Genomic DNA, 56,367 nt, shown 5'->3' with positions numbered 1-56,367 from the left:
TGTGTTGGCGGTGGTCACGGCCTTCACGGTGGCGCACTCCATCACGCTGGGGCTGACCATCACGGACGTGCTCACGCCGCCTGCTGATTGGGTGGAGCCTGCCATTGCCTTGTCGGTGGTGCTGGCGGCACTGAACAACCTGTTGGGTTTCAGTGCCCTCAAGCGCTGGCGTCTGGCGTTTGTGTTTGGCCTGGTGCACGGCTTTGGCTTTGCCAGTGTGTTGCTGGACTTGGGCTTGCCCGCCAGCGCCTTGCTGGCCGCGTTGGGGGGCTTTAACTTGGGGGTCGAGTTGGGGCAACTGGCCATTGTGGGGGCGTTTTTGCCCTTGGCCTGGGGTTTGCGGCGCACCTGGTTTTACCGCTGGGTGCTGGTGTTTGGGGGCTCCTCGGCCATCGTGGTGTTGGGTTTGTTTTGGACGTTTGAGCGCTTGGGCTGGCTCAATTGAGCCAGCCGGGTGATGTTGGCTCAAAGCCTTTTTGTAGGAGCGGTGCCCTCGCCGCGATAAAGCCTCGCAGACCTCCTCCCATCGCCCGGGCGGCTGGGGCACCCCCACGCAGCGCCTGATTGATCGCTAATCCTCATGCCAGTTGATCCATTGCAGGCCAGGCACCCGTGAAAATTCACGCATATGGCGCGTGATCAAGGTGGCTTGGTGGCGCAATGCAGTGGCCGCAATCAGGGTGTCGTGCGGACCGATGGGGGTGCCTGCGGCTTCCAGTGCGACGCGAAGTTTGGCCGCATGTGCAGCGCATTCGTGATCGAAAGGCAGCATTTGCAAGGGGCGAAGAAATTGCGTCAAAGCGGCCAACCTGGGTGTGGCCGCCTCTTGAGGCAAGCGCAACAAACCACAGCGTAACTCGTATTCCACAACGGCCGGAACGCCCAGAGTGCCCGGCCTGAGCGCTTGCATGCGCGGCACGACCTGCGGGTCACCCCTGAAGTAATAGCTGATGGTGTTGCTGTCCAGGATCAACATGGCCGCTGATTAAAAAGACTGGCGTGGGACATCGGTGGGCTGTTCTTTGGCGGTATCACCCCGCAAAGGAAAGTCCGAAAAACGGCCCGCCAGCGCCAAACAGTCTTGTGGCCAATCGTGTGCAGCATAAGTGCGAATGATGTCCGCCACCCAGCGACTTTTGGAGACACCGTTGGCCTTGGCTGCTTCATCCACCAAAGCCTGTGTGGCATCGTCCAGATACAGCGTGATTTGTGACATGGTCAAGCTCCAGAATCCAAACATATGTGCAAGTATAAGTGTTTGATTAGAGCTTTTGTCATCACCCCCAGGCTTGTTTTTTGCCGCGATGGCTGTCCCCAAACACCGGGCTCAAAGCTGTGGATAAGTGATGGAACAAGCCTGCGAGGGCGCATGCCTGTTGGCTTGGCGGGGTGTGCCTTAAAAATAGGCAGTTGAGGGCTTGCGTCTCGCACTGCGTGCGGCCATGGGCCATTGTTTTGCGGCTATTCTTGTAGCCTTCCGTTCGCCAAGGCGGGGCCGATGGATGGCCCGCCTGGACTCGGTGTTTGTCTCTCAATTGACGCGCATGACCACTTCTTCGATCGTCCCCGGCTTTTTGGCCCTGCACAGCCACCGCTCTGAGGTGTTGGCCGAAACCTTGTCGGCTTGGTTGATGCGCCAGCCTTTGGCTGCGCTGGAGCAGGAGGTGGTGCTGGTGCAAAGCAACGGCATGGCCGAGTGGATCAAGATGGCGTTGGCCGGGCAGGGCGGACCTGGCGGGGGGGTCTGCGCGGCCACCCGGGTGGAGCTGCCCTCGCGGTTTTTGTGGCGCACCTACCGCCAGGTGCTGGGTGCGAGCAACGTGCCGCCCGACTCACCGCTGGACAAATTGCCCATGACGTGGCGTTTGATGGCTTTGTTGCCAGCCTGTGTGGGCGATCCGGTGTTTCAGCCCGTGGCCGGTTATTTGCGTGGCAAGCGACCCGAGCCTGAGCCTGAACGCCTCTTGCAATTGGCCAGTCGTTTGGCCGACTTGTTTGACCAGTACCAAATTTACCGCCCCGATTGGTTGCAAGACTGGGCCGAGGGGCGCGATGTGTTGCGTCGCCAGTCGGGCCAGCCCGTGCGCCCCGATGACAAGGCGGGCCTCTTGCCCGAGGACCAGCGGTGGCAGGCCGAGCTGTGGCGGCGTGTGCTGGCCACTTTGACCGATGCAGAAAAACAAGCCACTCGGCCTGCGTTGCATCTGCGTGCGCTGGCACTTTTGCAGTCGGGCCAAGCACTGGCCAGTCCGGTGGCGCGGCGCGTGTCGGTCTTTGGCATGAGCCACATGCCCAGCCAGTTGCTGGACATGCTGGGCGCTTTGTCGGCGCACAGCCAAGTCCTGCTGGCCGTGCCCAACCCTTGCCAGCACCACTGGGGCGACATCATGGACGGGCGCGATGCGCTGCGGGCCGAGCGCAGACGTCATGCCTACAAGAAAGAAAACCTGTCGACCGTGGATTTTGAGCAGATGCATTTGCACGCGCCGACCTTGCTGGCCGCTTGGGGGCGACAGGGGCGCGACTTCATTCGGCAGCTGGACGCCTTTGACGACCTGCAAGCGGCGCAAGAGCGCCATCCGGGTGTTCGGCTGGACCTGTTTGACGATGCGCCGGGGGCCGACGGCCGCCGTTTGCTCACGCAACTGCAAAACCGCATCCGCGATTTGAAGTCGAGCCAGGAGCCGGTCGAGGCCGCGCTGGACGCGCACGATGACTCGCTGGTTTTCAAAGTGGCGCACAGCCCGGTGCGTGAACTCGAGGTGCTGCATGACCAACTTTTGCTGTGGTTTCACGCTCAACCCGAGGTTTCGCCGCGCGACGTGGTGGTGATGGTGCCCGACATCGAAGTCATGGCCCCGGCCATTCGCGCCGTGTTTGGCCAGTACAAGCGGGGTGATGCGCGTTTTATTCCCTATGACATTGCCGACTTGGGGGCGCAGGCCACCAGCCCCTTGATCCATGCGGTGGAGTGGTTGTTGGCCTTGCCCCAGCAACGCAGCCGCATGAGCGAGTGGGTGGCGCTGCTCGAAGTGCCCGCTTTGGCCGCCCGCTTTGGCCTCAAGCCCGAGCAGTTGCCCACGCTCACGCGCTGGATGGTGGGCTCGGGCATTCGATGGGGCTTGTCGGCACCGCACCGGGCGGGTTTGGGCCTGGACACTTGCGCTGATGACAACTCGGCCTTGTTTGGTGTGCAACGCATGCTGATGGGTTACGCCTGCGGGGCCGACCCGGTGCCCGATGCGCCGGGCCTTTCACCGCAAAGTGCCCCGCACCTTGCAGGCATTGACCCTTATGCCGAGGTCGGGGGGCTGGACGCCGAATTGGCCGGGGCTTTGGCGCACCTGTTGCAAGCCTTGATGGACTGGTGGCAGCAATGCGCCAGTGAGGCCACGCCCCTGCAATGGGCCCAGCGCGGTCGCGCCCTGTTGGCCGCCTTGTTCAAGGCGCAAGACGACACCGACCGCAACGCACTGTCGGCTCTGGATCAGGCCCTGAACGACTGGACCCGCTCCGCCGATCAGGCTGACTTTGCGCAGGCTGTGCCACTGACGGTGGCCCGCGCAGCCTGGATGGAGGCGCTCAAGGTGCCCAAGCTGGAGCAGCGTTTTCGGGCGGGAGGTGTGACCTTTTGCACGCTCATGCCCATGCGGGCCATTCCTTTTGCGCGGGTGTGTTTGCTGGGCATGAACGACGCCGACTACCCGCGCCGCAGCCCGCGTGCCGACTTTGACTTGCTGGGCCTGCCCGGCCTGAGCCGCCCGGGTGACCGTTCGCGCCGGGACGACGACCGCCAGCTGATGCTCGAAGCCCTGTTGTCTGCACGGCGCACCCTGTACGTGAGCTGGAGCGGCCGCAGTGTGCGCAACAACAGCGAACAACCGCCGTCGGTGCTGGTGTCGCAGCTGCGTGATGAGATCGATGCGCTGTGGGGCGAGGGCACGGTCAAACGCCTGACCACGGTGCACCCGCTGCAGCCCTTTAGCCGCCAGTATTTTGAACAAGACAGCACGTTGCAGACCTTTGCCCTGGAGTGGCGAGCGGCGCAAACCGACGCCCGCCCTGGTGATGACGCTGCCGCCTTGCACGGTAACTCGAACGGTAACTTGCACGACCCCTTGAACGCTCAGCCGAGCAAGCCCCAGAATGACCCCATCCAGCTCGAGCCCTTGCAGTCGGCCACGGGCACACCGGTCATCACCCTGGGCCAATTGGGGCGGTTTTTGCAAAAACCGGTCGGGGCATTTTTTCGTGAACGCTTGCAGGTGAACCTGGACGTTGAGCGCAGTGAACTGCCCGGCGAAGAGCTGTTTGGACTGGGGGGGCTGGACCTGTACCAGCTGCTGGACCATGAACTGCAGCATGTGCCCACCGATGTGACCCCGCACAACATGCCCAGTTACACCCAGCGCGTGGTGCAGCGTTTGCGCCAGGCTGGGGCGATGCCCTTGGCAGGCGTGGGCGAACTCGAAGCCAGCAAACTCAGCCTCAAGCTCGAGGCGATGCTGGGCGCCGCCTTGCAAGAGCGCCAGGATTACCCCCAGCCAGCGCCTCGGGTGTTGATCGATCTGGCGCACCCTCAAGTGCATCTGCAAGACGCCCTGAGCGGCGTTTTGAGCCGTCACGGCCATGCTTGGATGCTGCTCAGCCTGCGGGCCAATGCTTTGGCTGACTTGAAGGGCAAACCGCCCAAGGCCTTGCCTGCAAAATTGATCGACGTCTGGCTGATCTCGCTGGCCAGTGCCGCCATGGGGCAGCCCTTGGTGTGTGTGGTGGTGGGGGCCAATGCGGTGCTGCGTGTGCCGCCTCCAGAGCCCCAAGCGGCCCGCGCCCAGTTGCAGGTCTTGCTGGACACTTGGACCGAGGGCATGCGCTGGCCCCTGCCTGTGCCCCCGGTGCTGGCTTTGCAGTGGCTCAAAGACCCGGACAACCTGAACGCTTTGCACGACCTGTACGAAGGCAGCAGCCATGTGCGTGCCGAGCGCAACAAAGACCCGGCGCTGGCCCGCACCTACCCCACGCTCAGCGATGTGCTGGACAGCGGCCATTTTGAGCGAATCGCCCAAGCCGTTTATGCCCCTTTGCGCGACTGGGCCGCGCACATCGTGGTCGAGGCATTGCCCGAAGACTCTGCACAAGATGAACAAGAGGAACTGTCATGAGTGCCCATGCCCTGGACGCCCCCGGCTTCCCGCTGCGCGGCAGCCACCTGATCGAGGCCAGCGCCGGGACCGGCAAAACCTGGACGATTGCTGCGCTTTATGTGCGCCTGGTGCTGGGCCATGGCACGGCGGACACCGCGCCGGTGCGCCCCATGCTGCCGCAAGACGTGCTGGTCATGACCTTCACACGCGCCGCAACGCGGGAGTTGTCAGACCGCATTCGCGCCCGCCTGACCGAAGCTGCGCAGGTTTTTCGGGGCCTGGCCCGCAGTGAAGATGCATTTTTGATGCGCCTGATGGCCGACTACCCCGAAGGGCGTGTGCGCGAGCAAGCGGCCTACCGTTTGGCGCTGGCGGCCCAAGCCATGGACGATGCGTCCGTCTACACCATCGACGCTTGGTGCCAGCGCATGTTGCGCGAGCACGCCTTTGACAGCGGCAACCTGTTTGAAGAAAACCTGGTCGGCGACGAGGCCGCCTTGCGCCTGGAGGCGGTGCAGGACTATTGGCGGCAACAGCTCTACCCCATGCTCCCCGAGCAAGTGGCGCAGGTGCAAACCATTTGGCGCGACGTGCCCGCGCTGGAAGCCGATATGCGTGCCCTGATGGCCGTGCCCCTGCCCGAAACCTCGCCAGGCACACTGGCGCAGGTCTACGCGGCTGCCTTGGCCGATCGCGAGGCGCAGCTGCAAGCCCTCAAAACCGCTTGGGATGTCCAAGCCGACAACTTGCTGGGCTGGATCGAGGCGCAACTGGCCCCCAAAAAACACGGTTGGAATGGCCACAAGCTGACGGTCAAAAAATCCGCCGAGTGGCTGGGGGTGCTCAAAGCCTGGTCGCAAGGCCCGGACGATGGCCAGGCCCTGGAAGCGGCCATGAAAGCGGGTTGGGACCGCTTCACCCCCGAAGGCCTGATGGCGTGCCGCAAGCCTGGTGAAGACCCGGTGACCTTGCCGCCCGAAAGCCAGGCCTATGCCCAGCTGCAAACCGCTTTGAAAGCCTTGCCCGACCCGCAGCAACAGGCCCGGCTGCATGCCCGCAGCCATGTGCTGCAACGCATGAATGAACTCAAGCGGCGCAGCGGCTTGTTTGGTTTTGCCGACATGCTGGAGCGCCTGGATGTGGCGCTGGCCGACCCGGAGTCGGGCGAGCGTCTGGCGCAGCGCCTGCGTGAGCAGTTTCCGGTGGCCTTGATCGACGAGTTTCAAGACACCTCACCGCTGCAGTTCCGCATTTTTGACCGCATTTACCGCACAGCCGACAACCGCCAGGACACGGCCTTGTTGTTGATCGGTGACCCCAAACAATCGATTTATGGTTTCAGGGGGGCCGACATTCACAGCTACCTGGCCGCGCGTCGAGCCACCGAGGGCCGCCACCATGTGCTGGGCACCAATTTCCGGTCCACCCAGGCCATGGTCGATGCGGTCAACCGTTGGTTTGAAATTCCAGCAGACGCCTTTGGCTACCGCACCGCTTTGGAGGACCCGCTGCCTTTTCAGAGCGTGAAAGCGCACGGCCGTGCCGAAGTGCTGCATGTCAGCGGCGGCGCCGTCCCGGCCATGACCCTGGTGCACGACGCCACGCTGCGCAGCCAGCGCGATGCGCGTGTGCACCTGTCTGCCCTGTGCGCCGAACAGATCGTGGCCTGGCTGGGTGACCCGAATGCCCGTTTTGTGCACCCTCAACAAGGCGATGCCCCGCTCAAGCCCAAAGACATTGCCGTGCTGGTGCGCACCGGGGTCGAGGCCGCCGCCGTGCGCGATGCCCTGCGCTTGCGGGGCGTGGCTTCGGTGTATTTGTCAGACCGCGATTCGGTGTTTGCCAGTGACGAGGCGCAGGACCTGTGTTTGTGGCTGCGCGGTGTGGCCGAGCCCCAGGACATGCGACGCGTGCGAGCAGCACTGGGCACACGCACCGTGGGCTTGTCGCTGGCCGAGTTGCACGCGCTGGCCACCCAAGATGACTTGCTGGACCAGCGTGCCGAACAAATGCGCGAGCTGCACCAGATCTGGCAAACCCAGGGCGTGCTGGCCATGTTGCGCCAGTCGCTGCACAGGCTGCAACTGGCAGGCCGCTGGCGTGGTCAGTCCGATGGCGAGCGGCGTTTGACCAATGTGCTGCATTTGGCCGAGTTGCTGCAAACGGCCAGCAGCCAGCTCGATGGCGAGCAGTCCCTGATCCGCTGGTTGCTTCAGCAAATCGACGAAGCCTTGGACGGCAGCGCGGGCGAGAGCGAAGAAAAAACCGTGCGCCTGGAAAGCGACGAAGACCAGGTCAAGGTCATCACCATCCACGCCAGCAAGGGCCTGGAGTACCCGGTGGTGTGCCTGCCTTTTGCACACAGCCACCGCGAAGTAACGGCTGGCAAAGCGTCTGTCATGCAGGTCGGCCAGGCGGGCGGCGACCGCCACTGGACGCTGGACTTTGACCGGACCGATGCACAAGCGGCCGACCAAGACCGCCTGCGCGAAGACCTGCGGCTTTGGTACGTGGCGCTGACCCGGGCACGGCATGCGCTGTGGGTGGGCTGGAGCCCGGTCAAGCGCGGCAACGGCAAAAAGTGTGTCAACCACGACAGCGCCTCAGGCCATTTGCTGGCAGGGGGCGACGAGCCCGACGAAAACGGCTGGTGGCCCAAGCTGCAGGCCTTGCAAACCCATGCCCAAGGCCAGCCCTTGTCGGTGCACTTCACGCGGGCGACTGGCGAGGCGAGTCTGACCCGCTGGCAGCGCACCGAGCAGCCCGTGGCACTGCGCGAGGCCTTGGTTTGCAATGCCCGCATTGACAAAACTTGGGGCATCGCGAGTTTTTCTCGGCTGACACGGGGCTTGTCTTCTCAGGCGCTGTCTTCGGCTGCCTGGGTGTCGGCCCCGCCCGTGGCGTCTGGGGCGGTCAGTCTGGACATGGCCACACCACGCCGCGCCGATGACGAATCTGACAAGGAGGAGGTCGCCACGGCTTGGCCCGAATCTCTGCCGATTGAGCTGCAAACAGCCTTGAGCCTTGACGACTTGGCGCAATCAGCGTTGTCAGCACAGACAGCGCCTTGGCACAGCTTTGCCCGTGGACCGAGTGCAGGCAACTTTTTGCACGACCAAATGGAGTGGCTGGCCGCCGAGGGTTTTGTGCTGGAGCCGGGCACCCCCACCGCCGAACGCCTGGCCAAGCGCTGCGAGCGCTCGGGCTACACAGCGCAGGCCGATGGCGTGGTGCAGTGGTTGTCGCGTTTGGTGGCCCAGCCCCTGGGGAGCCCCGGGCGTGGACCCCATGTGTCCTTGAATGCGCTGCAAACCGTGCTGCCCGAGATGGAGTTTTGGCTGCCGGCCGAGCGCTTGCATGCCCGAGAAATCGACACCCTGTGTCAGCAGCATTTGCTGCCCGGTGTGGCGCGGCCCCAGCTGCCCGACGCCCAGTTGCACGGCATGCTCATGGGCTTTGCCGATCTGGTGTTCGAGCACGCGGGGCGCTACTGGGTGCTGGACTACAAGTCCAACCACTTGGGTGCTCAAGATGCAAACTACAGCGCCGAGGCCCTGGACCAAGCCATGGCCGAGCACCGCTACGAGGTGCAGGCCGCCCTTTACATGTTGGCCCTGCACCGCTTGCTGCGCTCACGTCTGGGCTCAGCGTATGACCCGGCCCAGCATCTGGGGGGCGCGGTGTACCTGTTCATGCGGGGCTTGGACGGGCCTGTGGGCGGTTGCTGCTGTTTGCCTGCACCGACGGCCTTGATGGATGGCCTGGATGCGATGTTGGGGGGTGTTGTGCATGCACCAGAGCCGTCAGGAGTGTCTTTGTGAACCAGCGTAAAACCCCGCCAACCCCCGTTTTGGCACAGGCCGCCCAAATGGATTGGGTCAACGATGTGCCTGTGCACGGTTTGAACGCCGAACACTGCTTGCTGTGGCTGCACGCTTGGGCCGAGCTGGGCTGGTTGCGCCGCTTGGACAGCGCTTTGGCCACCCAACTGCATCGCCTGGACGCGACCACATCACCTGCCGTGTTGGTGGCCGCTGCCGTGCTGGCGCAAATGGAGGGGCGCGGTCATACCTGTTTGGCCGTGCACGCCCTGGCTGCGCCGCCTGTGGATTGGCTCGGTGCGGCGGCTCCCGAGGTGCAGGCCTTTGCACTGGGCTTGCCCGCCTTGTGGGCCCACATGCCCCCCAGCGCACAAGCTTGGAGCGTCGCCTTGCGAGCAGCACCGCCTGCTTGCCTGCGCCTGGCCAGTGCGCCTGACCTTGGGCAACCCTTGGTGTTGGGGGGCACCGAGGACGCCCCATTGCTTTACTTGCGCCGCTACCGTGTTTACGAAGAGCGGGTGGGCCAAAACCTGCTGCAACGTGCCCAAAATGCGGTGCCTGTGGACGAAGCTTTGGCGCGGGTGTGGCTGGACCGCTTTTTTGGCCAAGCGCTGGAGGGTGGGGGGGCGAAGGCCCTGCCCAACTCAAACAAGGCCGCCGAGGCGCAGACCGACTGGCAAAAGCTGGCCTGCGCCGTGGCTTTGCGTTCGCATTTATCGGTCATCACCGGGGGACCGGGCACGGGCAAAACCTACACCGCTGCACGTTTGCTGGCTTTGCTGCTTGCTTTGCACGAGGGTCCCCATCCTTTGCGTGTGGCATTGGCGGCGCCCACGGGCAAGGCCGCAGCCCGACTCAAGCAGTCGATTGACGGCTCGCTCAAAGCACTCAAAGGGCAATCACTGAACGTGTCCGGAACCGCCGATGCAACAGGCGCAGCCCAGAGCGATGCAGCGCTGGACTTGGACACCCTCATCCAGCGCATTGGCCCCGCGCGTACTTTGCATGCGCTTTTGGGGGCTCGGCCCGACACCCGCATGTTCCGCCACCACGCGGCCAATCCGCTCGATGTCGATGTGTTGATCGTGGACGAAGCCTCGATGGTGCATCTGGAAATGATGGACGCCCTGCTGCAAGCGCTGCCCCCCACGGCCCGATTGGTGTTGCTGGGCGACAAAGACCAATTGGCCTCGGTGGAGGCTGGCGCGGTGCTGGGGGATGTGTGCCGCGACGCCGCCCAAGGCGCTTACCTGCCCGAAACTTGGCGCTTTGCGCAGGCAGCGGCGGGGCAAAGCCTGGTCCCCCGGTTTCAGGCCAAAGCCGGGCAGTCGGTCTCGGCCCTGGCCCAGCAAACCGTGATGCTGCGGCAAAGCCGTCGCTTCGAGGGCCCGATTGGGCAGCTGGCCCTGGCCGTGAATACCGGTGACGCCGAAGCCGCTTGGGCGTGCCTGCGGGGTGGCAACACCTTGGCCTGGCCCTTGCAGGCTTTGCAACCAGACACTCCCCAGACCGTGTGTGCGCTGGCGTTGGGCAGCACGGGCCAATCTTCTTACACCGATTATTTAAAGCTCCTCACGCCAAGCCCTGCAGGTCTGGACGCGACAGCGCACGGCCATTGGGTTCGCAGCGTGTTGCTCGCTTTTGATCGGTTTCGGATTTTGTGCGCCGTGCACCAGGGCGATTGGGGCACGCTGGCGCTCAACTTGGCCGTGCAAAAGGCGCTGGCCGATGCCGGGTGGCTCAAACCCCAAGGCGAATGGTTTGCCGGCCGCCCAGTCATGGTCACGCGCAACGATGCCCAGCTGGGCGTGTTCAACGGCGATGTGGGGGTGGTTTTGCCCAACGCACAAGGCGTGCTCAAGGTCTGGTTTCTGGACGGTGAGCAACTGCGCTCGGTCAGCGTGTCGCGCCTGGCCCATGCCGAAACGGCCTTTGTCATGACGGTGCACAAAAGCCAGGGTTCGGAATTCGCACACACCGCGATGGTTTTGCCTGCGGGCGCAGCCGATTTGCTGACGCGCGAGTTGGTCTACACCGGCATCACCCGTGCCCGCGAGCAGTTCACCCTGGTTGAAGGCCAGGCCGGTCTGCTCAACGCTGCCATGGCCCGGCCCAGCGTGCGGGCCAGCGGCTTGCGGCTGTGGTGGGTTTAGTTGGCGTAGCCTTCGCACGCCCCAGCGTTGGGGCGGCCTTTGCATTCACGCAGCAGCCGTTTGTCGCGCTCGGCCCGGTTTTCTGATCCCGATTTGTCGTTGGGCATTTTGGGGGCTTTGCCCGCCTTGGCCTTTTTGCCTTTGGCAGGTTTTTCAGCGCCGGTGGTGGCGGTGAAGGTATCCACCGCGCTGCACACGGGGGCAGCGCCGGTTAAAGCCAGGGCCAGCACCATGCGGGCCAGCGTGTGGGCAAAATGGGGTTGTGTCATGCCTGTCTCCCTGATGTTTTTGATGCCCTTCATCATAGGCAGGACAGGCCGCTGTGCAAAGGGTGACAAGGCCCCGGCGTGGCAGCCCTTACGATAAGCGCATGAACTCCAAGACCCCCCCTTTCATGCGCCAGGCCGTCATGGACCTGGAAGAGTCCCGCATCCGCGAAGTCGCCAACGCGGGCATGGGCCGCCCCGACGTGCTGGCCTTCTGGTTTGGCGAGTCCGACGAGGTCACGCCCGACATCGTGCGCCAAGCCGCCATCGATTCGATGCAGCGCGGCGAGACCTTTTATTCACACAACCTGGGCTTGCCTGAGCTGCGCCAGGCCGTGTCCGACTACATGTCGGCCTTGCATGGCCCGGTGGGTGTGGACCGCATCGCCATCACCTCAGGCGGCGTGAACGCGCTCATGCTGGCCGCCCAAGCCTTGATTGACGCTGGTGACGAGGTCGTTGCCGTCACCCCCGTGTGGCCCAACCTGACGGCGCAGGCGCTGGTCATGGGGGCCAATCTGAAGTGCGTGTCATTGCGTCCAGTCAATGGCCAGTGGCAGCTCGACATGGCCGCCCTCAAAGCCGCCATCACACCCGCCACCCGAATGCTCATCGTCAACTCGCCCAACAACCCCACGGGCTGGACACTCAGCAGCACCGAGCAGGCCGAAATCCTGGCGCACTGCCGCACCACCGGCACTTGGGTGCTGGCCGACGAGGTGTACGAGCGCCTGTATTACGAAACCGACACCGCCAACGGCTGCGCGCCCTCATTTCTGGACGTGGCCGAGCCCGACGACAGCTTGGTGGTGGTGCACAGCTTTTCCAAGAGCTTTTTGATGACCGGCTGGCGCTTGGGCTGGCTGGTCATGCCCGCAGCCATGACGCAACACATGGGCAAGCTGATCGAATTCAACACCTCATGCGCCTCGGTCTTCACCCAAAAAGCCGGCATTGTGGCCTTGCAAAACACCGCCGACATCACGCCCCGTGTGGTCGCGCATCTCAAGGCTTGCCGCGACACCTTGGTGCCCTTGTTGCAGGCTTTGCCGGGCGTGCAACTGGCCCCGGCCAGGGGAGGCATGTACGCGTTTTTCAAACTCGAAGGCCACCCCGACTCGGTCGCCACCGCCAAGCGTTTGGTGTCCGAAGCCGGTCTGGGGCTGGCCCCCGGCGAAGCCTTTGCGCCCGAGGCCGCAGGCTGGCTGCGCTGGTGCTTTGCGTCGAAGGATTTGGGGCGGCTGGGGGAGGGCGTGGAGCGGCTCAAGGGGTGGTTGGCCAAGAATTGATGGGGATCTGAGCCCCCATTGATTTGGCAATAAGCCATGGGATCAGAATTTAGCCCCGTCTTAGGCGCGATGGGAGGTGGTCTGCGAGACACCATCGCGGCGAGGGCACCGCTCCCACAAAAGGGCTCATGCAGACATCATCGAGCCCCATTCATATGGGTTATAGGGCAGCTTTTCGGGCTATAATCCGCCTGTTTTGCGATTTGCAAAGCGCACGCCATCCGCTTTTCCGGCAGGTGGCGCAAGTCATTCACCCGCCGACGTTCATTCTTGAGTCGAGGCGAAAAACAAGGAAAACCCATGATTGCATCTTCAATCAAGGCTGAGGTCGTCAAGGCCAACGCACGTGCTGCCAACGACACTGGCTCCCCAGAAGTCCAAGTCGCTTTGCTGACTGCTCGCATCAACGAGCTGACTCCCCACTTCAAAACACACGCCAAAGACCATCACGGTCGCCGCGGTCTGCTGCGCATGGTGAGCCGTCGCCGCAAACTGTTGGACTACCTCAAGTCGCGTGATGCTGACCGTTACGTTGCGCTGATCGCCAAGCTTGGCCTGCGTAAGTAATCGTCTCTCCAGATGAAAAGCGCCTGAGTTAGGTCACTAGCTCAGGCGCTTTATTCTTTTTTCAGTCGGAATTTGTCAGGGCGATCTCGCGCTGTGTCATTCCACAAAGCTTTACAGCAAAGTTTTGCAAGGTTTTGTGGAATGGCATCGAGTTCAGAGCGTCAACTTCCGGGCCCACAGTGCAGCCTCATGCGCTTTTGTTTTCAGGAGTTCTGAACATGTCTATTTTTAACAAAGTTACCAAAACCTTCCAGTGGGGCCAGCACACGGTCAAGATGGAAACCGGCGAAGTCGCTCGCCAAGCCGGCGGCGCTGTGCTGCTCGACATGGAAGGCACTGTGGTGCTGGCCACCGTCGTGGGTTCCAAGATCGCCAAAGCCGGTCAAGACTTTTTCCCCCTCACGGTGGATTACATCGAGAAGACTTACGCTGCAGGCAAGATTCCTGGCAGCTTCTTCAAGCGTGAAGCCAAGCCCAGCGAGCACGAGACCCTGACCAGCCGCCTGATCGACCGTCCGATCCGTCCTCTGTTCCCTGAAGGTTTCTACAACGACGTGCATGTGGTCATCCATACCGTGTCTTTGAACCCTGAAGTCGACGCCGACATCGCCGCGATGATCGCCGTGTCTGCCGCCCTGTCCATCTCGGGCATCCCGTTCAACGGCCCCATCGGTGCTGCCCGCGTGGGTTACATCAACGGTGAATACGTCCTGAACCCTGGCCAGACCCAGCGCAAAGGCAGCGTCATGGACCTGGTGGTCGCCGGTACCGAAGCCGCTGTGCTGATGGTCGAATCCGAAGCCCAGCAACTGTCCGAAGAAATCATGTTGGGTGGCGTGGTGTACGGTCACGAGCAGTCGGCCATTGCCATCAACGCCATCCACGAGTTGGTGCGCGACGCTGGCAAGCCTGTGTGGGACTGGCAAGCGCCTGCCCGCGACACCGCTTTTGAAGCCAAGCTGGCCTCTTTGGCCGAAGAAAAACTGCGTGCGGCTTACCAGATCCGTAACAAGCAAGCCCGCACCCACGCTTGCCGTGAAGCTTACGCTTCGGTCAAAGTGGCTTTGGCCGATGAGGGCGTGGCGTTTGACAGCGTCAAGCTCGACGGCCTGATGTTCGAAATCGAAGCGCGCATCGTGCGCAGCCAGATTTTGGCCGGTGAGCCCCGCATCGACGGCCGCGACACACGCACTGTGCGCCCCATCGAAATCCGCAACAGCGTGCTGCCCCGCACACACGGCTCGGCCTTGTTCACACGTGGCGAAACCCAGGCTTTGGTGATCACCACTTTGGGCACCGAGCGCGATGCGCAGCGCATCGACGCGCTGGCGGGTGAGTTCGAAGACCGCTTCATGTTCCACTACAACATGCCTCCCTTTGCCACTGGCGAAGTGGGCCGCATGGGTTCGACCAAGCGCCGCGAAATCGGCCACGGCCGTTTGGCCAAGCGTGCTTTGGCCGCTGTGTTGCCAAGCAAAGAAGAATTCCCCTACACCGTGCGTGTGGTGTCCGAAATCACCGAATCGAACGGTTCTTCGTCCATGGCTTCGGTCTGCGGCGGCTGCCTGTCGATGATGGACGCGGGTGTGCCGATGAAAGCCCACGTGGCCGGTATCGCCATGGGCCTGATCAAGGAAGACAACCGCTTTGCGGTGTTGACCGACATCTTGGGTGACGAAGATCACCTGGGCGACATGGACTTCAAAGTGGCCGGTACCACCAACGGTATCACCGCGCTGCAGATGGACATCAAGATCCAGGGCATCACCAAAGAAATCATGCAAGTCGCTTTGGCCCAGGCCAAAGAAGCCCGCATGCACATTCTGGGCAAGATGCAAGAGGCGATGAGTACGGCCAATACCGAAGTGTCGGATTTCGCACCCAAGCTCTTCACCATGAAGATCAACCCCGAGAAAATCCGTGATGTGATCGGCAAGGGCGGCGCGACCATCCGCGCCCTGACCGAAGAGACCGGTTGCCAGATCAACATCGGTGAAGACGGCACGATCACCATCGCGGCCACCGACGGCGAGAAAGCTGACATCGCCAAGAAGCGCATCGAGCAGATCACCGCCGAAGTCGAAATCGGCAAGGTCTACGAAGGCCCTGTGACCAAGATCCTGGACTTCGGTGCCCTGATCAACTTGTTGCCTGGCAAAGACGGTCTGCTGCACATCAGCCAGATCGCCCACGAGCGCGTCGAAAAAGTGACCGACTACCTGAGCGAAGGCCAGATCGTCAAAGTCAAGGTCATGGAAACCGACGAAAAGGGCCGCATCAAGCTGTCGATGAAGGCTTTGTTGGACCGTCCTTCACAAGGCTGATGCGGGGTTTTGTGTGGAGGGTTGGGGGTTGAGCGAGAAGCTTTTTAGCCGCACTGCTCAACCTGCCCATCACACAAAACGCTGAATGCTCAACGCCAAACCCAGAACGCTGAACGCACAAACCATGAACGTCATTGAAATTCAAAGCTACGGCGCTCCCTCCGTGCTGGTGCCCGGCTCCCGTCCCGACCCTGTGGCCGGGGCAGGGGAGTTGCTCATTCGTGTCTCGGCCAGCGGCATCAACCGCCCCGATGTGTTGCAACGTACCGGTCACTATCCCGTGCCACCGGGTGCCTCGGACATTCCAGGGCTCGAAGTGGCCGGTGTGGTGGTGTCGGGTGACGCCGCAGCCATGGTTGAGGCGGGCCTGGCGGTGGGGGATCGTGTGTGCGCTTTGGTGGCCGGCGGTGGTTATGCGCAACTGTGCGTTGCGCCTGTCGCGCAGTGTTTGCCTGTCCCCACAGGACTGACCGATACCGAAGCCGCTTCTCTGCCTGAGACGTTTTTCACGGTGTGGAGCAATGTGTTTGACCGTGGCCGCTTGCAAGCGGGTGAGACTTTGTTGATCCAAGGCGGCACCAGCGGCATTGGCGTGACCGCCATTCAAATGGCCAAAGCGGCAGGAGCCACGGTGATCGTCACGGCGGGATCTGATGCCAAATGCCAGGCTTGCTTGGCTTTGGGTGCGGACCAGGCCATCAATTACAAAACCACCGACTTTGTGGCTGAGGTCAAACGCATCACTGGCGGTGTGGGTGTGAATGTGGTGTTGGACATGGTTGCGGGTGACTATGTGGCGCGTGAAGTCGAGGCCTTGGCCGAAGACGGTCGCTTGGTCATCATCGCGGTGCAAGGCGGCATCAAGAGCGAGTTCAATGCGGGCTTGGTGTTGCGTCGGCGCTTGACCATCACGGGCTCTACGCTGCGTCCGCGCCCTGTGGCTTTCAAGGCGGCGATTGCGCAGTCTTTGCGTCAAACCGTTTGGCCCTGGATCGAGTCGGGCAGCATCAAGCCGGTGATTCACACGGTCTTTGGGGCGATGGATGCGGTGGGTGACTTGACCACGGGTGCAGCTCAGGCGCATGCCTTGATGGAGAGCAATCAACATGTCGGTAAATTGGTGGTGACTTGGTGATGAGCCCATCCAGTAAATTGATGGTGGGCAACTGGAAGATGAATGGCAGCTTGGCTGCCAATGCATCTTTGGTGGCGCAGCTCTTGGAGGGCATCGGAGCGGTGTCATGCCGTTCGGCACTTTGCGTGCCCGCACCGTATTTGGCGCAGATGCAACATCTGTTGACGGACTCGTCTGTGGACTTGGGTGCACAAGATGTGTCCGCCCATGCCTCGGGTGCTTACACGGGTGAGGCGTCTGCTGACATGCTGCGTGATTTTTCAGTGCGTTATGTGATCGTCGGTCATTCTGAACGCCGTCAGTACCACGCAGAATCTGATGCCACAGTGGCGGCCAAGACACAACGTGCCTTGGCGGTAGGCATCACCCCGATTGTGTGTGTGGGCGAGAGCTTGGCCGAACGAGAAGCCGGTCAAACCGAGGCGGTGGTCAAGCGGCAATTGGCAGCGGTGATCCAAACCAACGGCCATTGCATCAGTGAAATTGTGGTGGCCTATGAACCCGTTTGGGCCATTGGCACGGGCCTGACAGCCACGCCCGAGCAAGCCCAGCAGGTACATGCTGTTTTGCGTTCTCAATTGCAAGCGGCCAGTGCCCAAGCCACGCGCATTTCGATTTTGTACGGCGGCAGCATGAATGCTGCTAACGCAGCAGACTTGTTGGCTCAGCCCGATGTCGACGGCGGTTTGATTGGCGGTGCCTCCCTCAAGGCCGCCGACTTTTTATCCATGTTGAAAGCCGCTTCGCGCTGAGCTTTCAATCCTTGTTTGTAAATTTTTCGGAGAACTCTGATGAGCGTGATGTTGACTTTGATTTTGGTGGTTCAGATGTTGTCGGCTTTGGCCATGATTGGTTTGATCCTGATTCAACATGGCAAAGGTGCTGACATGGGTGCAGCTTTTGGCAGTGGTGGTTCGGGCAGTTTGTTCGGTGCAACGGGAGGTGCCAATTTCTTGTCCCGCACCACGGCGGTTTTGGCTGCTGTGTTTTTTGTGTGTACTTTGTTGTTGGCATATTTCAGCAACGTCCGTCCAGCTTCTTCGGGCAGTGTGCTTGAAGGTGTTGCGGTCACGGCCCCAGCTGCACCTGCCAATGTGAGTCCTGCAGCGCAAATTCCAGGCAACGAACCTGCTGCAAAGACCGACAACAGCGTGCCGCCAGCACCAGCCAAGTAAGCTTCATTTAAGCATTGCTGCTCTGCACAAATTTACGTGTTTTTCGAAGGAAATGGACGGGTTTTCAGAGTAAAATACGGGAATGCCCGGAGAGCTAAATACGTTGTATGATGTACCTCTTGCAAACTGGGCAAATGTATCCAGCCGTCGTGGTGAAATTGGTAGACACGCTATCTTGAGGGGGTAGTGGCGAAAGCTGTGCGAGTTCGAGTCTCGCCGACGGCACCAGATAAACAGAGCAGCCCAAATTGAAAAATTGGGGCTGTTCCTTCGGTGATACCGCAAGTCCCAAAATGAACCTCTCTCAATATCTCCCCATTCTTTTGTTCATTTTGGTCGGCATCGCGGTCGGCATCATTCCCCAGGTTTTAGGCTACATTCTTGGCCCCAACAAACCTGATGCGGAAAAAAATTCTCCCTACGAATGTGGCTTTGAAGCCTTTGAAGATGCTCGAATGAAGTTCGATGTGCGCTACTACTTGGTGGCCATTTTGTTCATTTTGTTCGATCTGGAAATTGCTTTTTTATTCCCTTGGGCCATCGCCCTCAAGGAAGTCGGCATGGCTGGGTTTGTAGCTGTGGTGATCTTCTTGGCCATTTTGGTGGTGGGCTTCGTCTATGAGTGGAAAAAAGGCGCCCTGGATTGGGAATGAGCGTTCTTGCACACAACAGCAAACTGCCTGTTTGAGGAATCCAAATGATTGAAGGTGTGATGAAGGAAGGCTTCATCACCACGAGTTACGACTCTGTGGTGAATTGGGCTAAAACCGGCTCGCTTTGGCCCATGACTTTTGGTCTGGCTTGCTGCGCGGTTGAAATGATGCATTCGGCCACAGCACGTTATGACTTGGCACGTTTTGGTGCTGAAGTTTTTCGTGCCAGTCCTCGTCAGGCTGACTTGATGATTGTGGCCGGCACCCTGTGCAACAAAATGGCACCCGCCTTGCGCAAGGTCTATGACCAAATGTCAGAGCCGCGGTGGGTGATCTCCATGGGCTCATGTGCCAATGGCGGTGGTTATTACCACTACAGCTATTCGGTGGTGCGGGGTTGTGACCGCATCGTGCCAGTGGATGTGTATGTGCCGGGCTGCCCACCCACGGCTGAGGCCTTGATTTACGGCATCATCCAGTTGCAGCAAAAAATTCGCCGCACACAAACCATTGCGCGTGCTTGAAGGGAATGACGATGACCGATTTCGCCATTCGACCCGAAGATCTGCAAGACACTCTGGCTGCCGCCCTGGGTGATCGGGTTCAAAATATTTCCATCGCTTTGGGTGAAGTGACTGTTCATGTGAACGCACAGCATTACCTGGGTGTGATGCAAACCCTGCGTGATGCGCCCGGTTGCCAATTTGAGCAACTCGTTGATTTGGCCGGCCTCGATTACTCGGCCTACCGTGAAGTGGGCACAGACGGCCCGCGTTTTGGAGTCACCGTGCACTTGTTGTCGGTGAGCCTGAACCAGCGCGTGCGTGTCAAAGTGCTGTGCCCTGAAGATGATCTGCCACTGGTGGACTCGGTCAACGAGATCTGGAACTCGGCCAACTGGTACGAGCGCGAAGCCTTTGACCTGTACGGCATCGTGTTTGAAGGTCACAACGACCTGCGCCGCATCCTGACCGACTATGGATTCATCGGTCACCCCTTCCGCAAGGACTTCCCTTTGTCGGGGCACGTTGAAATGCGCTATGACGCCGAACGCAAGCGAGTGATTTATGAGCCGGTGAGCATTGAGCCTCGCGAAATCACACCGCGCATCATCCGCGAAGACAACTATGGAGGCCTGAACTGATATGGCCGAAATCAAGAATTACACGCTGAACTTCGGTCCACAGCACCCGGCAGCGCACGGCGTGCTGCGTTTGGTGCTTGAGCTGGACGGTGAGGTGGTGCAACGCGCTGACCCACATATCGGTTTGCTGCACCGTGCCACAGAAAAACTCGCGGAGAGCAAAACCTATATCCAGTCGCTGCCCTACATGGACCGTCTGGATTACGTGTCCATGATGTGCAACGAGCACGCTTACTGCCTGGCCATCGAGAAGATGCTGGGTTTGGAAGTGCCGATGCGTGCGCAGTACATCCGTGTGATGTTCTCCGAAATCACCCGCATCCTGAACCACCTCATGTGGCTCGGCTCGCACGGCAACGACTGCGGCAGCTCCACCATCCTGATCTACACCTTCCGTGAACGTGAAGATTTGTTTGACATGTATGAAGCCGTGTCGGGCGCACGCATGCATGCGGCTTACTTCCGACCCGGTGGTGTGTACCGTGACCTGCCGGACAGCATGCCGCAGTACAAGGTCAGCAAGATCAAAAACGCCAAGGCCATCGAGCAGCTCAACAGCAACCGCAACGGCTCTTTGCTGGATTTCATCGACGACTTCACTCAGCGCTTTCCCAAGTGCGTGGACGAGTACGAAACCCTGTTGACCGACAACCGCATCTGGAAGCAGCGCACCGTGGGCATCGGAGTGGTGGCCCCTGAGCGTGCTCTGAATCTCGGCATGACCGGCCCCATGTTGCGTGGCTCCGGCTTCGCGTGGGACTTGCGCAAAAAGCAGCCTTACGACGCCTACGACCAAGTCGAATTCGACGTGCCTGTGGGCAAGACCGGCGACAGCTACGACCGCTATTTGGTGCGTGTTCAAGAGATGCGCGAATCCAACCGAATCATCCAGCAATGCGTGAAGTGGTTGCGTGCCAACCCCGGTCCGGTCATCACCGACAACCACAAGGTGGCACCGCCCTCGCGCGAAGGCATGAAGTCCAACATGGAAGACTTGATCCACCACTTCAAGCTCTTCACCGAAGGTTTTCATGTGCCCGAAGGCGAGGCCTATGCCGCTGTCGAACATCCGAAAGGCGAGTTCGGCATTTACATGGTGAGCGATGGGGCCAACAAGCCTTATCGCCTCAAAATTCGCGCCCCGGGCTTTGCCCATTTGGCCACCCTCGATGAAATGGCCCGTGGCCACATGCTGGCCGATGCGGTCGCGATCATCGGGACCATGGACATTGTTTTTGGAGAGATTGACCGATGATCTCTGAGTCAACCAAAGCACGCTTTGCGCGTGAAGTCGCCAAGTTCCCTGCAGACCAAAAGCAGTCGGCTGTCATGGCCTGCCTGTCGATCGTGCAGCAAGAACTGGGCTGGGTCAGCCCCGAGAGTGAGCAAGTTGTGGCCGAGGTGTTGGGCATGCCGGTGATGGCGGTGCACGAGGTCACCACCTTCTACAACATGTACAACCAAAAGCCGGTGGGCAAGTTCAAGCTGAACGTCTGCACCAACCTGCCTTGCCAGTTGCGTGGCGGTGCTCAGGCGCTGGCGCATCTGGAGCACATATTGGGTGTGCACGCCGGAGAAACCACCGCCGACGGCCTGTTCACGCTGCAGCCCAGCGAGTGCCAGGGCGCTTGCGCCGATGCGCCGGTGCTGTTGGTCAATGACCGCCACATGTGCAGCTTCATGAGCCACGAAAAGCTCGACCAACTCGTTGACAGCCTGAAGAAAGCCGAGGCCGCCTGATGAACGTCGAACAAATTCTCAATCAATTCCAGGCAACTGGCGTTGAAACTTGCTTCCATGACCGCCACATCAATCCGCAAATCTATGCCGGTTTGAACGGTAAGAACTGGGGCATCCAAGACTACGAAGTACGCGGTGGCTATGCGGCTTTGCGCAAGATTTTGGGCAAAGATGGCAGCGAAGGCCTCACGCAAGACCAAGTGATTGCCACCGTCAAAGAGTCGGGCTTGCGCGGTCGAGGCGGTGCGGGCTTCCCCACGGGACTGAAGTGGAGCTTCATGCCCCGTCAGTTCCCCGGTCAAAAGTATTTGGTGTGCAACTCGGACGAAGGCGAGCCGGGCACTTGCAAAGACCGCGACATCATGGAGTACAACCCGCACACGGTGATCGAAGGCATGATCATCGCTGCTTATGCCATGGGCATCAGTGTGGGCTACAACTACATCCACGGGGAAATTTTCCACACCTACGAGCGCTTTGAAGCAGCCCTCGAAGAAGCCCGCGCTGCAGGCTACCTGGGCGACAACATTCTGGGCAGCAGCTTTAGCTTCCAGTTGCACGCCTCGCATGGTTTTGGCGCTTACATCTGCGGTGAAGAAACTGCTTTGCTCGAATCGCTCGAAGGCAAAAAAGGCCAGCCCCGCTTCAAGCCACCGTTCCCGGCCAGCTTCGGTTTGTACGGCAAGCCCACCACCATCAACAACACCGAGACTTTTGCGGCTGTGCCCTGGATCATCCGCAACGGTGGCCAGGCGTATCTGGAATGCGGCAAGCCCAACAACGGTGGTACCAAGATCTTCTCGGTCAGCGGTGACGTGGAGCGCCCCGGCAACTACGAAGTGCCCATGGGCACGCCGTTTGCCAAGTTGCTCGAGCTCGCCGGTGGCGTACGTGGCGGTCGCAAGCTCAAAGCCGTGATTCCTGGCGGCTCTTCATCGCCCGTGATTCCGGCCGATTTGATGATGAAGCTCACCATGGACTACGACAGCATCGCCAAAGAAGGCGGTTCGATGTTGGGTTCCGGTGCGGTGATCGTCATGGACGAGACGCGTTGCATGGTCAAGGCCTTGGCGCGTTTGTCTTACTTTTATTCTCACGAGTCATGCGGCCAATGCACGCCTTGCCGTGAAGGCACAGGCTGGCTCTGGCGCATGGTCGACCGCATTGAACACGGCCAGGGCCGTGCCAGCGACATCGACATGCTCGACAGCGTGGCCGGCAACATCATGGGCCGAACGATTTGCGCCTTGGGCGACGCTGCGGCCATGCCGGTGCGCGGCATGCTCAAGCATTTCCGTCACGAATTTGTACACCTCATCGAGCACAAGACCTCCATGGTCGGTGTCGATGCAACATCGGTGAAGACCCATGGTTGAAATAGAACTCGACGGTCAGAAAGTGGAAGTTGCCGCGGGCAGCATGGTGATGCATGCCGCTGAAAAAGCAGGCACCTACATTCCTCATTTCTGTTACCACAAGAAACTTTCCATCGCGGCCAACTGCCGCATGTGCTTGGTGGAGGTCGAAAAGGCCCCCAAACCGATGCCAGCGTGTGCCACACCTGTGACACAAGGCATGATCGTGCGCACCAAGAGCGAAAAAGCCATTGCCGCCCAAAAGTCGGTCATGGAATTCCTGCTGATCAACCACCCGCTGGATTGCCCCATTTGTGATCAAGGGGGCGAATGCCAGTTGCAAGATTTGGCTGTGGGATACGGCGGCACAAAATCTCGCTACGAAGAAGAAAAGCGTGTGGTCTTCCACAAGGAAGTCGGCCCGCTGATTTCGATGGAAGAGATGAGCCGATGCATCCACTGCACACGCTGCGTGCGCTTCGGCCAAGAAGTAGCCGGTGCCATGGAGTTGGGCATGTCCCACCGCGGTGAGCACGCCGAAATCGAAACCTTCTTGGGCCAGACGATCGACTCCGAGTTGTCGGGCAACATGATCGACATCTGCCCCGTGGGCGCCTTGACCAGCAAGCCTTTCCGCTACCACGCCCGCACTTGGGAGCTGTCGCGCCGCAAGTCGATTGCAGCGCACGACTCATCCGGTGCCAACCTGATCGTGCAAGTCAAGAACAACCAGGTCATGCGCGTTGTGCCCTTGGAGAACGAAGACGTCAACGAGTGCTGGATTGCAGACCGTGAGCGCTTCTCATACGAAGCACTCAACGGCTCTGACCGCTTGACACGCCCCATGCTCAAGCAGGGCGGCGAATGGAAAGAAGTTGACTGGCAAACCGCCCTCGAATACGTGGCCAATGGCCTGCGCAACATCCAGCGTGACCATGGTGCCAACAGCATTGGCGCATTGGTCAGCCCACACAGCACCGTCGAAGAGTTGTATTTGGCAGGTGCTTTGGTGCGCGGTTTGGGTTCGGACAACATTGACCACCGCCTGCGCAACGGCGAGTTTGCCGCAACCGAAGGCGTGCGCACTTTGGGCACATCGATTGCTTCGCTGAGCTCATTGCAGCGCGTTTTGGTCGTGGGTTCTAACCTGCGCAAGGACCACCCGCTGTTTGCCCTGCGCGTGCGCCACGCGGTGCGCCATGGCGCTCAGCTGAACGTGATCACCGACCCTGCGTCATTCAGCCACGCCGACGCTTGGGCCATGCCCGTGGCCAACGCGGCCGTGACCGAAGCTTTTGCTTGGGCCCAAACCATGGCCGATCTGGCCGTGGCCATTGCTGCTGAAAAAGGCGTGGAAGCGCCTTGTACGGGTACGGCTTCCGCCTCGGCCCAAGCCATGGCCAAGTCCCTGTTGGGTGGCGAGCGCAAAGCCCTGTTGTTGGGCAACGCTGCTGCGCACCATGGCAACGCCTCGACGCTGTTGGCCTTGGCCAACTGGATTGGCGTACAAACCGGTGCCAGCGTGGGTTACCTGACCGAAGCGGCCAACACCGTGGGTGCGCAGTGGGTGGGTGCCCAGCCGCAAACCGGTGGCAAGCACGCCGGCCAAATGCTGGCCGGTGGCCTCAAAGCAGCGCTCTTGCTCAACACCGAGCCCGAGTTCGACAGCGCAGCAGGTGCAGCAGCGGCCAAGGCCCTGGGCCAGGCCGAGATGGTTGTCACGCTCAGTCCCTTCAAGGCCAACATGGCTTTCAGCGACGTGCTCTTGCCCATTGCCCCGTTCACTGAAACCTCGGGCAGCTTTGTCAATGCCGAAGGCCGCTTGCAAAGCTTCCACGCCGTGGTCAAGCCTTTGGCCGAAACACGCCCCGCATGGAAAGTGCTGCGCGTACTGGCCAATCTGCTGGACATCCCGGGCGTGTCTTTTGAGACCTCGCAAGATGTTCTGGCCCGCGCCACGGCCCAGCCCCTGGCGGCATCGAACGCCACACGGTCCGCGATCAACCTGAGCGGGACCACCACACCCGCGCCAGCGATTGCTTCCATTTACCAGCTCGACGGCATCGTGCGCCGTGCGCCGTCTTTGCAGCTGACCGCAGACGCACGCTTGGAGGTCACCCCATGATTGACGCGCTGTACAACGGCGGTCTGAATTTGATCGCTGCCAGCTGGTGGGCCACTTTGGTTTGGCCAGTGCTGTGGATTTTGCTGAAGATTGTTGCCATTCTTGCGCCTTTGATGGGCGCTGTGGCTTACCTGACGCTCTGGGAGCGCAAGCTTTTGGGCTTCATGCAAGTGCGCCACGGTCCCAACCGCGTGGGTCCTTTTGGTTTGCTGCAACCCATTGCCGATGCCCTCAAGTTGTTGACCAAAGAACTGATCAATCCGAGTGCTGCGAGCTTGGGATTGTTCCGCTTGGGTCCGATCATGGCCATCATGCCGGCTTTGGCCGCTTGGGTCGTGATTCCTTTTGGACCCGAAGTGGCACTCACCAACATCAACGCCGGTTTGATGCTGGTGATGGCGATCACCTCCATCGAGGTGTATGGCGTGATCATCGCGGGTTGGGCCTCCAACTCCAAGTACGCCTTTTTGGGTGCGCTGCGTGCATCGGCCCAGATGGTCAGCTACGAAATCGCCATGGGTTTTTGCTTCTTGGTGGTCTTGATGGTCTCGGGCAGCATGAACCTGACCGCCATTGTGTTGGCGCAAGGCCAGGGCCAAATGGCGCACATGGGTTTGGGTTTCCTGTCCTGGAACTGGCTGCCGCTGCTGCCCATTTTCTTGGTTTACCTGATCTCGGGTGTGGCCGAAACCAACCGTCATCCCTTTGACGTGGTCGAAGGCGAAGCCGAAATCGTGGCCGGTCACATGGTTGAATATTCGGGCATGGGTTTTGCCATCTTCTTCCTGGCCGAATACGCCAGCATGTGGTTGGTGTCCATTTTGGCCGTGATCATGTTCTTGGGCGGCTGGTTGTCGCCCATCGACAGCGCCTTGTTCAACGCCATTCCAGGCTGGATCTGGCTGGGTCTCAAGACTTTCCTGGTTGTGTCCATGTTCATCTGGATTCGCGCCACCTTCCCGCGCTTCCGCTACGACCAGATCATGCGTCTGGGCTGGAAGATTTTCATCCCGGTCACCCTGGTGTGGCTGCTGGTGGTGGGCGTATGGCTCCACTCACCATGGAACATCTGGAAATAAGCGGCGCACCACATGACCACAATGACTGCTTCCTCTTTCTCGATCAAGGACTTCCTCAAGAGCTTCATGCTCGTGGAGTTGTTCAAGGGCATGGCCCTGACCGGACGTTATGCATTTGCCCGCAAGGTGACAGTGCAGTTCCCGGAAGAAAAAACCCCGCTGTCGCCGCGTTTTCGCGGCCTGCACGCCCTGCGCCGTTATGACAACGGCGAAGAGCGCTGCATCGCCTGCAAACTGTGCGAAGCCGTGTGCCCCGCGATGGCCATCACCATCGAGGCGGGTCAACGCGAAGACGGCTCGCGCCGCACCACGCGTTATGACATTGACCTCACCAAATGCATCTTCTGTGGTTTTTGTGAAGAAAGCTGCCCGGTGGATTCGATCGTCGAGACGCACATTTTTGAATACCACGGCGAAAAACGCGGTGACCTGTACTTCACCAAGGACATGTTGCTGGCCGTGGGCGACCGTTACGAAAAAGAGATCGCTGCCGCCAAGGCCGCTGACGCTCCTTACCGTTGAACGCCGCCCAGTCCTGAACACTTAAAAAGACAGACCTATGGACGTCAAGACCGGTTTCTTCTACCTCTTCTCGGTGGTGCTGCTGTTTGCAGCCTTCCGGGTGGTCACCGCACGCAACCCTGTGCACGCGGTGCTGTACCTCATGCTCGCTTTCTCGCAAGCTTCAGCCGTGTGGTTCTTGCTCAACGCCGAATTCCTGGCCATTTTGCTGGTGCTGGTTTACCTGGGTGCCGTGATGGTGCTTTTCTTGTTCGTGGTGATGATGCTGGACATTGGCATCGATACCGTGCGCAAGGGCTTCTGGAAAAACTTCCCTCTGGCGGCTACCTTGGGGGCCATCGTGGCTTTGGAAATGGCCGCTGTGTTGTTGTCTGGTTTTCGCATGTCCGAAGCGCCTGCCATGGCCGCCGGTGCGGTGCAGGTCGACAATGCCAAAGCCTTGGGCATTTTGCTTTACACCGAATACCTGATGCCGATCCAGATTGCTGCGGCCATTTTGTTGGTGGCCATGATCGCGGCCATTGCACTGACTCTGCGTGAGCGCAAGGACAGCAAGGCGATTGACCCGTCCATCCAGGTCCGTGTGCGTGCGGCTGACCGCATGCAGGTGGTCAAGATGGCTCCGACACAAGCGGCACCTGACCGTGTTGCTGAAACAGATGCAGCCTCTAATGAGGTGAAAAAATGATGACACTGACCCTGGGACATTACCTGTCGCTTGGCGCCATGCTGTTTGCATTGGCGGTGATCGGCATCTTTCTGAACAGAAAGAACCTGATCGTTTTGCTCATGGCCATCGAGCTGATGCTGCTGGCCGTGAACATGAACTTTGTGGCGTTCTCTCATTACCTGGGTGATATGCACGGCCAAGTGTTTGTGTTTTTCATCCTGACGGTGGCCGCCGCCGAGTCGGCCATTGGCTTGGCGATCCTCGTGTTGTTGTTCCGTAATCAGCACAACATCAACGTGGACGAACTCAATTCGCTCAAGGGTTAACAAGAATATGAGTCAAACCCTCAACGCCAGCACGCTGCTGGCAGTTCCCCTCGCGCCCTTGGTGGGCTCGGCATTGGCCGGTGTGCTGGGCACCCAATTCGGTGGCAACTGGATAGGCCGACGCCTGTCTCATACCCTGACCATTCTGGGTGTGCTGGTGGCTTTTATCCTCTCTGCCATGACGCTCAAGAGCGTCATCGATGGCGCCCGTTTCAACGAAACCCTCTACACCTGGATGGTGGTGGGTGGCTTGAAGATGGAAGTCGGCTTTTTGATCGATGGCATCACCGCCATGATGATGTGTGTGGTGACCTTCGTGTCGCTGATGGTGCACATCTACACCATTGGCTACATGGAAGAAGACGAAGGCTACAACCGCTTCTTCGCCTACATCTCGCTGTTCACCTTCTCCATGTTGATGTTGGTGATGAGCAACAACTTGCTGCAGTTGTTCTTCGGCTGGGAAGCAGTGGGTTTGGTGTCGTACTTGCTGATCGGTTTCTGGTACAACAAGCCGACCGCCATCTTTGCCAACATGAAGGCCTTTTTGGTCAACCGTGTGGGTGACTTCGGTTTCATCCTCGGTATTGGTCTGATCGCCGCTTACACCGGCACACTCAATTACACCGAGTTGTTTGCCAAGGCCAACGAGTTGGCGACGATTGATTTCCCTTGGTACATCTTTGGCATGGACGCCATGCTGATCACCGTGATCTGCATTTGCTTGTTCATTGGTGCCATGGGCAAGTCGGCCCAGTTCCCGCTGCATGTGTGGTTGCCTGACTCCATGGAAGGCCCCACGCCCATCTCTGCCCTGATCCACGCCGCGACCATGGTCACAGCGGGTATCTTCATGGTGGCCCGCATGTCGCCGCTGTTTGAGTTGTCCGATGCGGCCCTCAACTTCATCATGGTGATCGGCTCGATCACGGCCTTGTTCATGGGCTTTTTGGGCATCATCCAAAACGACATCAAGCGTGTGGTGGCTTATTCCACCTTGTCACAGCTCGGCTACATGACAGTGGCATTGGGCGCATCGGCTTACTCGGTGGCGGTGTTCCACCTGATGACGCACGCATTCTTCAAGGCGCTGTTGTTCTTGGGTGCTGGCTCGGTCATCATGGGCATGCACCACAACCAGGACATCCGCTGGATGGGTGGCGTTCGCAAGTACATGCCCATCACCTGGATCACGTCGCTGCTGGGTTCGCTGGCCTTGATTGGCACGCCCCTGTTCTCGGGTTTTTACTCCAAGGACAGCATCATCGAAGCTGTGCACTTGAGCACCTTGCCTGCGGCTGGCTTTGCCAACTTCGCGGTGCTGGCCGGTGTGTTCGTCACTGCCTTCTATTCTTTCCGCATGTATTTCCTGGTCTTCCATGGAAAAGAGCGTTACGACCAGAATCCGGATGCGCACCATGACCACGATGACCACCACGGACACGATGACCATGGCCATGATAAACCCCACGAATCGCCATGGGTGGTCACAGTGCCGCTGGTCTTGCTGGCCATTCCTTCGGTGGTGATCGGTTTCATGACCATCCAGCCCATGCTGTATGGCGACTTCTTCAAAGACGTGATCTTCATTGACGCGGTCAAACACCCCGCCATGAAGCAACTCGGTGAGCTGTTCCACGGTCCTGTGGCCATGGCGCTGCATGGTCTGAGCACGGCACCGTTCTGGCTGGCTTTGGCCGGTGTGGTCACGGCTTGGTACATGTACCTGGTCAACCCCAAGGTCCCCGTTTTCTTTGCCCGTGCTCTGCGTCCTGTGATCGTGGTTCTGGAAAACAAGTACTTCATGGACTGGATCAACGAAAACATCCTGGCCAAGGGGGCTCGCGGCTTGGGCCTGGGTCTGTGGAAAGTCGGCGATCGCGCCATCATTGACGGCTTCTTCGTCAATGGTTCCTGGAAAGTCGTGGGTTGGGTGTCTGGTGTGGTGCGCTGGTTCCAGTCCGGTTTCCTGTACCACTACGCCCTGGTCATGATTTTGGGTGTGTTCGTGCTGATGACGTATTTCGTCTGGCTCGCTTAACGGTTTTGAGGACAAGATAAAAATGGGATTGTTAAGCCTTGCCATCTGGATGCCGATTGCTTTTGGCATCGTCTTGCTGGCCTTCGGTCGTGACAGCCAAGCCCGCGCCGTGCGCTGGTTGGCACTGGTCGGATCGATCGCCAGTTTCTTGGTCACATTGCCGCTGTATTCGGGCTTTCAGCTCGGCTCATCGGCCATGCAGTTTGTTGAAAAAGCCTCGTGGATCGAGCGTTTCAATGTGCATTACCACCTGGGCGTCGACGGCATTTCGCTGTGGCTGGTGCTCTTGACCGCTTTCATCAACGTGATCGTGGTGATTGCAGGCTGGGAAGTCATCACCCGCAAGGTCAACCAGTACATGGCCGCTTTTCTGATCCTGTCGGGTCTCATGATTGGCGTGTTCAGTGCACTGGACGGCATTTTGTTCTACGTCTTTTTTGAAGCCACGCTGATCCCGATGTACCTGATCATCGGCATTTGGGGCGGCCCGAACAAAATCTACGCGGCCTTCAAGTTCTTCTTGTACACCTTGCTCGGCTCCTTGCTGATGCTGATTGCCTTGATTTATTTGTACGTGGCTTCGGGTGGCAGCTTTGACATCCTGACCTGGCACAAACTGCCTTTGTCGGGTTCGGTGCAGACTTTGCTGTTCTTTGCCTTCTTCTCGGCTTTTGCCGTCAAGGTGCCCATGTGGCCAGTGCACACTTGGCTGCCCGACGTGCACGTCGAAGCGCCAACAGGTGGTTCCGCTGTGCTGGCGGCCATCATGCTCAAGTTGGGTGCCTATGGTTTCCTGCGTTTTTCGATGCCCATCGCCCCCGATGCCGCACGAGAGTGGGGCATGCTGATCATTGTCTTGTCGCTGGTGGCGGTGGTCTATGTGGGCCTGGTGGCCATGGTTCAGCAAGACATGAAAAAGCTCGTGGCTTATTCGTCTGTGGCGCACATGGGTTTTGTGACCTTGGGCTTTTTCATCTTCAATCCACTGGGCGTGTCCGGCGGCATCGTGCAAATGATTGCCCATGGTTTTGTGTCGGCGGCCATGTTCTTGTCGATTGGTGTGTTGTACGACCGTGTGCACTCGCGTGAAATCGCCAGCTACGGCGGCGTGGTCAACACCATGCCCAAGTTCGCAGCTTTTGCCCTGTTCTTTGCCATGGCCAACTGCGGCTTGCCAGGCACAGCCGGTTTTGTGGGCGAGTGGATGGTCATTTTGGGGGCTGTCAAATTCAACTTCTGGATTGGTTTGCTGGCGGCTTCTGCGCTGATCTTTGGCGCGGCTTACACCCTGTGGATGTACAAGCGTGTTTACCTGGGTCCTGTGGCCAATGACGATGTCAAGGAACTCACTGACATCAACGGTCGTGAATTCCTGGTGATGGCCTTGTTGGCTGCTGCTGTCCTTTACATGGGTGTCTACCCCAAACCCTTTACCGACGTGATGGACACCTCGGTGGCCGACTTGCTCAAGCATGTGGCTTTGTCCAAATTGCCTTGAGTTTGTGGGCTCCTTGGACATTGAATGTTTACGCCTGATTTGAAGAATTGAGAGAACACAGATGATGGACAACTCCAGCTGGATGACGGTTTATCCGGAGATCGTGTTGCTGGTCATGGCCTGCGTGATAGCGCTGGTCGACCTTTTTGTGAAAAGCCCCAAGCGCACCGCCACTTACGGTTTGACCTTGTTGTCATTGGGTGGGGTGGCCTTGCTGCACGCCATGTATGCCGATGCAGGCCAAACCTTGTACGGCTTTGGCCGCTTGGTGGTCAGTGATTCGATGGGTCATTGGCTGCGCTGCTTTGCCACGATCGCAGTCATGGTCACTTTGGTTTATTCGCGCCCCTATGCGGCCGATCGCGACATGCTGCGTGGTGGTGAATTGTTCAGCCTGAGTTTGTTTGCATTGCTGGGCATGAGTTTCATGATCTCTGGCCAGAACTTCATCGTGATTTATCTGGGTCTGGAGCTGTTGACGCTGTCAAGCTACGCCTTGGTCGCCCTTCGCCGAGACCACACACAAGCCACCGAAGCGGCCATGAAGTATTTCGTTCTGGGTGCCATGGCCTCTGGCTTTTTGCTCTACGGCATGTCCATGTTGTACGGTGCCACCGGCAGTCTCGAACTGTCTGCGGTGCTCAAGGCCATCGCTTCGGGACAGGTCAATCACCAAGTCTTGGTGTTTGGATTGGTCTTTATTGTGTCTGGTTTGGCATTCAAGATCGGTGCAGTGCCATTTCACATGTGGATTCCTGACGTTTACCAAGGTGCGCCCACAGCAGCGACTTTGATGATCGGCGGAGCGCCCAAGTTGGCCGCCTTTGCCATCATGATCCGCTTGCTCGTGGAAGGCCTTTTGCCCCTGGCTTTTGATTGGCAGCAAATGCTGTCTTTGCTGGCCATTGCTTCCTTGCTGATTGGTAACCTCGCGGCCATCGCTCAGACCAACCTCAAACGCATGCTGGCTTATTCCACCATTGCGCAAATGGGTTTTGTGTTGTTGGGTTTTGTGGCCGGTGTGATCAATGGTCAAACCACCTTGGCAGCCAACGCTTACAGCTCGGCCATGTTCTACATGATCGGCTATGTGCTGACCACGCTGGCCAGTTTTGGCATCATCATGCTGTTGGCTCGCCAAGGCTTTGAGAGCGAAGAAATCACAGATTTGGCCGGTTTGAACCAGCGCAATCCCCTGTATGCAGGTGTCATGGCCATTTGCCTTTTCTCCTTGGCAGGCATTCCACCCATGGTTGGCTTTTATGCCAAATTGGCGGTGTTGCAATCATTGATCGCATCTGGGCAAGGTTTTTACATGGGCTTGGCCATCTTTGCTGTCATGATGTCCTTGATTGGCGCCTTTTACTATTTGCGTGTTGTCAAAGTGATGTACTTCGATGAACCGCTGACCGCTGCCACGGTGTCGGCCGATCTGGATGTGCGTGTGGTACTGTCCTTGAATGGTTTGCTCGTGTTGGTGCTGGGCATTGTGCCGGGCGCTTTGATGGCTTTGTGTGCCGATGCGGTGGTTCGCATGCTGGCTGCTTGAAAACAGGATTTCATCTCTCATGTCGCTCAGTTTGCAAATCGCTTTGTTGGTGCTTCTGGCTTTCCTAGCAGCCAATTTGCCATTTGCCAACCAGCGACTCTTGTTGCTCGGGCCTGCGCGGGCCACCAAACCTTTGATTTGGCGTCTGGCTGAGTTGGTGCTTTTGTACTTTTTGGTGGGTGCCTTTGGCTTGGCGCTGGAAAATCACAGCGGACAAATCGCACCTCAGGGTTGGGAGTTTTATGCCATCACAGGCACCATGTTTGTGACATTGGCTTTTCCGGGTTTTGTCTTTCGATATTTGATGCACCGCAAGCATTGAATGTCCATTCTTCTTCAAAGCATGGCATGTCAGACGATCATTTGATCGAACACACGGTGCAGCAACAAGAGTTGTTGCGCGGTCATTTTCTGCATGTGGTGCGTGATTCGGTTCGCCTGCCCAACCAGCGTTTGGCCACCCGCGAGTACGTGGTTCATCCCGGCGCCGTGATGGTCATTCCCATGCTTGAGACCTCTGAAGGTTTGCGCTTGGTCATGGAGCGTCAGTTCCGCTACCCAGTGGGGCAGGTGATGGTCGAGTTTCCTGCGGGAAAACTCGACGCCGGTGAAGATCCTTTTGTGTGCGCACAACGCGAATTGCTCGAGGAAACAGGTTACTCCGCAGCGCAGTGGGCGCGTGCGGGTGTGTTGCATCCAGTCATTGCTTACTCTACCGAGGTCATTGAAATCTGGTTTGCCAAAGATTTGAGTTTGGGTGAGCGCCAACTCGATCAAGACGAGTTTCTTGATGTCTTCACGGCCACGCCCGACGAACTGATGTCCGCTTGTCAGCAAGGTTTGGTCACCGATGGCAAAACCTTGACGGGTCTGTTGTGGCTGCAAAATGTGCTTTCAGGTCAATGGTCTTTGCACTGGCAAACCGCTACCTGAACCTTCCCGATGAAAGTGCTTGATCTTCAATGCCGCCAAGGCCACAGTTTTGAAGGCTGGTTTGCTTCACAAGACGACTATGACGCGCAGCGCGGACGCGGCCTGGTCACATGTCCAGTGTGCAACGACAGCGAAATCACCAAGATGTTGTCGGCACCCCACTTGAATCTGGGTCACGGCACAGCCCCTGTTTCAAGTCAAGGCGACTCACCTTCAAGTTCTGCCAGCCCGGCACCCACCCGTGATGAGGTCTCAGTAGACGCGACCACAAGCGCCCATTCGCCTGCTGTGCCCTCTGAAGCTTTGCAACAGATGCAAGCGGCCATGATGAAGATGGTGCGTCATGTGATGGCCAACACCGAAGATGTGGGGGGGCGTTTTGCCGAAGAGGCGCGAAAAATCCATTACGGAGAGCGCGAGGAGCGCAACATCCGGGGGCAAGCCACCCGAGAAGAAACAGAGGCTTTGCTCGACGAAGGCATTGATGTCTTGCCCTTGCCGGTGCCCGAAAGCCTCAAAGGGCCATTGCAATAGGCCCGGGGGCTTGCTTGTTTCAATCTTTGCGATGGCGCGTCCACCGTTCCTCCTTTGAGTCCACATGAAACACGCTTTGCACATTGACGACAGCCAGGTCGACTTGATCGCCATCAGGGCTCAAGGCCCCGGGGGGCAAAACGTCAACAAGGTTTCCAGTGCCGTTCAATTGCGCTTTGATCTGGCCAATGCTTCTTTGCCTGAGGACGTCAAGCAGCGTTGGCTGGCGTCGGGCGACAGTCGCCTGACTCAAGAAGGCGTGTTCATTCTCAAAGCCCAGCGCCATCGCACCCAAGAAGCCAATCGTGTGGACGCTTGGGCACGCTTGTATGAAACGCTGGATCTGTACGCCAAGCCTCCCAAACCCCGTAAAGCCACAAAACCCAGCTATGGCTCGGTTCAAAGACGCCTGGAAGGCAAGGCGATGCAGTCGAAAATCAAAAGTGGGCGCAGCAAGAATTTGCCCGATTAAGGGCACATTGGCAGGGCCAAATCAATCACCCTTGCACTGGCTTGGGACTCCTCAGCGTCCACCACCACCCGATGGGGCATGCTGCGCAGCCAAGTGATTTGACGTTTGGCCAGTTGGCGGGTGGCAAAAATACCCCGTTCGCGGATCTCGGCTTGGCTCCAGTTGGCGTCCAGTCCTTCCCAAGCCTGACGGTAACCCACACAACGCATGGCCGGCAGGTCTGGGTGCAGATCACCTCGGGCACGCAACTGCTGCACCTCGTCCATGAAGCCGTTGGCCATCATGTGGTCAAACCTTTGCGCAATGCGTTGGTGCAGCCATGTCCGGTCGTTGGGCTCCAGGCTGATGATCGGAATGTGCCAATCGGGGGTAGGTGTCTTGGCGCTTTGGTGAAAAGACGAAAGCGTTTGGCCTGTGGCGGTCCACACCTCCAAGGCGCGGCCAATGCGTTGGCTGTCGCCCGGTGCCAACCGTGCTGCCGTGGCCGGGTCGATTTGGGCCAACAAACCATGCATGGCAGGCCAACCGAGTTTTTGGGCTTGTTGGTGAATGTCGGCGCGAATCTCTGCGTTGGCAGCGGGAATGTCATCAAGGCCCTCCACCAGGGCCTTGAGGTACAGCATGGTGCCGCCCACAATCAAGGGTGTTTTGCCTCGCGCCCGAATGTCGGCCATGAGACGAGCTGCTTCTCGTGCGAATTCGGCCGCACTGAAGCTTTGTGTCGGCTCGATGATGTCGATCAGATGGTGGGTGACTTGGGCTTGTTCTTGAACGGTGGGTTTGGCTGTGCCAATGTCCATGCCTTTGTAAACGAGTGCTGAATCCAGGCTGATGATCTCGACGCCGCCTTGCGATTGCATGGCTTCGGCCAAGGCCAAAGCAACGGCTGTTTTGCCGCTGGCAGTGGGGCCAACCAAGGCGATGGCGTCTGCTTTGGCGGAGGTTTCAAGGTGTTGATCGTTCATGTGGCAGGCTTCAAAAGGACTGGGCGGCCCAGGCGTTGAACGCGTGTCCAGGCCAGCCCCGTGATGATCAGTGCCCACAGCAGCAGGCCATGGGCGAGGGCAAATACCGGTTCATCAAGGTGGCGACTCAACCAAGCGCCCATGAAAAATGCCCCCAGCATCATCAAAAAACCATTGAGCGCCGAGGCCGTGCCCGCACGGTGGGGGAAGGGTGCAACCGCGCCACTTTGACCGCAAGGCTGGTGCACCCCATGGCCAATCATGAAGATGTACATGGGCACCATGACGGCCCAAGCGCCAAACCAGTCCTGTCCTTGGCCCGCATAGGCCAGTGCCACCATGCTCACCCCGCCGGTGAGTGTCAAAATCGCCGCCATGCCCACGGTGCGGTGCACACTGTTGCGGCGCAGCATCCATCGGCAGACAAACGTGCCCGCGATGTAAGACAAGGACATGCTCAGCATGAGCAGACCGTAGGCGGTTTTGCTGTAGCCCATGCTTTGGATAAAAACAAAGGAGGAGCTGGCCAAAAATGTGAACAAACCCAGGTACGAGGCCGAGGACAAGGCACACCAAGTTAAAAAAGTGGGGTGGCGCAAGATGTCCAGATTGGCTCGCAACAAAGGGCGGAACTGAAGTGCTCGTGGATCAGGTTGTGCCAGTGTTTCTTCAAAACGCCAAGCCAGCAAGGCGAAGGTGACGGCACCATACACAGCCAAAGAAAGCAGGGCCGTGCGCCAACCCATGGCATCGGTCAACAAACCGCCCAAGGGGGCGCAGGCACAAGCGATGATGCCCAGTCCTGTCAGGGCCTGTGACATGACGTGAGCCCCTTGCACTGGCGCAAACAAATCGCGCACCACGGCGCGTGCCCCCATCACACCCGCGCCCATGGCCATGCCTTGCAAGGTGCGGCCTGCGATCAGCCAAGCCATGTTCGGTGCCCAAGCACAGGCCACCGAGGCCAGGGTGTAGGCCGCCATGCCCCACAACAAAATCGGACGTCTGCCAAATCGGTCCGACAAGGGCCCCCAGACCAGCTGCGACAGGCCAAAAGCCAGCAGCAAGGCGGTCAGGGTGAGTTGAGCCTGACCCATGCCCGCCCCAAAGCCTTCGGTGATGGCGGGCAAGGCGGGCAGGTACAGGTCGGTGGTGACGGGTTGCAGGCCGAGCAGCAGGGCCATGAGCAAGACAACGAGTTGGGGGTTCATCACCGCCCCCGCAAAAACAGCGCATCCAGATCCCGCATCGTCATTTGACGCCAAGTGGGGCGGTCGTGGTTGCACTGGTCAGAGCGTTCGGTCTCTTCCATCTGGCGCAGCAGCGCGTTCATTTCATCCAGCGTCAGGCGGCGGTTGGCGCGAACGGCACCGTGACAGGCCATGGTGGCCAGGATTTCGTTTTGGGCGCGTTGCACCACCGTGCTTGCGTCGTGCTGGGCCAGCTCGGCCAGTACGCTGCGGGCCAGTTCCACCGCGTCGCCTTGTGCGAGGCTGGTGGGCACGGCTCGCACAGCCAGGGTTTTGGCCGACAGGGGCGAGATTTCCAGGCCGAGTTGTTCCAGTGCTTCTGCGCAGGCCTCTGCAGTGGCCACCTCGGTGGGGTGTGCCGCAAAGGTGGCCGGAATCAACAGGGGTTGACTGGCAATGCGAGGGCCTTCGCTGCCTGGGGTGTGGAGCTGGTTTTTCAGGCGTTCGTACACGATGCGTTCGTGTGCCGCGTGCATGTCGACCACCACCAGGCCTTGCTTGTTTTCAGCCAAGATGTAGACCCCGTGCAGCTGCGCAATGGCGCGGCCCAAAGGCCAGTCGCCTTCGGGCAAAGGTGTTGATTCAGACGCAGGGGCAGTGGGGCTGGCCTGCACGCTGGGCTTGAGGGCGTGAGCACCCTGAAGCCAGGCGGGCGAGGGACGCTCGTGTGCGCCCAGGTCATCGCTGGGCTCTGGCGGCTTCCACAGCGCCTTCAGGTCGGCCATGGCGCGATCGCCGTCCACCCTTGGACGAACAAAGTCAGCTGGCTTGTAGGCAGGGGCATTGAAGCTGGCAGGGCCAGGGCGTTCAAACGCCATGCCGCTTTGTTGCCAAGCCGCTGATTCGGGCAAGGGTTGGGGGGCAGGGCCGTTTTGGAGTTCAAAGGCACGGCCTGTGTTCGGGGCTTCGTCAGACAGCTGGTGTGCACGCGGGGCGGCCAGCGCGTTTTCGAGTGCGTGCCGCACCGCCTGGTGCACGGCGCGGCTGTCCCTGAATCGCACCTCGATCTTGGTGGGGTGCACGTTCACATCGACCAAGGTCGGATCGATTTCCATGAACAGCGCATAGGCCGGTTGTTTGTGGCCGTGCAGCACGTCTTCGTAAGCGCTGCGCGCGCCGTGCATGACCACTTTGTCCCGCACAAAACGGCCATTCACATAGGCGAACTGGTGGTCCGGGCGTGAGCGGGCAGCGTCGGGGAGCCCTGCGCGGCCCATCACCTTGAGCGGCCCGGCGTGGTAGTCCACCGCAATGGACTGGGCCACAAACTCCTCGCCCAGCACATCGGCCAGGCGTTGCTCCAGACCCGCAGCGCCAGGGTGCACGCGCCACTGTTCGACCAATTTGCCCTCGTGCCAGATGGCAAAGCCTACGTCGGGGCGGGCCAGGGAGTGGCGTCGCACGGCCTCGATGCAATGTGCCAACTCGGTGCTGTCACTTTTCAAAAACTTGCGGCGGGCGGGGGTCGAGAAAAACAGCTCTTTGACCTCCACCGTGGTGCCCACAGCGCGGGCGGCGGGGCGGATCTCGCCTGTGCGGCCGTCCAGCGCAAAGGCCGTGGGCTGGCCGTCCATGCGCGAGAGCAGGGTGAGTTCGGACACCGAGTTGATGGCGGCCAGCGCCTCCCCCCGGAAACCCATGGTCATGACCGATTCAAGCTCGTCCAAGTTGCCAATCTTGCTGGTGGCGTGGCGCTTCAAGGCCGTGGCCAGCTCATCGGGCGCAATGCCGCCGCCGTCGTCTTCCACCGAAATCAGCCGCGTGCCGCCGCCCATCAGGCGCAGCGTGATGCTGCGTGCGCCCGCGTCCATGGCGTTGTCCACCAGCTCGCGCACCACCGAGGCGGGGCGCTCGACCACCTCGCCTGCGGCGATTTGGCTGATCAGTTCATCGGGGAGTTCGCGGATGGGGCGGCGCGCGGAAGCCGGGGTTTGTTCAAAGGTCACTGCCTGATTTTAGGGCTTGGGCAGGGATAATCCGCGCATGGACATTCTTTTGCAACTCGTTGATTTCATCCTCCACGTGGACCGTTATTTGGAGGCCTTTGTCGCTCAATATGGGGCTTGGGTGTATGCCTTGCTGTTTCTCATCATCTTTGTGGAAACAGGCGTGGTGGTCATGCCGTTTTTGCCGGGCGATTCGCTGCTCTTCATTGTGGGCGCCATGTGCGGCGCGGGCTTGATGAACCTGCCCTTGGTCATGGGTTTGTTGCTGGTGGCGGCCATTTTGGGCGACCAGACCAACTACACCATCGGGCGCTACTTTGGACCCCGTGTCTTCCAATGGGAAGATTCCCGGTTTTTCAGCCGCAAGGGCTTTGACCAAGCCCACGCGTTTTACGAGAAATATGGCGGCATCACCATCATCCTGGCGCGGTTCATGCCGTTCATTCGCACCTTTGTGCCTTTTGTGGCGGGGGTGGCCGAGATGACACGCAGCAAATTCACCTTGTACAACGTGGTGGGCGGTTTCATTTGGGTGGTGGGTTTGACACTGGCAGGTTACCTGTTCGGCAACCTGCCCATCGTGCAGCAGCACCTGTCCAAGATCATCTGGGCCTTGATCATCGTGCCCGGCCTGATCGCCATGTTGGGGGCGTGGAAGGCCCGCCAAACTGCCTGAGGACCGGGGGATCACTCCCCAAAATTCAGCGGCAAGCCCACATAGTTTTCGGCCATGGTGCGCGAGCCCGCTTCGCTGTGGATCAGGTAGTCCAGCTCCGCGTCCTGGAATTTTTGGCCGATGTCACCGTTTTCCGGAAAGTGGTGCATCAAGCTGGTGAACCACCAGGAAAAGCGCTCTGCACGCCAAACGCGGCGCAAGCAGCGCTCTGAATACGCGTCGATGCCCGCATCGGTTTTGTCGGCATAAAACTCGATGATCGCGGTGGACAGGTACTTCACGTCGGTGGCGGCCAGGTTCAGGCCCTTGGCCCCGGTGGGCGGCACAATGTGCGCCGCGTCGCCCGCCAAAAACATGCGGCCAAATCGCATCGGTTCGGTCACAAAGCTGCGCAGCGGGGCGATGCTTTTTTCGATGCTCGGGCCAGTCACCAAGTGTTCGCGGGCTTCGGGGTCCAGGCGATGACGCAGCTCGGCCCAGAAAGCGTCGTCCGACCATTGCTCGACCTTGTCGGTGGTGGGCACTTGCAGGTAGTAGCGGCTGCGCGTGACGCTGCGCTGTGAGCACAGGGCAAAGCCGCGAGTGCTGTTGGCGTAAATCAACTCGTGGTGCACGGGCGGTGTGTCAGACAACACACCCAGCCAGCCAAAGGGGTAAACCTTCTCGTATTCCTTGATGGCGTTTTTGGGCGCACTGGCGCGGCACACGCCATGAAAGCCGTCGCAGCCTGCAATGAAGTCGCACTCGATGGTGTGCAGCTGGCCGTTTTTTTCGTAAGTGACGCGGGGTTTTAGGCTGTCGAAGTCATGCACCTGCACGTTGTCGGCCTCGTACACCGTGGGCAGGCCTTGCGCTTGTCGGGCGTCCATGAGGTCGCGGGTGACTTCGGTCTGGCCGTACACGATGACTTTTTTGCCGCCCGTGAGGCGGTCCATGTCGATGCGGTGGCGTGCACCTTTGAATAACAGGTCAAAGCCCGTGTGCACCAAACCCTCCTTGTGCATGCGCTGGCCCACGCCCGCTTCGTCGAGCAGGTCCATGGTCACTTGCTCCAGCACGCCGGCGCGGATGCGGCTGAGCACGTAATCCCCCGATTGACGCTCGACGATGATGGCATCGATGCCGGCTTTGTGAAGCAATTGGCCCAGCAGCAAGCCCGATGGGCCAGCGCCGATGATGGCAACTTGGGTGCGTGTGGCTTTGGTCATGGGTGTCTCCTGAAATCGGTTTTTGCAATCTCTGTAAGCTTAAGAGACAGGCTTGTTTTGACCCTGAGGTGGTGATGAAGTTTGTGCGGTGATTGGATTTTTTGTGCGATCATCGCGCAATATGACTCCAATCAATTGCATTTGGCAGGTCGCATCTTCAGGTCAGAGATGCATTTTTGAGATTTCTCCATGACCATCGCGAAAGCCGACTACATCGAAGGCTTGGCCAAAGGACTGGCTGTACTCGAAGCCTTTGATACCGAGCGCCAGCGCTTGAATGCCACACTGGCCGCACAGCGCACGGGCATCACGCGGGCGGCGGCGCGGCGGCATTTGCTCACGCTGGCCGAGCTGGGTTATCTGGACACCGATGGCTCGCATTACTGGTTGTCGGCAAGGGTGTTGCGCCTGGCGGGCAGCTACATGGCCACTTCGCGCTTGCCGCGCATGCTGCAGCCCACACTCAACCGTTTGGCCGCGCAAACGCAGGCGGCCTTCAGCGCGGTGGTGCGTGATGGCGATGAGTGCGTCATCGTGGCCCGCAGCGCTGGTGTGGGCGAGCCGGTGCGGCACTTGGCCTATGGCTTGCACCTGGGGGCACGCTTGCCCGCGCACGCCACATCTACCGGGCGGGTGCTGCTGGCCAGCTTGCCCAAGACCGAATTTGCCGCCTGGCTCAAGGGCCGGGAATTGGCCCGCATCACGCCGCAAACCGAAGTGAACGCCACCCGGTTTAAGGCCTTGATCGCGCAAGTGCGGCAGGCAGACCACTGTTTGGCCCGCGACGGGCACGAGCTGGGCATCCATGCCTTGGCGGTACCGTTGCGCAACATGCAGGGGCAGACCTTGGCCGCACTGAACGTGGTGGGCACGGCCGAGCACTTGAGCGATGCCGCAGTGCAGCGCCAATGGCTGCCCTTGCTGCTGGAAGCCGCTCGGGAGTTGCGGCCTTTGCTTTGAATCAGTCCAACATGAAGTTGCCGGATGTGAAGTGCACAGGCGGGGCGTCTGTATCGAATTGAACCCCTGCCGGGTCTCCTCCGGCAGCCACGGTGTCCAGTTGCTTGAGCAGCATGCGGCGCAGCATCACGATGCCTCGGTCGCTGGTGGCCAGGTGTTCTTCGGAGTGATGAGCGATCACGCCTTGGCTGACCATGGCTTCCACGTCGTTGGGAAACAGCTGGTGTTCCTCTTCGCTCATCTCTTCCCACAGCTTGCCGTTCATGCGGGTGCGCATGCGTGACAACTCGCCTTCTTCTCGCACGCGGCCCACCACAAAAATCCGGAAACTGTGGTCATCGATGGGCAAGATCCATCCGATGGACTCGACCCGCCCCATGCGGCCGATTTTGGGGCTGGGAATCACGCGCAGGGTGGGCAAGCCGGCTTCACTGATGCGCTTGAAAGCCCGGCCATCGGGCAATTGGCGCATGGAAATGGTTCGGACCCCCAGTTCGGTGTTCTCCCAGTTGACCTCGGGCATCACGGCCATTTCTTCTACAAATTGGGTGCCGCTGAATGATGAATGCAGGATCACGACGTGAAAAGGGTCAACCAGGTTTTCGTAATGCTGCAGCCAGTTGCAGGGGATGACGCGGGGTCCACCACCACCGATGCTGCTGTCATCGGTTTCGAGAAACTCACCTGCGTCGAGCACGTCCAGACATTCGTAGGTTGGCAGCACCGGCTTTTTGTCTGGGGGCCCCATGTACGCCCAGATCAATCCATAGTGCTCCTGCAGCGGATACCAGGGCTGGCGAACTTTGTCCCTGAAGCGGCCACCACCGGGCTCACATGGTTGGTCCAGGCAATGGCCTGCGGCATCGAACTTCCAGCCGTGGTAACAGCAGCGAATACCGGTCTCGTCGACTTTGCCGTAAAACAGCGAAGTGCCTCGGTGCGTGCAATGCGGGTACAGCAGGCCGGGCTGGCCTGACAGGTTGCGAAAAAGGATCAGGTCTTCGCCCAAAACCCGGACCTTTTTGGGGGTGGCTGTGGCGTCACGGGTCAAGCCAATCGGGTGCCAGTAGCGGCGAAGCAGCTCGCCCATCGGGGTGCCCGGACCCACTTCGGTCATGTTTTTTTGGTGGCTGGGGGCGGGGCGTCCATAAGCGGTGCCGGTGTCTGCGGGTACCAAGGGAATGATCTTGTGCATGGGGTGGCTTCAGTTGGCGGTCACGCCGGCAGCTTTGATCAGTTCGGAGACCCGAGGAAAGTCGGCTTTGTAAACCTCCATGAACTGTGCGGGGGTGTTGCCCAGGGGCTCGAAGCCAAAGGCGCTCAGGCGGGCTTGGATGTCGGGCATTTGGGTGATGTCACGCAAGGCGTTGACCCAGCTGTTTTGCACCTCGGGGCTCAAACCCGCCGGGGCGTACATGCCGATCCAGCTGTCAACGTCAAAGCCCTGGAATCCTTGCTCCTTGAAGGTGGGCACTTGCGGCATGGTCGAGACGCGGCGAGTGCCTGCGATACCGATGACTTTCATTCGGCCGCCTTGTGTTTGGGCCTTGGCGGTGGAGGGGTTGGCCCACGCGAAATCGAGCAAATCGCCGAACAAGTCGTTGTGCGCGGCAGCTTCGGATTTGTAGGCCGCATGCACCAGGTTCAGGCCCGCCTGACGCTTGAGCAACTCGCCAAAAAGATGGGCGGTGGAGCCGTTGCCCCAAGTGCCAAAGGACATGGCACCTTTCTTCTTTGCAAACTCCACAAATTCCTTGAGGTTGTTGTAGGGTGCATTGGCCCGGGCCACCAGCATGGGGCCTCCGGTGGCCAACATGGACAAAGGGGTGAAGTCCTTGACCGGGTCGTAAGGCAGCTTGGCCTGCAAAATGGCGTTGTTCACATGGGTCAGTGGCAGTGTCATCATCACGGTGTGCCCATCGGGTGCGGACTTGGCTACAAAATCGGCAGCGATGATGCCACTGGCACCCGGTTTGGCGTCAACGATGATGGACTGCCCCCATCTTTGTTGCAGTTTTTCGCCATAGGCGCGGGCCAGACCATCAATCGGGCCGCCCGCCGTACCAAAGGGAACGATGCGAACAGGGCGGTTGGGAAATGCAGAAGTTTGCGACCAGGCGCTTGCGCCGACCATGGCGGTGGCAGCAGTCAGCAATTGGCGACGGTTGATGTGCATGCTTGTCTCTGGTTGTGAAAATGTGTTTGTATCTTCGGTCAAGCTTGGCGTGCAGACAATATGAAAATTTGGATATGAGATATGAGCCAAAGTGATATTCGCAGTCTCGACATCGGCATGATTCGGACCTTTGACGCGCTGATGCGCGAGCGCAGCGTCTCGCGGGCCGCGGCGCGGCTGTTCCTGAGCCAGCCTGCGGTCAGTGCTTCATTGGCTCGGTTAAGAAAAATATTCAATGACCCCTTGTTCATCCGCACAGGCCACGGTGTGAGCCCGACACCCAAAGCCCTGCGCCTGGCGCCGAAAATCGAAAAAACCTTGTTTGAGTTTTCAGCCTTGTTCGATGAAGAGTTGGACTTTTCGCCTGGTCAATCGAGCCGCATTTTTCGTGTCGCAGGCTCGGATTACCCCAGCAGCTGGGTGTTGCCCGCCTTGGGACGCGTTTTGGCCGCTTGCGGATCTGCCATCCGCATCGTTTGGGAGCCTGTGGGCAGCTTGAACTTGCAGGACAGTTTGTCTCGGGGCGAGCTGGATCTGGCCGTGATCGCCCGCATCAAACCCCCTCATGATTTAGAGCATTTGGCGCTGTACCAAGACCACTATGTCTATGCGCTGCGGCGAGACCACCCCCGTGCTGCTGAGGCCGTGTCGCTGGACAGCTTTTGCGCCATTCCGCAGATATTCTTGGGTTATGGCACCTCGACTTTGGATGACCGGATTGACGAAATTCTGGCTGCCACTGGCAGGCAAAGAAATGCCCAAATGGTGGTGTCGAGTTTTGCCCAGATCATCCATCAACTCGAGCACAGCGACTATGCCGCCGTGATGGGGAATCGGGTGGCGATGACCCATGCCAAGCAACTGGTCACGCGAAGTTTGCCCTTCGATTTACCCGCCTATTCGTCGTTTTTGTGCTGGGACAAAAAGTCAGTGCACGACCCTGGCGTTGAATGGTTAAAAGGCCAGATCCTGGCCATCGCAGCGCAAAACCCATCCACCGCTTTAACGCATGACATCGTGCTTTGAGTGAGCCTGAATGGGGTTGTGCGCCTTGCGTGCGCTGATCAAGGCGTCCAGTGCCTGGGCACTGGTTTTTTGCGGTGTGTAGCCAAATCGGCGCTTGAGTGCGGTGTTGAGCAGCACAGGCCGGTAGCGCAAAAAGTCGAGTTGTTCTGGGCCGTAGCGGCTCAGGCCCAGGCGGCTGCCCAGCCACAAAGCGGTTTTCAGGAGCCACGCGGGCAAGACGCGAGGGCGCTTGTTCAGGCGCTGCGCGATCTCAAAAATCGTCAAGGCCCCGTCGCCCGCCAAATTGAAGCAGCCACTGGGGGCCTCACCACTCAAGGCATGCAATATGGCTCCGGTCACGTCTTCATCCCAAATGAACACGAAGGGGCTGTCGCTGCCTTGCACGGCCAGCAGGCGGGGTTTTTCAAACAGGGCGGTGATTTGGTTGTTGACCCGCTCGCCCAAGATGGTGCCGATGCGCAGCACGGTTTGCTGCAGCTGGGGGTGGCTTTGGCGGTACTGCGCCAGCATCTCTTCGACCAAGCGTTTGTGGTGGCTGTAAGCAAAGCTCTCGTTGCCGCGCAGGGGCATGTTTTCGGTGAGCCAAGCGGGGTTGTCTGCGTGATAACCATAGGCCGCACCGCTGGACGAGACCACGATGTGTTGCACGCCATGCGCCACACAGGCTTGCAACACGTTGCGTGTGCCTTCCACGTCGACCGAGTATTCGAAGGCGCGGTTGGCGTCTTTGCCGGGCGTGACGATGGCGGCTAGGTGCACCAGGGTGTCGATCTGGTGGGCGGCCACGGTGTATGCCAAGGCCGGGTCGCGCACGTCTTGTGTCAGGTAGGTGATGCCACTCAGGCGCTGCGCCTCGGGCACCTCACGCACGTCCACTGCGACCACGGCCTCGGAGTCGCCCTGGCGGGCGAGTTGGGCGATCAGGCCCTGACCCAAAAAGCCTGCTGCGCCCGTGACCAACACGCGCCGTGCACGCGGCGTGTTGTGCAGGGACTGGGCGCTCATGCGCTTGGGTCCTTGAGCGGTCGGCGTGCCCACCATCCTGCCAGCACCAGCCCGGCGATGATGTCCCAAAAGCCCCAGACACCGGCCACCACGGCCATGCCACCCAGCCCGTCAAAGAAGCTGAAGATCAGCACCAGCCCCAAGCCCGCGTTGCGGATGCCGACTTCGATCGACAAGGCGCGGCTGTCGTAGTCTGACAAACGGGCCGCTTTGGCGCAAAACCACCCGGTGCCAAAAGCCAGCGCGTCATGCAAGATGACGGCCACCAGCACCAGGCCCACATAGTCCAAAAAGTAGCGCCAGTTGCCCGCAATGGCGGCCACGATGAAGCCGATCAGGGCCAAGAAGCTGATGATGCGCAGCGGCTTTTTGAAGCGCTCGGTCCAGACGGGCAAATAGCGGATGCACAGCAGGCCCAGCACAAAGGGCAGGCCGATGATGAGCAGGATGTGCACAAACATTTGTACCGGGTCCAGGGCGATGCTGGTCAACAACTTGGAGCCGGTGGGGTGCAGGCCGCCCCAGAACGCGAAGTTCAGCGGCATGGCCACCACCGCGATGGCATTCGACACGGCGGTCATCGACACGCTCAGCGCCACATTGCCCTTGGCCCGGTGCGTGAGGATGTTGCTCACATTGCCCGGCGGGCAGCAGGCCACCAGGATCATGCCCAGTGCGATGCTGGGCGAGGGCTGCAGCACCAGAGTCAGCACAAAGGTGATGGCGGGCAAAAGCAGGAACTGCGCCCCAATGCCCACCGCAAAAGCCATGGGCATGCGCAGCAGGCGGCGAAAGTCTTCGGCCCGCGTGTCCAGCGCGATGCCGAACATCAAAAATGCCAGCACCCCGTTGAGCAGGGCCAGCGAGGCGGGGTTGAAGTTCAGGCGAATTTCGTCAACAGGCAGCATGGGGGCTTTCGTGTGGGAATGGGGAGCTCAGGCCAGCTCGGCCGCAGTTTGGCGCATGGTGTCGCGGTACACGTCTTTGTTCACATAACAGGCCATGCGCTCCACCTTCAGGTAGCGGTAGCCGGCCGACAAATCGGGCGAGGGGCCTTGCCGCGCTTTGGAAAATGCCAGGGCCTTGGCCTGGCCCGCATCCAGGCCTTTGAAATACCGCGCCATCACCTCGGCCTGCTCGGCCCGGCCTTCCCAGCCCAAGCCTGCGGCCTCGACCATGCCGAGCACGGCCAGGCGGTCAAAGCGCGGCGCAAAGATGTTCAGGTACAGCTGGGGCGACATGCCTTGCCAGTTGAGCAAGGCGTTGTTGATGAAGGGGTAGTGCAGCTTGTAGCCGGTGGCGGTCATGACCAGGTCGTAGTCGGCTTGGGTCCCGTCCTTGAAGTGCACGGTGTGGCCATCAAGGCGGCTCACGTCAGGCCGTACCTTGACGTCGCCGTGGCCGATGTGGTGCAGGATGAGCGAGTTCACGATGGGGTGTGACTCGTACATTTTGTAGTCGGGCTTGGGAAAACCAAAACGGACCGGGTCGCCCGTGAACCACTTGAGCATCGTGCTGTCGACTTTTTGTTTGAGCCAGCGCGGCAGCTTGGTTTTGCCGCCCACCGTGTCGGCGGGCAGACCGAACACATATTTGGGCACGAAGTAATAGCCCCTGCGCACCGAGATGTCCACGCTTTGCGCGTGGTGCACCGCGTCGACAGCGATGTCGCAGCCCGAGTTGCCCGCGCCCACAATCAGCACGCGCTGGCCCTTGAACTGCTCGGCTTTTTTGTAGGCCGAGGTGTGCAGCAACTGCCCGCTGAACTGCCCGGGCCACTCGGGCTTGTTGGGTTCGGCCAAGATGCCGTTGGCGATCACCACGCCTTTGTATTCGTGAGTTTCGTGTTGGCCTCCACCTGCATCAATCGTCACCCGCCACAGCGTGTCGGGCGCATCGCTCACCGGCTCCACACGCAGCACACGCACGCCAAAGCGGTAATGGCGCTTGAGGTCAAAGTGCTCAGCGTAGGCCTTGAAGTAGTCCAGCAGCTCACGATGACTGGGGTAATCGGCCGTGCCCTCTGGCATGGGGAATTCTTTGAATTCGGTGGTGCGCTTGCTGGAGATCAGGTGGGCCGATTCGTACACGGTGGAGCGCTCGTTGCCGATGTTCCACAAACCGCCCACATCGGTGTGGGCTTCAAAGCCCTGGAAAGCGATGCCGTGTTTACTGAGCGCCCTTGCGCCTGACAGACCCGAGGGGCCTGCGCCGATCAGCGCGATTTGGGTGTGGGTGGCGATGTGCTTGTTTGGGCTCATGTCTTGTCGTGCGGGTGCGAGAGTCCGGGAATGGGGGTGGCGCCAGCTTGGTGGGCGCGGGGTTTGCGCGGCTGGCCCAGCAAGATGCGGTCGTGCCAGCGTGCAGGCAGCAGGGACAAAGCCCGTGACAGCCAGCCAATGCGGCGTGGCAAAACAATGTGTTCGCGGCCTTGCGCCACGCCGCGCAGCAAATCGCGGGCCGCCTCGTCGGGGCCCAGCAAGCCGGGCATGGCAAAGGTGTTGCCTGCGGTGAGCGCGGTGCGCAAATAACCGGGACTGATGGTGTGCACGGTGAGCCGGGTGGGGCGCAGCTCGGCCCGCAAGCTTTGCAGATACGCGATCAGTCCGGCTTTGCTCGCACAATACGCCCCGTTGCCCGGCATGCCGCGCCAGCCCGCCACACTGGCCACGCCGACCAACGCGCCCTTTTGGCCGCTGTGTTGCATGGCGCTCAAAAAAGGTTGGAAGGTGGTGGCGACGCCCAGCAGGTTGATCTCCAGCATTCGGCGCATCACCGCCAGATCGGCCGGGTCGGCGGTCTCGTAGCCGCCTGCCACACCCGCGTTGGCGATCACCAGATCGGGCACGCCCCAGTGCTGCAAAAAGTCGGCGGCCATGGCTTGCATGGCCGCTGCATTGGAGACGTCGGGGGTGTAGATGCGACAGCGCTCGGGGGCCAGCTTGGCCAGTGACTGCAAGGCTTCGAGGTTCAGACCGACCAAGGCGACCTTTGCACCCGAGTCCAGCAGCTGCCGTGCCAAGGCCTGACCCAAGCCCCCGCAGGCTCCAGTGATGACGGCGCGTTGGAATGGGGGCATGGATGACGGGCTTGACAGCTGGCGAGTGAAATAGCGTTCAATTTTGGCACGCCCCAGCCCACTCGCGTCTCGGTGAAGACCCTTGCGGGACGCCCACCGCCAAGCCCTTCAAACCTTTCAAACCCCCAAATGCTGCTCCAGCACGCTCGGGTCATCCAGCAGGATTTGTGACGAACCTTCGAACACCACTTGCCCTTTGACCAAGATGATGTTGCGGTCGGTGATCTGGGTGACGTGTTTCCAGTTCTTGTCCACGATGATCGAGCTGATGCCACTCTCTTTGATGAGGCTGCAGATGCGCCAGATGTCGCGGGCGATCAGCGGGGCCAGCCCTTCGGTGGCTTCGTCCAAGATCAGCACGTCGGGGTTGGTCATGAGTGCCCGGCCGATGGTCAGCATTTGCTGCTCGCCGCCCGACAGTTGCTGTCCGCCGTGCCCCAGACGTTCCTTCAGGCGTGGAAAGGTCTCGAGCACGCGCTCGTAGGTCCAGTCGCGCTGGCCTTGAGTGCCAGGCCGTGCCGCCATTTGCAGGTTTTCCACCACGCTCAGGTTGCCAAAAATACCCCGGCCTTCGGGCACGTAGGCGATGCCCAGTTGCGCCACTTCAAACGTGGGTCGGCCGTTCATGCGCTGGCCCTTGATGTCCACCGTGCCGCTGCGCGGCGGCACGATGCCCATGAGGGTTTTGAGCAGGGTGCTTTTGCCCATGCCGTTGCGGCCCATGAGGCCAATCGTTTCTCCCCGGCCGACAGAAAAGTTCACGCCACGCAGGATGTGGCTCGCGCCGTAATAGGTGTTCAGGTCTTGGGCCTGGATCAACAAATCGTTCATGTCAGTGCTCCTCACCGAGGTAAGCGGCCTGCACACCTACATCGGCACGCACAGCAGCAGGCGTGTCGCTCGCAATCACTTGCCCGTTTACCATGACCGTGAGGTGGTCTGCCAGGGTGAACACGGCGTCCATGTCGTGCTCCACCAGCAAAATGGCGTGGTCTTTTTTGAGGCGCAGCAGCAGCTGCACCATGCGCTCGGCCTCGGCTTGGCCCATGCCGGCCAGTGGCTCGTCGAGCAGCAGCACGCGGGGCTCGGTGGCCAGGGTCATGGCAATTTCGAGCTGGCGTTGCTCGCCGTGGCTGGTGGCCCCGGCTTGGGCGTGGCGGCGGTCTTGCAAGCCTGCCAATTCGATGGCGCGTTCAGCCCGCTGGTTCACAGCCTGCATTCGGGCCGCTGTTTTCAACCAGCCCAATGGGTTGAAAGGCGAGGGCTGCACACGCGATTGCGCGGCCAGGCGCACGTTGTCCCACACCGTGAAGGTGGTGAAGATGTTGGTTTTTTGGTAGCTGCGCCCCAAGCCGTGGCGCGATATTTTTTCAGGCGTCCAGCCGCTGATGGGGTGCTCGCCCAAGGTGATGCTGCCGCTGGTGGGCGGCAAATCGCCCGAGAGCAGGTTGGTCAGCGTGGACTTGCCCGCGCCGTTGGGACCGATGACGGCATGGATGTGGCCCAGCCACAAATCCAGCGAAACCTCATTCACAGCCGCCAAGCCGCCAAAGCGCTTGGTCAAGCCACGGGCGGACAACAAGACTTGACGATCAGTCATGACCTGCCTCCTTGGCCGTTTTGCTGCCGAAAGCCCGGTTGATCAGACCCAAAATGCCCTTAGGGGCAAAGATGATCAGCGCCACGATGAACAGGCCCATCCACATCTGCCAGTGTTTGCCGGTTTTGAAGTTGCCCACCTCTGGCAAGTCTTTGAACACATGCAGTAAATACTCAAAGCTGAAGGCGCCCACAATGGCCCCCGCAAAATTGCCCATGCCGCCCAGAATGACCATCATGATGGCGTGTGCACTCATGTGAAAGCCCATGAGCTCGGGGTTCACAAAACCGGTTTGTGCGGCCCACAAATAACCCGCCAGGCCCGCCAAGGCACCGGCCAGCGTGAAGGCCGCCAGCTTGTGGCTGAAGGTGTTGAAGCCCAGCGCCCGCATGCGGTGCTCGTTCACGCGGATGCCCGACAGCGCCCGGCCAAAGGGGCTCCAGAGCAGGCGGCGCAAAAACACATACACCGCCAGCAAACAGCCCAGCGTGAAGTAATAAAACACCCGCTTGTTTTCCAGGTCGATGACGCCCGCATCGGGGCGGAAGTTCAGGAACAAACCGTCCGAGCCGCCCAGCGCCTTGTTGTCAAAGAAGATGTAAAAAATCATCTGCGCAAAGGCCATGGTCACCATGATGAAGTAGATGCCGTGCGTGCGCACCACCAAAAAGCCAATGACCAAAGCGGCCAGCGCCGCCCCACCCACGGCCAGCGGCAAGCTGGTGTACAGGCTGATGGGCTCGTTTTGCGGCGTGACAAAAGCCAGCACATAACCCGCCAAGCCAAAGTAGGCCGCATGGCCCAGCGATACCAGGCCCGTGACGCCTTGCAGCAAGTCGAGGCTCATGGCCAAGATGGCCAGGATCATCATGCGCACGACCATGGCCGTGTAGAAGTCGGTTCCGACAAAGGGGAAGGCGGCGAGCGCCAAAAAGCCCAGCACCATCACCAGCTGGATGCTGCGCGGCAGGGTTTCAAGGTGAATTTGGGGCGTGCTCATGTTGAACTCTTTTTCATTGCTTGAACAGGCCTTCGGGTTTGTACAGCAGCACCAAGGCCATCAGCACATACACCAGCATGCCCGAGGCCTGGGGCAGCAGCACCTTGCCAAAGGTATCGACCAGGCCGACCAACAAGGCGGCAATCAAAGCACCCCGCACCGAGCCGATGCCGCCAATCACCACCACCACAAAGCACATGATCAAAACTTGGCTGCCCATATTGGGGTAGACGCTCGACACAGGCGCGGCGATTATGCCCGCGATCGAGGCCAAGCCAATGCCCAAAGCGAACACCACCGAGTGGATGAGCTTGATGTTCACACCCAGCGATTCGGTCATCTCGCGGTTGAAGGCCCCGGCGCGGATTTTCATGCCCAGTCGGGTTTTGGAGATCAGCAAATACAAGCCCAGCGCCAACACCAGGCACACGCCCGACATGAACAGGCGGTACACCGGATAAGACAGGTTCTCGGTCAGGGGAATGGACGCGGCCAGCAGCTCGGGCACGGGCAGACCGTGCACGTCATCACCCCAAATCATGGAGCGCAGCTCTTCAAACACGTATATCAGGCCAAACGTGAGCAGCACTTGGTCCAAGTGGTCGCGGTGGTAGAAGTGCCGAAACAGCAAACGCTCAATCAGCAAGCCAAAGGCCACCGACAAGGCGGTACCCACAATGATGGCCAGCGTGAAGCTGCCCAGCTGCGCTGCCAAAGACCAAGCCAGGTAAGCGCCCAGCATGTAAAAGCTGCCGTGGGCCAGGTTGACCACGCCCATGATGCCGAAGATCAGCGTCAGGCCCGCTGCCAGCATGAACAGCAGCAGCCCGTACTGGACACTGTTGAGCAGCTGGATCAAAAAATTCACAAAGTCCATCAGATCTGCGACCAAAGGAAAGGGTCAAGCAAAAGCGCTTGTAAAAACGGCGGAACAAGTCCGCCGCTGGCTAGTTTAACGGTTGCTTTGCCGTCACTGATCGAGCTTGAGCAGAACTCGGCCGTTCTCAATTTTGACCGGCCAAGACTTGACCGGCTCGGTGGCCGGGCCACAGCTGACGGTGCCGTCACGCACATCAAACAGCGCCTGATGAAAGGGGCACTCCACATGGTGGCCTTCGACAAAGCCGTCGCAGAGTTTGGCGTTGCCATGGCTGCACAGGTTGTTGATGGCATACACGCCGCCATCATCGAGTTTGAAGAGGGCAATGTCTTGGCCCTCAGGCGTCACGGCGATGCCAGCGCCTTCAAACAAATCGGCCTCGGCGGCCACGTCGGTCCATGGGGTCATAGGTGTTCTCTCTTGAGGTGTGTGGTGATGCGGGAGCCCCACCCTCGGGGCGATGGGTGGTGGTCTGCGAGGCTTATCGCAATTATGTGGGAGCCCCGGCCTCGGGGCGATGGCTTGTGGTCTGCAAGGCTTATCGCGACGGGGGCGTCGCTCCTACAGGGGAATGCCTGGCATTTTTGGGGGCCCTGCCCTCGGGGCGATGGGTGGTGGTCTGCGAGGAGTATCGCGATTTTGTGGGAGCCCCGCCCTCGGGGCGATGGGTGGTGGTCTGCAAGGCTTATCGCGACGGGGGCGTCGCTCCTACAGGGGAATGGCTGCCGTTTTTGGGAGCCCCGCCCTCGGGGCGATGGCTTGTGGTCTGCGAGTCTTATCGCGACGGGGGCGTCGCTCCTACAGGGGAATGGCTGGCATTTTTGGGAGTTCCGCCCTCGGGGCGATGGGTGGTGGTCTGCGAGGCTTATCGCAACGGGGGCGTCGCTCCTACAGGGGGGTCTCAAAACGGCATCATCCATGGTCAGATGGGGTAAATGATGGAGTTGGGGATCATTTCGCTGTCGTAAACGCACAGGCGCTCGGCAAACTTCAGGCCTTCGGGGGTTGACACGATGGTGTCGATGTAGCGGCCCACATTGAACACGGTGCTTTCCTTGTCGAGCTTGGTGCGAAACACCGCGTAGTTGGCTTCGGCATAAATGCGACCGTCTTCAACGCGCCTCACCACGGGCGCCCCCACCACATGCCGCTGGTAATAGGGGTCGTGGTAAAGCGTCTCTTGGATGCCATAGGCGCGGTCCTTGAGCATGCCCTTGCTGGTGAAAGACAGTGTGCACAGCGGAAAGCCGCGCTCAAAGTTTTCACGCGGTTGCAGTTTGTACACGCACTGCTCGGTGAAAAACTCGGGCCACAGGTCCCATTGGCCGCTGTCCACGGCGCTGGCGTAATCGGCATAAAGCTGCTGAATGTCGAACCAGGTTTGCAGGTCTATCAAGGGTTTGGCCATCATCAATCCTCCATCACTTTGCGCCAGTATTCGTACATGCCCCTGATGAGCGTTTCGGTCACCATGTGGTCGGTCTCACCCACATCGCGTCCGCCCAGCTCCACCAGCATGCGGTGCTCGGGTTTGCTTTCAAAGGCCTGCTGCGAAAACTCGATCACTTCGCCGTCGTCTGCCGACACGAAGCCCGCCGGGCCAAACAAGTTGGACTGGCGCAAGCGGCGCTCGGTCATCTCGGGCGTGTCGTCTTCAAAGCCAAAGTGCGTCCAGACAAAGTCAAATGCGCCATGGCCATCGGGCTGGATGTGGCGGGTGGACACGCTGTTGACCTGCTGCTGAAAAATCACGCTGGGAAACAGCGTCATCATCACGGCCGTGGGCATCTGATCACCCAGTTGCCACCAAGGCTCGGGCACGATGTCCAGAAAGCTTGGGTCATGGAGCTGCATGCTGGCCTTGAAGCTGCTCACTTGCGTGACCTGGGCTTTGTCTCCCGCCGCCTGACCTGCTGAGCCGCGCGTGGAAATCATGGCCGCGTGGCGGTGGTGTTCGTCCATGCGCAGCTCAGACTTGTTGTCAGCACGCCAGAGGCCAAAGGTCACAAACCAGGTGTGCAGCAGACCGGGGTGGTAAGGGTCTTTGATGTTTTCCTGCATCAGCTTCCAGTTGCCCGGGATGCGTTGACGGTTGTAGCCCAGGATGGTGAGCTTGCGGCCGTTGAACAGGCGGTCGAAGTACTTGAGGATGGTGGGGCCCATGAAGTCTTCGAGGGACTCCACCGCATGGTCAAACGAGGCAAACACCACGCCGCCCCGTGTGGCCACTTTGAGCGAAGTCAGTCCGTGGTCCTTGGGGTCAAAGTCGGCGGGCATGCCGCCGTTGACCTTGCCATCCTGGCGCACGCCACGCCTGAAGGGCACGCCTTGCAGCTTGCCGTCCAAGGCGTAGCTCCACTGGTGGTAGGGGCAGACCAGTTCTTTTTTGTTGCCATGCCGCTCACGGCAAAACGCCATGCCCCGGTGTGCGCAGACGTTTTCAACGACGTGAATTTGACCGTCTTGGCTGCGCGTCATGATGACCGAGCGTTCGCCAATCACGGTGCGTTTGAAGTCGCCCGGGTTGGGCACTTCTGCCTCCAGGCCCACATAGCTCCAGTGGGCTTTGTAGAAAAAACGGTCCAGCTCTTTTTTGTGGCTGTCCGCGTTGGCATAAAGGGCAAAGGGCACACGGCTCGTGCCCTGTGTCTCCCAATGAATGGGGTGTTCCTGCATGGGGACTCCTGATGAAACTTGACGTGAATCATGCGTAAAATCCAAAAATTAGTAAACCGGATTATTTGTATAGTCGATATTTGAAATTCAAATATCAAGTGAGTTTTACAAAATTCAAAACACGAATTACCAAAGAGCCTCTCCCCATGGACATCTCCAAAATCGATCTGAACTTGCTGGTGGTCTTGCATCATTTGCTTTTGAAGAAGCGGGTGTCCACGGTGGCTGAGGTGCTGGGCATGAGCCAGCCAGCCGTCAGCAGTGCCTTGGGGCGTTTGCGCAGCACATTGGGCGATGAGCTTTTTTTGCGCACACAAGGGCGCATGGAGCCCACGCCCTATGCCTTGCAATTGGCCGAACCCGTGGCCATGGCTTTGGATGGTTTGCAACAGGCCTTGAATGTGCGGGCGGCATTTGACCCTGCGCTGAGCACACGCAGCTTTTGCCTGGCCATGACCGATGTGGGCGAGATGTATTTTTTGCCCGTGTTGGTGGATGCTTTGACGCGGTCAGCCCCCGGGGTGACTTTGCAGGTGGTCAGCGTGACGCAGGCTTCGCTCAAAGAAGACATGGCCACCGGCCGCATTGACCTGGCCATGGGTTTGTTGCCGCAGCTGCAGGCGGGTTTTTTTCAGCAAGCCTTGTTTCGGCAGAAATACATTTGTTTGATGCGGCAAGGGCATGCTTTGGCGGGTCCAAACCCGTTGAATTTGGCTTCGTTCACTGCCGCTGAACATGTGCGTGTGGTGGCTGCAGGCACAGGGCATGGTCGGGTCGACGTGGCCTTGGCCCAGCAAAAACTGCGCCGACACTTTCGTCTGACGGTTCCGCATTACGTGGCCTTGGGCGATGTGTTGAGCCATTCCGATTTGATTGCCACCGTGCCCGAGCGGTTTGCAGACCGCACCTTGGGACCTTTTGGCCTGGTCAAGCGGGACTTGCCCATGCCCGTGGATGAGAGCGCCATACACCAGTTTTGGCACGGTCGCTTGCACCGAGATCCCGGGCATCAGTGGCTACGGCAAGCCATCCAAAAGCTTTTTGGCGATGGCGAAACACCCCAAAACGAGCAAGCCGTCTGAAGCAATGCCCTGCCTTTTGTGGGAGCCCCGGCCTTGGGGCGATTGTTGTTGGTTTGCGAGGGTGATCGCGACGGGGGCGTCGCTACTACAGGGGGCATGTCTGCCATTGCAGGGGGAGGCCTGCCATTGCAGGGGGAGGTGTTCTGCAGTTTGTGGGAGCCCCGCCCTCGGGGCGATGGGTGGTGGTCTGCGAGGATTTTCGCGACGGGGGCGTCGCTCCTAGTGCGCCCGTGAAGGCGCGTACACAGCATGGTGAGAGTCCATGTCGGGGTAAGCCAAGGCCCCGTAGTCGAAGGTAACTGCGTCGCTGCGAAGCGGGGTGG

At 59.8% G+C, this 56,367-nt stretch carries 52 protein-coding genes and 1 tRNA gene (1 of these 53 only partly in view); 33 read left to right on the top strand and 20 right to left on the bottom strand.

The window, feature by feature from the left end; all coding sequences use genetic code 11:
* On the top strand, positions 1-445 hold the 3' end of the coding sequence (locus tag B9Z48_RS19630) for a HupE/UreJ family protein (protein ID WP_108380361.1). 737 nt of this gene lie to the left of the window's left edge; the window shows 445 of its 1,182 coding nt (coding positions 738-1,182); the start codon falls outside the window, past its left edge; the stop codon is at positions 443-445.
* A 126-nt stretch (positions 446-571) separates the two neighbouring features.
* On the opposite strand, the gene B9Z48_RS19625 is transcribed toward B9Z48_RS19630, so the two are convergent.
* Positions 572-976 carry a type II toxin-antitoxin system VapC family toxin gene (locus B9Z48_RS19625; RefSeq protein ID WP_108380360.1) on the bottom strand — a complete coding sequence of 135 codons (405 nt, stop codon included), beginning with the start codon at positions 974-976 and terminating at the stop codon, positions 572-574.
* 9 nt (positions 977-985) lie between these two features.
* Positions 986-1,216 (bottom strand): CopG family transcriptional regulator, encoded by a 231-nt coding sequence (locus B9Z48_RS19620; protein ID WP_108380368.1) that lies wholly within the window; start codon positions 1,214-1,216, stop codon positions 986-988.
* A gap of 328 nt (positions 1,217-1,544) precedes the next feature.
* On the opposite strand from B9Z48_RS19620, the gene recC reads away from it, so the two are divergent.
* From recC to recD, 3 genes are read left to right on the top strand one after another with little or no spacing between them, the layout of a single operon-like run.
* Positions 1,545-5,162: an exodeoxyribonuclease V subunit gamma gene (recC, locus tag B9Z48_RS19615; protein WP_108380367.1), complete on the top strand. Its 3,618-nt coding sequence runs from the start codon at positions 1,545-1,547 to the stop codon at positions 5,160-5,162.
* Positions 5,159-8,965 (top strand): exodeoxyribonuclease V subunit beta, encoded by a 3,807-nt coding sequence (gene recB / locus B9Z48_RS19610; protein WP_108380359.1) that lies wholly within the window; start codon positions 5,159-5,161, stop codon positions 8,963-8,965. Before recC ends, recB begins: the two co-directional genes overlap by 4 nt.
* Positions 8,962-11,118: an exodeoxyribonuclease V subunit alpha gene (gene recD / locus B9Z48_RS19605; protein WP_368665927.1), complete on the top strand. Its 2,157-nt coding sequence runs from the start codon at positions 8,962-8,964 to the stop codon at positions 11,116-11,118. Before recB ends, recD begins: the two co-directional genes overlap by 4 nt.
* On the opposite strand, the gene B9Z48_RS19600 is transcribed toward recD, so the two are convergent.
* Positions 11,115-11,387 (bottom strand): hypothetical protein, encoded by a 273-nt coding sequence (locus B9Z48_RS19600; RefSeq protein ID WP_146186334.1) that lies wholly within the window; start codon positions 11,385-11,387, stop codon positions 11,115-11,117. The two genes, recD and B9Z48_RS19600, sit on opposite strands and share 4 nt — an antisense overlap.
* A 101-nt stretch (positions 11,388-11,488) precedes the next feature.
* Between B9Z48_RS19600 and B9Z48_RS19595 the strand changes: the two genes are divergently transcribed.
* From B9Z48_RS19595 to arfB, 25 genes are all read left to right on the top strand, one after another.
* Positions 11,489-12,673, top strand: a complete 1,185-nt coding sequence (locus B9Z48_RS19595; protein ID WP_089960517.1) for a pyridoxal phosphate-dependent aminotransferase — start codon at positions 11,489-11,491, stop codon at positions 12,671-12,673.
* 300 nt (positions 12,674-12,973) lie between these two features.
* Positions 12,974-13,240 carry a 30S ribosomal protein S15 gene (rpsO, locus tag B9Z48_RS19590; protein WP_019428565.1) on the top strand — a complete coding sequence of 89 codons (267 nt, stop codon included), beginning with the start codon at positions 12,974-12,976 and terminating at the stop codon, positions 13,238-13,240.
* Between the two features lie 218 nt (positions 13,241-13,458).
* Complete coding sequence (gene pnp / locus B9Z48_RS19585) at positions 13,459-15,564, top strand: polyribonucleotide nucleotidyltransferase (protein WP_089960512.1); 2,106 nt, start codon at positions 13,459-13,461, stop codon at positions 15,562-15,564.
* A gap of 124 nt (positions 15,565-15,688) precedes the next feature.
* On the top strand, positions 15,689-16,699 hold the full coding sequence (locus B9Z48_RS19580) for an NAD(P)H-quinone oxidoreductase (protein WP_108380366.1): 1,011 nt from the start codon (positions 15,689-15,691) through the stop codon (positions 16,697-16,699).
* Positions 16,699-17,451: a triose-phosphate isomerase gene (gene tpiA / locus B9Z48_RS19575; protein WP_108380357.1), complete on the top strand. Its 753-nt coding sequence runs from the start codon at positions 16,699-16,701 to the stop codon at positions 17,449-17,451. The genes B9Z48_RS19580 and tpiA overlap by 1 nt, the downstream gene beginning before the upstream one ends.
* A gap of 39 nt (positions 17,452-17,490) precedes the next feature.
* Complete coding sequence (gene secG, locus B9Z48_RS19570) at positions 17,491-17,874, top strand: preprotein translocase subunit SecG (protein ID WP_089960505.1); 384 nt, start codon at positions 17,491-17,493, stop codon at positions 17,872-17,874.
* A 143-nt stretch (positions 17,875-18,017) separates the two neighbouring features.
* Positions 18,018-18,102 (top strand) — tRNA-Leu (locus tag B9Z48_RS19565).
* A gap of 65 nt (positions 18,103-18,167) precedes the next feature.
* Complete coding sequence (locus B9Z48_RS19560) at positions 18,168-18,527, top strand: NADH-quinone oxidoreductase subunit A (protein WP_089960501.1); 360 nt, start codon at positions 18,168-18,170, stop codon at positions 18,525-18,527.
* 44 nt (positions 18,528-18,571) lie between these two features.
* Entirely contained in the window at positions 18,572-19,051 is a 480-nt protein-coding gene (locus B9Z48_RS19555) for an NADH-quinone oxidoreductase subunit B family protein (protein ID WP_089960498.1), read from the top strand.
* 11 nt (positions 19,052-19,062) lie between these two features.
* Positions 19,063-19,671 carry an NADH-quinone oxidoreductase subunit C gene (locus B9Z48_RS19550; RefSeq protein ID WP_089960496.1) on the top strand — a complete coding sequence of 203 codons (609 nt, stop codon included), beginning with the start codon at positions 19,063-19,065 and terminating at the stop codon, positions 19,669-19,671.
* 1 nt (position 19,672) lies between these two features.
* Entirely contained in the window at positions 19,673-20,926 is a 1,254-nt protein-coding gene (locus B9Z48_RS19545) for an NADH-quinone oxidoreductase subunit D (RefSeq protein ID WP_089960493.1), read from the top strand.
* Positions 20,923-21,411: an NADH-quinone oxidoreductase subunit NuoE gene (gene nuoE / locus B9Z48_RS19540; protein WP_108380356.1), complete on the top strand. Its 489-nt coding sequence runs from the start codon at positions 20,923-20,925 to the stop codon at positions 21,409-21,411. Before B9Z48_RS19545 ends, nuoE begins: the two co-directional genes overlap by 4 nt.
* Positions 21,411-22,787: an NADH-quinone oxidoreductase subunit NuoF gene (gene nuoF / locus B9Z48_RS19535; RefSeq protein ID WP_108380355.1), complete on the top strand. Its 1,377-nt coding sequence runs from the start codon at positions 21,411-21,413 to the stop codon at positions 22,785-22,787. The genes nuoE and nuoF overlap by 1 nt, the downstream gene beginning before the upstream one ends.
* The gene (gene nuoG, locus B9Z48_RS19530) at positions 22,780-24,891 is read left to right on the top strand and encodes an NADH-quinone oxidoreductase subunit NuoG (protein WP_108380354.1); all 2,112 of its coding nucleotides are present in this window, start codon (positions 22,780-22,782) and stop codon (positions 24,889-24,891) included. The genes nuoF and nuoG overlap by 8 nt, the downstream gene beginning before the upstream one ends.
* A complete protein-coding gene (gene nuoH / locus B9Z48_RS19525; RefSeq protein ID WP_089960479.1) occupies positions 24,888-25,970 on the top strand; it encodes an NADH-quinone oxidoreductase subunit NuoH in 1,083 nt (360 codons plus the stop codon). Before nuoG ends, nuoH begins: the two co-directional genes overlap by 4 nt.
* A 12-nt stretch (positions 25,971-25,982) precedes the next feature.
* Entirely contained in the window at positions 25,983-26,492 is a 510-nt protein-coding gene (gene nuoI, locus B9Z48_RS19520) for an NADH-quinone oxidoreductase subunit NuoI (RefSeq protein ID WP_062407863.1), read from the top strand.
* Between the two features lie 37 nt (positions 26,493-26,529).
* A complete protein-coding gene (locus B9Z48_RS19515) occupies positions 26,530-27,180 on the top strand; it encodes an NADH-quinone oxidoreductase subunit J (RefSeq protein ID WP_089960475.1) in 651 nt (216 codons plus the stop codon).
* The gene (nuoK, locus tag B9Z48_RS19510) at positions 27,180-27,488 is read left to right on the top strand and encodes an NADH-quinone oxidoreductase subunit NuoK (protein WP_053176930.1); all 309 of its coding nucleotides are present in this window, start codon (positions 27,180-27,182) and stop codon (positions 27,486-27,488) included. The genes B9Z48_RS19515 and nuoK overlap by 1 nt, the downstream gene beginning before the upstream one ends.
* 7 nt (positions 27,489-27,495) lie before the next feature.
* Entirely contained in the window at positions 27,496-29,529 is a 2,034-nt protein-coding gene (nuoL, locus tag B9Z48_RS19505) for an NADH-quinone oxidoreductase subunit L (protein WP_089960474.1), read from the top strand.
* Positions 29,530-29,551: 22 nt separating this feature from the next.
* The gene (locus tag B9Z48_RS19500) at positions 29,552-31,027 is read left to right on the top strand and encodes an NADH-quinone oxidoreductase subunit M (RefSeq protein ID WP_089960470.1); all 1,476 of its coding nucleotides are present in this window, start codon (positions 29,552-29,554) and stop codon (positions 31,025-31,027) included.
* A 61-nt stretch (positions 31,028-31,088) separates the two neighbouring features.
* A complete protein-coding gene (gene nuoN / locus B9Z48_RS19495) occupies positions 31,089-32,576 on the top strand; it encodes an NADH-quinone oxidoreductase subunit NuoN (RefSeq protein ID WP_089960467.1) in 1,488 nt (495 codons plus the stop codon).
* Positions 32,577-32,595: 19 nt separating this feature from the next.
* A complete protein-coding gene (locus B9Z48_RS19490) occupies positions 32,596-32,898 on the top strand; it encodes a DUF2818 family protein (protein WP_108380353.1) in 303 nt (100 codons plus the stop codon).
* A 26-nt stretch (positions 32,899-32,924) separates the two neighbouring features.
* Entirely contained in the window at positions 32,925-33,509 is a 585-nt protein-coding gene (locus B9Z48_RS19485) for an NUDIX domain-containing protein (RefSeq protein WP_108380352.1), read from the top strand.
* A 9-nt stretch (positions 33,510-33,518) separates the two neighbouring features.
* Complete coding sequence (locus tag B9Z48_RS19480) at positions 33,519-34,043, top strand: DUF1178 family protein (protein ID WP_108380351.1); 525 nt, start codon at positions 33,519-33,521, stop codon at positions 34,041-34,043.
* A gap of 64 nt (positions 34,044-34,107) precedes the next feature.
* A complete protein-coding gene (gene arfB, locus B9Z48_RS19475) occupies positions 34,108-34,515 on the top strand; it encodes an alternative ribosome rescue aminoacyl-tRNA hydrolase ArfB (RefSeq protein ID WP_108380350.1) in 408 nt (135 codons plus the stop codon).
* Here arfB and miaA read toward each other — a convergent pair.
* The 3 genes from miaA to mutL are packed head-to-tail and all read right to left on the bottom strand — an operon-like array spanning position 34,512 to position 38,676.
* The gene (miaA, locus tag B9Z48_RS19470; protein ID WP_108380349.1) at positions 34,512-35,480 is read right to left on the bottom strand and encodes a tRNA (adenosine(37)-N6)-dimethylallyltransferase MiaA; all 969 of its coding nucleotides are present in this window, start codon (positions 35,478-35,480) and stop codon (positions 34,512-34,514) included. The two genes, arfB and miaA, sit on opposite strands and share 4 nt — an antisense overlap.
* Entirely contained in the window at positions 35,477-36,691 is a 1,215-nt protein-coding gene (locus tag B9Z48_RS19465; RefSeq protein WP_108380348.1) for a multidrug effflux MFS transporter, read from the bottom strand. Before B9Z48_RS19465 ends, miaA begins: the two co-directional genes overlap by 4 nt.
* Positions 36,691-38,676, bottom strand: coding sequence for a DNA mismatch repair endonuclease MutL (gene mutL / locus B9Z48_RS19460; protein WP_108380347.1), 1,986 nt, complete (start codon positions 38,674-38,676; stop codon positions 36,691-36,693). The genes B9Z48_RS19465 and mutL overlap by 1 nt, the downstream gene beginning before the upstream one ends.
* Before the next feature lie 37 nt (positions 38,677-38,713).
* Between mutL and B9Z48_RS19455 the strand changes: the two genes are divergently transcribed.
* Positions 38,714-39,352 carry a DedA family protein gene (locus tag B9Z48_RS19455; RefSeq protein ID WP_108380346.1) on the top strand — a complete coding sequence of 213 codons (639 nt, stop codon included), beginning with the start codon at positions 38,714-38,716 and terminating at the stop codon, positions 39,350-39,352.
* Between the two features lie 11 nt (positions 39,353-39,363).
* Here B9Z48_RS19455 and pobA read toward each other — a convergent pair whose 3' ends face one another.
* Positions 39,364-40,560 carry a 4-hydroxybenzoate 3-monooxygenase gene (gene pobA / locus B9Z48_RS19450; protein WP_108380345.1) on the bottom strand — a complete coding sequence of 399 codons (1,197 nt, stop codon included), beginning with the start codon at positions 40,558-40,560 and terminating at the stop codon, positions 39,364-39,366.
* Between the two features lie 189 nt (positions 40,561-40,749).
* Between pobA and B9Z48_RS19445 the strand changes: the two genes are divergently transcribed.
* Positions 40,750-41,520 carry an IclR family transcriptional regulator C-terminal domain-containing protein gene (locus B9Z48_RS19445; RefSeq protein ID WP_089960420.1) on the top strand — a complete coding sequence of 257 codons (771 nt, stop codon included), beginning with the start codon at positions 40,750-40,752 and terminating at the stop codon, positions 41,518-41,520.
* 1 nt (position 41,521) lies between these two features.
* Here B9Z48_RS19445 and B9Z48_RS19440 read toward each other — a convergent pair whose 3' ends face one another.
* Positions 41,522-42,715: an aromatic ring-hydroxylating dioxygenase subunit alpha gene (locus B9Z48_RS19440; RefSeq protein WP_108380344.1), complete on the bottom strand. Its 1,194-nt coding sequence runs from the start codon at positions 42,713-42,715 to the stop codon at positions 41,522-41,524.
* Positions 42,716-42,724: 9 nt separating this feature from the next.
* On the bottom strand, positions 42,725-43,696 hold the full coding sequence (locus B9Z48_RS19435; protein ID WP_108380343.1) for a tripartite tricarboxylate transporter substrate binding protein: 972 nt from the start codon (positions 43,694-43,696) through the stop codon (positions 42,725-42,727).
* A gap of 81 nt (positions 43,697-43,777) precedes the next feature.
* On the opposite strand from B9Z48_RS19435, the gene B9Z48_RS19430 reads away from it, so the two are divergent.
* Positions 43,778-44,722, top strand: a complete 945-nt coding sequence (locus tag B9Z48_RS19430) for a LysR family transcriptional regulator (RefSeq protein WP_108380342.1) — start codon at positions 43,778-43,780, stop codon at positions 44,720-44,722.
* Here the strand turns inward: B9Z48_RS19430 and B9Z48_RS19425 are convergent.
* From B9Z48_RS19425 to B9Z48_RS19375, 11 genes are all read right to left on the bottom strand, one after another.
* Positions 44,699-45,727, bottom strand: a complete 1,029-nt coding sequence (locus B9Z48_RS19425; protein ID WP_108380365.1) for an SDR family oxidoreductase — start codon at positions 45,725-45,727, stop codon at positions 44,699-44,701. The genes B9Z48_RS19430 and B9Z48_RS19425 overlap by 24 nt on opposite strands.
* Positions 45,724-46,635, bottom strand: a complete 912-nt coding sequence (locus B9Z48_RS19420) for a bile acid:sodium symporter family protein (RefSeq protein ID WP_108380341.1) — start codon at positions 46,633-46,635, stop codon at positions 45,724-45,726. Before B9Z48_RS19420 ends, B9Z48_RS19425 begins: the two co-directional genes overlap by 4 nt.
* A 27-nt stretch (positions 46,636-46,662) precedes the next feature.
* The gene (locus B9Z48_RS19415) at positions 46,663-47,988 is read right to left on the bottom strand and encodes an NAD(P)/FAD-dependent oxidoreductase (RefSeq protein WP_199233555.1); all 1,326 of its coding nucleotides are present in this window, start codon (positions 47,986-47,988) and stop codon (positions 46,663-46,665) included.
* Positions 47,985-48,806 carry an SDR family oxidoreductase gene (locus B9Z48_RS19410; protein ID WP_108380340.1) on the bottom strand — a complete coding sequence of 274 codons (822 nt, stop codon included), beginning with the start codon at positions 48,804-48,806 and terminating at the stop codon, positions 47,985-47,987. Before B9Z48_RS19410 ends, B9Z48_RS19415 begins: the two co-directional genes overlap by 4 nt.
* Before the next feature lie 117 nt (positions 48,807-48,923).
* Entirely contained in the window at positions 48,924-49,637 is a 714-nt protein-coding gene (locus B9Z48_RS19405) for an ABC transporter ATP-binding protein (protein ID WP_089960403.1), read from the bottom strand.
* 1 nt (position 49,638) lies between these two features.
* A complete protein-coding gene (locus B9Z48_RS19400) occupies positions 49,639-50,406 on the bottom strand; it encodes an ABC transporter ATP-binding protein (RefSeq protein ID WP_089960401.1) in 768 nt (255 codons plus the stop codon).
* Complete coding sequence (locus tag B9Z48_RS19395; protein WP_089960397.1) at positions 50,399-51,406, bottom strand: branched-chain amino acid ABC transporter permease; 1,008 nt, start codon at positions 51,404-51,406, stop codon at positions 50,399-50,401. Before B9Z48_RS19395 ends, B9Z48_RS19400 begins: the two co-directional genes overlap by 8 nt.
* Positions 51,407-51,419: 13 nt before the next feature.
* The gene (locus B9Z48_RS19390) at positions 51,420-52,283 is read right to left on the bottom strand and encodes a branched-chain amino acid ABC transporter permease (RefSeq protein ID WP_108380339.1); all 864 of its coding nucleotides are present in this window, start codon (positions 52,281-52,283) and stop codon (positions 51,420-51,422) included.
* 93 nt (positions 52,284-52,376) lie between these two features.
* A complete protein-coding gene (locus B9Z48_RS19385) occupies positions 52,377-52,694 on the bottom strand; it encodes a non-heme iron oxygenase ferredoxin subunit (RefSeq protein WP_089960391.1) in 318 nt (105 codons plus the stop codon).
* A gap of 514 nt (positions 52,695-53,208) precedes the next feature.
* Entirely contained in the window at positions 53,209-53,697 is a 489-nt protein-coding gene (locus tag B9Z48_RS19380; protein ID WP_108380338.1) for an aromatic-ring-hydroxylating dioxygenase subunit beta, read from the bottom strand.
* Positions 53,697-54,962, bottom strand: a complete 1,266-nt coding sequence (locus B9Z48_RS19375) for an aromatic ring-hydroxylating dioxygenase subunit alpha (protein WP_108380337.1) — start codon at positions 54,960-54,962, stop codon at positions 53,697-53,699. The genes B9Z48_RS19380 and B9Z48_RS19375 overlap by 1 nt, the downstream gene beginning before the upstream one ends.
* A gap of 146 nt (positions 54,963-55,108) precedes the next feature.
* Between B9Z48_RS19375 and B9Z48_RS19370 the strand changes: the two genes are divergently transcribed.
* Positions 55,109-56,044, top strand: coding sequence for a LysR family transcriptional regulator (locus B9Z48_RS19370; RefSeq protein WP_089960551.1), 936 nt, complete (start codon positions 55,109-55,111; stop codon positions 56,042-56,044).
* Positions 56,045-56,367 lie beyond the last annotated feature (323 nt).

This window comes from Limnohabitans sp. WS1, from assembly GCF_003063265.1.
GTDB lineage: Bacteria > Pseudomonadota > Gammaproteobacteria > Burkholderiales > Burkholderiaceae_C > Limnohabitans_A.
This window is presented reverse-complemented; position numbering and strand designations above follow the sequence as displayed.

Excerpts from the sequence above, each read along its gene's own strand:
- B9Z48_RS19625 (WP_108380360.1), bottom strand. The coding sequence starts at position 976 with ATGTTGATCCTGGACAGCAACACCATCAGCTATTACTTCAGGGGTGAC.
- B9Z48_RS19620 (WP_108380368.1), bottom strand. The coding sequence starts at position 1,216 with ATGTCACAAATCACGCTGTATCTGGACGATGCCACACAGGCTTTGGTG.
- recC (WP_108380367.1), top strand. The coding sequence starts at position 1,545 with ATGACCACTTCTTCGATCGTCCCCGGCTTTTTGGCCCTGCACAGCCAC.
- recB (WP_108380359.1), top strand. The coding sequence starts at position 5,159 with ATGAGTGCCCATGCCCTGGACGCCCCCGGCTTCCCGCTGCGCGGCAGC.
- B9Z48_RS19600 (WP_146186334.1), bottom strand. The coding sequence starts at position 11,387 with ATGACACAACCCCATTTTGCCCACACGCTGGCCCGCATGGTGCTGGCC.
- B9Z48_RS19595 (WP_089960517.1), top strand. The coding sequence starts at position 11,489 with ATGAACTCCAAGACCCCCCCTTTCATGCGCCAGGCCGTCATGGACCTG.
- rpsO (WP_019428565.1), top strand. The coding sequence starts at position 12,974 with ATGATTGCATCTTCAATCAAGGCTGAGGTCGTCAAGGCCAACGCACGT.
- pnp (WP_089960512.1), top strand. The coding sequence starts at position 13,459 with ATGTCTATTTTTAACAAAGTTACCAAAACCTTCCAGTGGGGCCAGCAC.
- B9Z48_RS19580 (WP_108380366.1), top strand. The coding sequence starts at position 15,689 with ATGAACGTCATTGAAATTCAAAGCTACGGCGCTCCCTCCGTGCTGGTG.
- tpiA (WP_108380357.1), top strand. The coding sequence starts at position 16,699 with ATGAGCCCATCCAGTAAATTGATGGTGGGCAACTGGAAGATGAATGGC.
- secG (WP_089960505.1), top strand. The coding sequence starts at position 17,491 with ATGAGCGTGATGTTGACTTTGATTTTGGTGGTTCAGATGTTGTCGGCT.
- B9Z48_RS19560 (WP_089960501.1), top strand. The coding sequence starts at position 18,168 with ATGAACCTCTCTCAATATCTCCCCATTCTTTTGTTCATTTTGGTCGGC.
- B9Z48_RS19555 (WP_089960498.1), top strand. The coding sequence starts at position 18,572 with ATGATTGAAGGTGTGATGAAGGAAGGCTTCATCACCACGAGTTACGAC.
- B9Z48_RS19550 (WP_089960496.1), top strand. The coding sequence starts at position 19,063 with ATGACCGATTTCGCCATTCGACCCGAAGATCTGCAAGACACTCTGGCT.
- B9Z48_RS19545 (WP_089960493.1), top strand. The coding sequence starts at position 19,673 with ATGGCCGAAATCAAGAATTACACGCTGAACTTCGGTCCACAGCACCCG.
- nuoE (WP_108380356.1), top strand. The coding sequence starts at position 20,923 with ATGATCTCTGAGTCAACCAAAGCACGCTTTGCGCGTGAAGTCGCCAAG.
- nuoF (WP_108380355.1), top strand. The coding sequence starts at position 21,411 with ATGAACGTCGAACAAATTCTCAATCAATTCCAGGCAACTGGCGTTGAA.
- nuoG (WP_108380354.1), top strand. The coding sequence starts at position 22,780 with ATGGTTGAAATAGAACTCGACGGTCAGAAAGTGGAAGTTGCCGCGGGC.
- nuoH (WP_089960479.1), top strand. The coding sequence starts at position 24,888 with ATGATTGACGCGCTGTACAACGGCGGTCTGAATTTGATCGCTGCCAGC.
- nuoI (WP_062407863.1), top strand. The coding sequence starts at position 25,983 with ATGACCACAATGACTGCTTCCTCTTTCTCGATCAAGGACTTCCTCAAG.
- B9Z48_RS19515 (WP_089960475.1), top strand. The coding sequence starts at position 26,530 with ATGGACGTCAAGACCGGTTTCTTCTACCTCTTCTCGGTGGTGCTGCTG.
- nuoK (WP_053176930.1), top strand. The coding sequence starts at position 27,180 with ATGACACTGACCCTGGGACATTACCTGTCGCTTGGCGCCATGCTGTTT.
- nuoL (WP_089960474.1), top strand. The coding sequence starts at position 27,496 with ATGAGTCAAACCCTCAACGCCAGCACGCTGCTGGCAGTTCCCCTCGCG.
- B9Z48_RS19500 (WP_089960470.1), top strand. The coding sequence starts at position 29,552 with ATGGGATTGTTAAGCCTTGCCATCTGGATGCCGATTGCTTTTGGCATC.
- nuoN (WP_089960467.1), top strand. The coding sequence starts at position 31,089 with ATGATGGACAACTCCAGCTGGATGACGGTTTATCCGGAGATCGTGTTG.
- B9Z48_RS19490 (WP_108380353.1), top strand. The coding sequence starts at position 32,596 with ATGTCGCTCAGTTTGCAAATCGCTTTGTTGGTGCTTCTGGCTTTCCTA.
- B9Z48_RS19485 (WP_108380352.1), top strand. The coding sequence starts at position 32,925 with ATGTCAGACGATCATTTGATCGAACACACGGTGCAGCAACAAGAGTTG.
- B9Z48_RS19480 (WP_108380351.1), top strand. The coding sequence starts at position 33,519 with ATGAAAGTGCTTGATCTTCAATGCCGCCAAGGCCACAGTTTTGAAGGC.
- arfB (WP_108380350.1), top strand. The coding sequence starts at position 34,108 with ATGAAACACGCTTTGCACATTGACGACAGCCAGGTCGACTTGATCGCC.
- miaA (WP_108380349.1), bottom strand. The coding sequence starts at position 35,480 with ATGAACGATCAACACCTTGAAACCTCCGCCAAAGCAGACGCCATCGCC.
- B9Z48_RS19465 (WP_108380348.1), bottom strand. The coding sequence starts at position 36,691 with ATGAACCCCCAACTCGTTGTCTTGCTCATGGCCCTGCTGCTCGGCCTG.
- B9Z48_RS19455 (WP_108380346.1), top strand. The coding sequence starts at position 38,714 with ATGGACATTCTTTTGCAACTCGTTGATTTCATCCTCCACGTGGACCGT.
- pobA (WP_108380345.1), bottom strand. The coding sequence starts at position 40,560 with ATGACCAAAGCCACACGCACCCAAGTTGCCATCATCGGCGCTGGCCCA.
- B9Z48_RS19445 (WP_089960420.1), top strand. The coding sequence starts at position 40,750 with ATGACCATCGCGAAAGCCGACTACATCGAAGGCTTGGCCAAAGGACTG.
- B9Z48_RS19440 (WP_108380344.1), bottom strand. The coding sequence starts at position 42,715 with ATGCACAAGATCATTCCCTTGGTACCCGCAGACACCGGCACCGCTTAT.
- B9Z48_RS19435 (WP_108380343.1), bottom strand. The coding sequence starts at position 43,696 with ATGCACATCAACCGTCGCCAATTGCTGACTGCTGCCACCGCCATGGTC.
- B9Z48_RS19430 (WP_108380342.1), top strand. The coding sequence starts at position 43,778 with ATGAGCCAAAGTGATATTCGCAGTCTCGACATCGGCATGATTCGGACC.
- B9Z48_RS19425 (WP_108380365.1), bottom strand. The coding sequence starts at position 45,727 with ATGAGCGCCCAGTCCCTGCACAACACGCCGCGTGCACGGCGCGTGTTG.
- B9Z48_RS19420 (WP_108380341.1), bottom strand. The coding sequence starts at position 46,635 with ATGCTGCCTGTTGACGAAATTCGCCTGAACTTCAACCCCGCCTCGCTG.
- B9Z48_RS19415 (WP_199233555.1), bottom strand. The coding sequence starts at position 47,988 with ATGAGCCCAAACAAGCACATCGCCACCCACACCCAAATCGCGCTGATC.
- B9Z48_RS19410 (WP_108380340.1), bottom strand. The coding sequence starts at position 48,806 with ATGCCCCCATTCCAACGCGCCGTCATCACTGGAGCCTGCGGGGGCTTG.
- B9Z48_RS19405 (WP_089960403.1), bottom strand. The coding sequence starts at position 49,637 with ATGAACGATTTGTTGATCCAGGCCCAAGACCTGAACACCTATTACGGC.
- B9Z48_RS19400 (WP_089960401.1), bottom strand. The coding sequence starts at position 50,406 with ATGACTGATCGTCAAGTCTTGTTGTCCGCCCGTGGCTTGACCAAGCGC.
- B9Z48_RS19395 (WP_089960397.1), bottom strand. The coding sequence starts at position 51,406 with ATGAGCACGCCCCAAATTCACCTTGAAACCCTGCCGCGCAGCATCCAG.
- B9Z48_RS19390 (WP_108380339.1), bottom strand. The coding sequence starts at position 52,283 with ATGGACTTTGTGAATTTTTTGATCCAGCTGCTCAACAGTGTCCAGTAC.
- B9Z48_RS19385 (WP_089960391.1), bottom strand. The coding sequence starts at position 52,694 with ATGACCCCATGGACCGACGTGGCCGCCGAGGCCGATTTGTTTGAAGGC.
- B9Z48_RS19380 (WP_108380338.1), bottom strand. The coding sequence starts at position 53,697 with ATGATGGCCAAACCCTTGATAGACCTGCAAACCTGGTTCGACATTCAG.
- B9Z48_RS19375 (WP_108380337.1), bottom strand. The coding sequence starts at position 54,962 with ATGCAGGAACACCCCATTCATTGGGAGACACAGGGCACGAGCCGTGTG.
- B9Z48_RS19370 (WP_089960551.1), top strand. The coding sequence starts at position 55,109 with ATGGACATCTCCAAAATCGATCTGAACTTGCTGGTGGTCTTGCATCAT.